The organism is Mesorhizobium sp. M0601 (assembly GCF_040320845.1).
In the GTDB taxonomy this organism is placed as follows: domain Bacteria; phylum Pseudomonadota; class Alphaproteobacteria; order Rhizobiales; family Rhizobiaceae; genus Mesorhizobium.
In genome coordinates this window covers 448,120-505,790 of the sequence record NZ_JAMYQK010000001.1, presented here as the reverse complement: position 1 = coordinate 505,790, position 57,671 = coordinate 448,120, and the positions used below count along the sequence as shown (strand labels likewise).

Annotated in this window: 46 protein-coding genes (1 of these 46 running past the window's edge); 12 read left to right on the top strand and 34 right to left on the bottom strand. The window is 62.4% G+C overall.

Annotated elements, in window-relative coordinates; genetic code table 11:
* Window positions 1–24 precede the first annotated feature (24 nt).
* The gene (locus tag NKI41_RS02485) at window positions 25–783 is read right to left on the bottom strand and encodes an SDR family oxidoreductase (RefSeq protein ID WP_352449837.1); all 759 of its coding nucleotides are present in this window, start codon (window positions 781–783) and stop codon (window positions 25–27) included.
* Between the two features lie 66 nt (window positions 784–849).
* Complete coding sequence (locus NKI41_RS02480) at window positions 850–1,641, bottom strand: alpha/beta fold hydrolase (RefSeq protein ID WP_352592496.1); 792 nt, start codon at window positions 1,639–1,641, stop codon at window positions 850–852.
* Window positions 1,642–2,012: 371 nt separating this feature from the next.
* Between NKI41_RS02480 and NKI41_RS02475 the strand changes: the two genes are divergently transcribed.
* A complete protein-coding gene (locus NKI41_RS02475; protein ID WP_352681192.1) occupies window positions 2,013–2,240 on the top strand; it encodes a DUF680 domain-containing protein in 228 nt (75 codons plus the stop codon).
* Window positions 2,241–2,506: 266 nt separating this feature from the next.
* Here NKI41_RS02475 and NKI41_RS02470 read toward each other — a convergent pair whose 3' ends face one another.
* The 9 genes from NKI41_RS02470 to NKI41_RS02430 form a co-directional block, all read right to left on the bottom strand.
* Window positions 2,507–3,256: a glucose 1-dehydrogenase gene (locus NKI41_RS02470; protein WP_352505173.1), complete on the bottom strand. Its 750-nt coding sequence runs from the start codon at window positions 3,254–3,256 to the stop codon at window positions 2,507–2,509.
* A gap of 528 nt (window positions 3,257–3,784) precedes the next feature.
* The gene (locus NKI41_RS02465; protein ID WP_502901193.1) at window positions 3,785–4,768 is read right to left on the bottom strand and encodes an alpha/beta fold hydrolase; all 984 of its coding nucleotides are present in this window, start codon (window positions 4,766–4,768) and stop codon (window positions 3,785–3,787) included.
* 556 nt (window positions 4,769–5,324) lie between these two features.
* Window positions 5,325–6,008: a response regulator transcription factor gene (locus NKI41_RS02460; RefSeq protein ID WP_031211078.1), complete on the bottom strand. Its 684-nt coding sequence runs from the start codon at window positions 6,006–6,008 to the stop codon at window positions 5,325–5,327.
* Window positions 5,998–6,387, bottom strand: a complete 390-nt coding sequence (locus NKI41_RS02455; protein WP_352470617.1) for a response regulator — start codon at window positions 6,385–6,387, stop codon at window positions 5,998–6,000. Before NKI41_RS02455 ends, NKI41_RS02460 begins: the two co-directional genes overlap by 11 nt.
* A gap of 2 nt (window positions 6,388–6,389) precedes the next feature.
* On the bottom strand, window positions 6,390–7,031 hold the full coding sequence (locus NKI41_RS02450) for a response regulator transcription factor (protein WP_352470618.1): 642 nt from the start codon (window positions 7,029–7,031) through the stop codon (window positions 6,390–6,392).
* Entirely contained in the window at window positions 7,028–9,865 is a 2,838-nt protein-coding gene (locus NKI41_RS02445; protein WP_352681224.1) for a sensor histidine kinase, read from the bottom strand. The genes NKI41_RS02450 and NKI41_RS02445 overlap by 4 nt, the downstream gene beginning before the upstream one ends.
* 372 nt (window positions 9,866–10,237) lie before the next feature.
* The gene (locus NKI41_RS02440; RefSeq protein ID WP_352681188.1) at window positions 10,238–13,366 is read right to left on the bottom strand and encodes a PAS domain-containing protein; all 3,129 of its coding nucleotides are present in this window, start codon (window positions 13,364–13,366) and stop codon (window positions 10,238–10,240) included.
* A 403-nt stretch (window positions 13,367–13,769) separates the two neighbouring features.
* On the bottom strand, window positions 13,770–15,272 hold the full coding sequence (locus NKI41_RS02435; protein ID WP_352681186.1) for an MFS transporter: 1,503 nt from the start codon (window positions 15,270–15,272) through the stop codon (window positions 13,770–13,772).
* Between the two features lie 74 nt (window positions 15,273–15,346).
* Window positions 15,347–16,441, bottom strand: coding sequence for an HlyD family secretion protein (locus NKI41_RS02430; protein ID WP_352681184.1), 1,095 nt, complete (start codon window positions 16,439–16,441; stop codon window positions 15,347–15,349).
* 304 nt (window positions 16,442–16,745) lie between these two features.
* Here NKI41_RS02430 and NKI41_RS02425 point away from each other — a divergent pair, with 304 nt between their 5' ends.
* A complete protein-coding gene (locus NKI41_RS02425; protein ID WP_352681182.1) occupies window positions 16,746–17,141 on the top strand; it encodes a hypothetical protein in 396 nt (131 codons plus the stop codon).
* A gap of 137 nt (window positions 17,142–17,278) precedes the next feature.
* Here NKI41_RS02425 and NKI41_RS02420 read toward each other — a convergent pair whose 3' ends face one another.
* From NKI41_RS02420 to NKI41_RS02360, 13 genes are all read right to left on the bottom strand, one after another.
* On the bottom strand, window positions 17,279–18,337 hold the full coding sequence (locus NKI41_RS02420) for an ABC transporter ATP-binding protein (protein ID WP_352470623.1): 1,059 nt from the start codon (window positions 18,335–18,337) through the stop codon (window positions 17,279–17,281).
* 40 nt (window positions 18,338–18,377) lie between these two features.
* Complete coding sequence (locus tag NKI41_RS02415; protein WP_023674179.1) at window positions 18,378–19,199, bottom strand: carbohydrate ABC transporter permease; 822 nt, start codon at window positions 19,197–19,199, stop codon at window positions 18,378–18,380.
* On the bottom strand, window positions 19,200–20,102 hold the full coding sequence (locus tag NKI41_RS02410; protein ID WP_352681222.1) for a carbohydrate ABC transporter permease: 903 nt from the start codon (window positions 20,100–20,102) through the stop codon (window positions 19,200–19,202).
* Window positions 20,103–20,137: 35 nt separating this feature from the next.
* Window positions 20,138–21,475 carry an extracellular solute-binding protein gene (locus NKI41_RS02405; protein ID WP_352681180.1) on the bottom strand — a complete coding sequence of 446 codons (1,338 nt, stop codon included), beginning with the start codon at window positions 21,473–21,475 and terminating at the stop codon, window positions 20,138–20,140.
* 61 nt (window positions 21,476–21,536) lie between these two features.
* The gene (locus NKI41_RS02400; RefSeq protein WP_023674176.1) at window positions 21,537–22,196 is read right to left on the bottom strand and encodes a GntR family transcriptional regulator; all 660 of its coding nucleotides are present in this window, start codon (window positions 22,194–22,196) and stop codon (window positions 21,537–21,539) included.
* A gap of 39 nt (window positions 22,197–22,235) precedes the next feature.
* Window positions 22,236–23,120 carry a dihydrodipicolinate synthase family protein gene (locus NKI41_RS02395; RefSeq protein ID WP_031211068.1) on the bottom strand — a complete coding sequence of 295 codons (885 nt, stop codon included), beginning with the start codon at window positions 23,118–23,120 and terminating at the stop codon, window positions 22,236–22,238.
* 204 nt (window positions 23,121–23,324) lie between these two features.
* Window positions 23,325–25,121 carry an ABC transporter ATP-binding protein gene (locus NKI41_RS02390; RefSeq protein WP_352681178.1) on the bottom strand — a complete coding sequence of 599 codons (1,797 nt, stop codon included), beginning with the start codon at window positions 25,119–25,121 and terminating at the stop codon, window positions 23,325–23,327.
* Entirely contained in the window at window positions 25,118–26,062 is a 945-nt protein-coding gene (locus NKI41_RS02385) for an acetamidase/formamidase family protein (protein WP_352681176.1), read from the bottom strand. Before NKI41_RS02385 ends, NKI41_RS02390 begins: the two co-directional genes overlap by 4 nt.
* The gene (locus NKI41_RS02380) at window positions 26,052–27,695 is read right to left on the bottom strand and encodes an ABC transporter substrate-binding protein (protein WP_352470629.1); all 1,644 of its coding nucleotides are present in this window, start codon (window positions 27,693–27,695) and stop codon (window positions 26,052–26,054) included. Before NKI41_RS02380 ends, NKI41_RS02385 begins: the two co-directional genes overlap by 11 nt.
* Before the next feature lie 32 nt (window positions 27,696–27,727).
* Window positions 27,728–28,648, bottom strand: a complete 921-nt coding sequence (locus NKI41_RS02375) for an ABC transporter permease (RefSeq protein ID WP_352470630.1) — start codon at window positions 28,646–28,648, stop codon at window positions 27,728–27,730.
* Window positions 28,645–29,511 (bottom strand): ABC transporter permease, encoded by an 867-nt coding sequence (locus tag NKI41_RS02370; protein ID WP_352470704.1) that lies wholly within the window; start codon window positions 29,509–29,511, stop codon window positions 28,645–28,647. Before NKI41_RS02370 ends, NKI41_RS02375 begins: the two co-directional genes overlap by 4 nt.
* A 19-nt stretch (window positions 29,512–29,530) precedes the next feature.
* Window positions 29,531–30,133: an ANTAR domain-containing response regulator gene (locus tag NKI41_RS02365; protein WP_352455770.1), complete on the bottom strand. Its 603-nt coding sequence runs from the start codon at window positions 30,131–30,133 to the stop codon at window positions 29,531–29,533.
* A complete protein-coding gene (locus NKI41_RS02360) occupies window positions 30,130–31,257 on the bottom strand; it encodes a transporter substrate-binding protein (RefSeq protein WP_352470631.1) in 1,128 nt (375 codons plus the stop codon). Before NKI41_RS02360 ends, NKI41_RS02365 begins: the two co-directional genes overlap by 4 nt.
* Before the next feature lie 522 nt (window positions 31,258–31,779).
* Between NKI41_RS02360 and NKI41_RS02355 the strand changes: the two genes are divergently transcribed.
* The 3 genes from NKI41_RS02355 (at window position 31,780) to NKI41_RS02345 (ending at window position 36,918) form a co-directional block, all read left to right on the top strand.
* Window positions 31,780–32,895 carry a hypothetical protein gene (locus NKI41_RS02355; RefSeq protein WP_352470632.1) on the top strand — a complete coding sequence of 372 codons (1,116 nt, stop codon included), beginning with the start codon at window positions 31,780–31,782 and terminating at the stop codon, window positions 32,893–32,895.
* A 378-nt stretch (window positions 32,896–33,273) separates the two neighbouring features.
* On the top strand, window positions 33,274–34,368 hold the full coding sequence (locus tag NKI41_RS02350; RefSeq protein WP_352470633.1) for a branched-chain amino acid ABC transporter substrate-binding protein: 1,095 nt from the start codon (window positions 33,274–33,276) through the stop codon (window positions 34,366–34,368).
* An 81-nt stretch (window positions 34,369–34,449) separates the two neighbouring features.
* Window positions 34,450–36,918: an adenylate/guanylate cyclase domain-containing protein gene (locus tag NKI41_RS02345; protein WP_352470705.1), complete on the top strand. Its 2,469-nt coding sequence runs from the start codon at window positions 34,450–34,452 to the stop codon at window positions 36,916–36,918.
* A 280-nt stretch (window positions 36,919–37,198) separates the two neighbouring features.
* Here the strand turns inward: NKI41_RS02345 and nadE are convergent, their stop codons facing one another.
* The 8 genes from nadE to NKI41_RS02305 form a co-directional block, all read right to left on the bottom strand.
* A complete protein-coding gene (nadE, locus tag NKI41_RS02340; protein ID WP_352681173.1) occupies window positions 37,199–38,206 on the bottom strand; it encodes an NAD(+) synthase in 1,008 nt (335 codons plus the stop codon).
* Window positions 38,203–39,765 carry a class I adenylate-forming enzyme family protein gene (locus tag NKI41_RS02335; RefSeq protein ID WP_352470635.1) on the bottom strand — a complete coding sequence of 521 codons (1,563 nt, stop codon included), beginning with the start codon at window positions 39,763–39,765 and terminating at the stop codon, window positions 38,203–38,205. Before NKI41_RS02335 ends, nadE begins: the two co-directional genes overlap by 4 nt.
* Before the next feature lie 22 nt (window positions 39,766–39,787).
* Window positions 39,788–40,051, bottom strand: a complete 264-nt coding sequence (locus tag NKI41_RS02330) for an acyl carrier protein (protein WP_352470706.1) — start codon at window positions 40,049–40,051, stop codon at window positions 39,788–39,790.
* Window positions 40,052–40,070: 19 nt separating this feature from the next.
* Window positions 40,071–42,008: an asparagine synthase (glutamine-hydrolyzing) gene (gene asnB / locus NKI41_RS02325; RefSeq protein WP_352470636.1), complete on the bottom strand. Its 1,938-nt coding sequence runs from the start codon at window positions 42,006–42,008 to the stop codon at window positions 40,071–40,073.
* 185 nt (window positions 42,009–42,193) lie between these two features.
* Entirely contained in the window at window positions 42,194–43,165 is a 972-nt protein-coding gene (locus NKI41_RS02320; RefSeq protein WP_352681171.1) for an NAD-dependent epimerase/dehydratase family protein, read from the bottom strand.
* A 109-nt stretch (window positions 43,166–43,274) separates the two neighbouring features.
* Window positions 43,275–46,733 carry a chromosome segregation protein SMC gene (smc, locus tag NKI41_RS02315; protein ID WP_352681169.1) on the bottom strand — a complete coding sequence of 1,153 codons (3,459 nt, stop codon included), beginning with the start codon at window positions 46,731–46,733 and terminating at the stop codon, window positions 43,275–43,277.
* Window positions 46,734–46,850: 117 nt separating this feature from the next.
* Window positions 46,851–47,585 carry a DsbA family protein gene (locus NKI41_RS02310; RefSeq protein ID WP_352470639.1) on the bottom strand — a complete coding sequence of 245 codons (735 nt, stop codon included), beginning with the start codon at window positions 47,583–47,585 and terminating at the stop codon, window positions 46,851–46,853.
* A 129-nt stretch (window positions 47,586–47,714) separates the two neighbouring features.
* Window positions 47,715–48,215 carry a DUF721 domain-containing protein gene (locus NKI41_RS02305; RefSeq protein ID WP_352470640.1) on the bottom strand — a complete coding sequence of 167 codons (501 nt, stop codon included), beginning with the start codon at window positions 48,213–48,215 and terminating at the stop codon, window positions 47,715–47,717.
* Window positions 48,216–48,264: 49 nt separating this feature from the next.
* On the opposite strand from NKI41_RS02305, the gene mutY reads away from it, so the two are divergent.
* On the top strand, window positions 48,265–49,377 hold the full coding sequence (mutY, locus tag NKI41_RS02300; RefSeq protein ID WP_352470641.1) for an A/G-specific adenine glycosylase: 1,113 nt from the start codon (window positions 48,265–48,267) through the stop codon (window positions 49,375–49,377).
* A gap of 11 nt (window positions 49,378–49,388) precedes the next feature.
* Window positions 49,389–50,000: an HAD family hydrolase gene (locus tag NKI41_RS02295; RefSeq protein ID WP_352470642.1), complete on the top strand. Its 612-nt coding sequence runs from the start codon at window positions 49,389–49,391 to the stop codon at window positions 49,998–50,000.
* Between the two features lie 65 nt (window positions 50,001–50,065).
* Here the strand turns inward: NKI41_RS02295 and NKI41_RS02290 are convergent, their stop codons facing one another.
* The gene (locus tag NKI41_RS02290) at window positions 50,066–51,199 is read right to left on the bottom strand and encodes a site-specific DNA-methyltransferase (RefSeq protein WP_352470643.1); all 1,134 of its coding nucleotides are present in this window, start codon (window positions 51,197–51,199) and stop codon (window positions 50,066–50,068) included.
* 180 nt (window positions 51,200–51,379) lie between these two features.
* On the opposite strand from NKI41_RS02290, the gene NKI41_RS02285 reads away from it, so the two are divergent.
* Window positions 51,380–52,069 carry an HAD family hydrolase gene (locus NKI41_RS02285; protein ID WP_254818468.1) on the top strand — a complete coding sequence of 230 codons (690 nt, stop codon included), beginning with the start codon at window positions 51,380–51,382 and terminating at the stop codon, window positions 52,067–52,069.
* A 38-nt stretch (window positions 52,070–52,107) separates the two neighbouring features.
* On the opposite strand, the gene NKI41_RS02280 is transcribed toward NKI41_RS02285, so the two are convergent.
* A complete protein-coding gene (locus tag NKI41_RS02280) occupies window positions 52,108–52,806 on the bottom strand; it encodes a hypothetical protein (protein WP_352540096.1) in 699 nt (232 codons plus the stop codon).
* Window positions 52,807–52,934: 128 nt separating this feature from the next.
* Here NKI41_RS02280 and thrC point away from each other — a divergent pair, with 128 nt between their 5' ends.
* The 4 genes in view from thrC to NKI41_RS02260 are tightly spaced (at most 15 nt apart) and all read left to right on the top strand, a layout consistent with a single transcriptional unit that may run on beyond the window.
* Complete coding sequence (thrC, locus tag NKI41_RS02275; RefSeq protein ID WP_352540097.1) at window positions 52,935–54,332, top strand: threonine synthase; 1,398 nt, start codon at window positions 52,935–52,937, stop codon at window positions 54,330–54,332.
* 14 nt (window positions 54,333–54,346) lie between these two features.
* Complete coding sequence (locus tag NKI41_RS02270; RefSeq protein WP_352470646.1) at window positions 54,347–55,639, top strand: M16 family metallopeptidase; 1,293 nt, start codon at window positions 54,347–54,349, stop codon at window positions 55,637–55,639.
* 15 nt (window positions 55,640–55,654) lie between these two features.
* Entirely contained in the window at window positions 55,655–56,251 is a 597-nt protein-coding gene (locus NKI41_RS02265; protein ID WP_352470647.1) for a GNAT family N-acetyltransferase, read from the top strand.
* A gap of 2 nt (window positions 56,252–56,253) precedes the next feature.
* A protein-coding gene (locus NKI41_RS02260) for an EAL domain-containing protein (RefSeq protein WP_352470648.1) crosses the window boundary here: on the top strand, window positions 56,254–57,671 show its 5' portion. The gene runs 1,471 nt beyond the window's last position; the window shows 1,418 of its 2,889 coding nt (coding positions 1–1,418); it begins with the start codon at window positions 56,254–56,256; its stop codon lies beyond the right edge, outside the window.

The window sequence follows — 57,671 nt, the reverse complement described above, 5'->3', positions numbered from 1 at the left end:
ATGGCGGGCCTATCCGATGACTACTTACTTCGGTGGTGTGTATCGGCTGAGCCAATCATCGAAACGCACGGCGCCGATGCGCGCGTTCTCGCCGGGCACCAGCGTTCGATCGTCGATTGCCACTTGGCCGTAGTAGAGCGCGCCAGGATCCGGGACGACTTTACGCGGGTCGTTGGTGGCCTTCAGGAAGCGCTCGACAAGTTCGCTCATGCGAACACGCTCCGGGCCGGCAATTTCGATCATGCCATTCAACGGCGCGGCAAGCGCGACGTCCGCCATCGCATCGGCAACATTATCAGCCGCCATGGGTTGGAAGTAGGCCGGCGACATATGAATGGTATCCCCGACGGCGCCCGTGTTTGCGATGGCGGCGGTGAATTCGAAGAATTGAGTGGCGTGAACGATGGTGTAGGGAATTCCGGACTCCCTGATCAGCTTTTCCTGAAGCAACTTGCCGCGGAAATAGCCCATGCCCTGCAGCCGGTCGGTACCGACGACCGACAGCGCCACGTGATGACGGACGCCGGCGGCCGTTTCGGCGGCAAAAAGATTACGCCCGGATGCCGAGAAGAACTCCAGGGCAGCCTTTTCCTCGAACGACGGCGAGTTCGCGAGGTCGACGACGACCTGCGCACCGGCAAGCGCGGCCGCCAGACCCTCTCCCGTAACGGTGTTGACGCCCGAATTCGGCGACGCCGCAAGTACGTCGTGGCCTTTGTTTCGCAGTCTCTCCACGGTCTTTGAACCGATCAGCCCGGTTCCGCCGATGACGACGATCTTCATGTCTAGTCTCCTGGTGTTGCGTGTCTATTTTCGTTGCTCGATCGGATGCTGGGCGTTTCCGGCCTGCTACTGACTGACCGATGCAGCAGCATCCTCGATGAGTGACGTGACCTCGTCGGGATGCGAAACCATGAGCGCATGGGACGCACCCTCGATGACGACGGTCTTTACCGCGTGCGCACGCTTGGCCATGAAGCTCATGACGGCTGCCGGGATGTTACGGTCATCCGAGCCGTAGATCATGTAGGACGGCAGCGTCTTCCATGAGGCGACGCCCGAGGCTTCAGCCAGAGCCGCCTGCGCAACAGGGCGTTGAGTGGCAGCCATCAGCAAAGTCTGCTCTTGCGGAACGTCGGCGGCGAACTGCGCGCGGAACTTGGCCGGCTCGATGAAGAGGTCTTGTCCGCCGTCCGGCAACGCGACTGGAGCAAGCGCGCTCCCCAAGGTGCTGCCGGGAAACATGCTGGACAACGTAAGGCTCGATTCGCCGGTATCCGGCGCGAAACCCGCCACGTAGACCAACGCCTTCACATTGGGATTGCCATTGGCGGCCTCGGTGATGACGGGCCCGCCATAGGAATGCCCCACCAGCACGACCGGCCCGGAAACCGACCGGACGATGGCTGAGACTGCTTTCGCATCGCTGGCAACGCCGCGGAGCGGATTAGCTGCGGCTATCGCCACATAACCGTCTTTGCTGAGCTTGGTGATGACTGCATCCCAGCTCGACGATTCCGCGAAGGCGCCGTGCACCAGTACGATCGTCGGCTTGGGCTGAGAATTCGCGGCCTGCGCCATCCCGCCGCCCGACGCGGCAAGCGCTGCGGTGAGGGCCAGGACTCGAGTTATGTTTCGCATTTGCTTTCTCCCGTGTCGCCTGTGGTGACCAATGCTCAGGAGAATGCGCCGACGCAGCCCGCCAACCTATTGTGCGGAAGGGTCTGTCATACAATGCCAAGGTGCAGGGTAGGTCACCGGGGAGATCAGGTGCCCTGCAGCATAATTGAGGTATCTATGCCGGGTGTGCATTGTCGGCGGTCGCCGGAACAGACACTGAGGGCGCGCCGCAAAGCCTCCTCTCGTCAACGACATAGTCCCTGGCCTTCGGCCTGAATCGCCCAATGCCTTCGTATGGATCAAACAGCCGGACCGTCTGATCGTGTCGCTGCGTCACGACATTTATATTTGTATGGGTGAATACCATCCAAGCCATCAATGGAGTTACTGAAATGAAAATGACAGTCCTTGCTGTCGCCGTGCTTGTTATTACAGCAGGAAGCGCCACTGCCGGAAGCGACCACTATGGATCAAACGGATCCCAGCAGCCTGCGACTGCGTCTTACAACATGTATACATCCTCGATCAAAAAAATGAACAATGATATCCGGGTGCCGAAAACCGTACGCAAGCCGACTGTTCCCAACGATGAATATGGCCAGGGCATCTGGGGTCACTGATCCCGACCTACAGAAAATTGAAGGACCGGGGCGAGACCTCGGTCCTTCCGCCGTATCGGCGAGCCGACTTCTCTCTTGCGCGTCGATCCCTGCAATGCGACTTGCTGCTTACGTGGCTCAATTTGCGCCACGTCGACAAAACGTCTCGCCTCCGACCTATTTGGCGCGACTCGTGCGGCAGCTTCCCGGAAAATCGTCTTGAGGAAGACCGATTGCTCAGCCATTTATTCGGAAGTGTATTGGCGCGACGACTTCGCAGTCGTGGCTCAGAGCACTGCCATCCCGCCGTCGACCCGCAGATTGATGCCCGTTACGAAACTACTCGCGTCCGAGGCAAGGAACAGGGCGGCTTTTGCCAACTCTTCCGGCTGCCCCATCCGGCCCAGGGGTATTGCCTCTGCCATCGCCTTTTCAAACAGCCCGCGCTGCTCAAACGGTATGCCCAGCTTATCGAGAATAGCCGTATCCACCGGACCTGGGCTGAGCACGTTGACCCGGATGCCGCGAGACTTCAGTTCGATCGCCCAAGCGCGCGCAAAGGCATTTATGGCCGCCTTCGAGCCCGCGTAAACAGCATGACCGTCCAGAACCTTCTCGCTGGCCAGCGAGCCTGTGAGGATGATTGCGCCGCCATTCCGCATGATCGGAATCAGCTTCTGGACGCCGAAGAAGACGCCTCGCGTATTGACGGCAAATTGCGCATCATATTCCGCCTCGGAGACGTCGGCCGAGTGCGTGATGGTGTTTATGCCGGCGTTCGCCATATAGATGTCGAGCGCCCCGAACCTCTGGCGGATCTGTTGCGCTACCTCGTCATGGTGCGACACGTCGGCCACATTTCCCTGAATGCCCAGCGCGCCTGCCCCGATCTGTGCGACCGCTTCCTCGACCGCCTGCCGCCGGCGGCCGGTAATGACGACTTGCGCGCCCTCGGCCGCAAAGATTTTTGCAGCCGATAGTCCGATCCCGCTGTTTCCGCCGGTGACCACCGCGATCTTGCCTGATAGTGCGCCCATTTCGTTCCTGTCTTCGAAAAATAGCGCCGGTGCTGCTGCGATAGTCGCAACTGCTGGCCAAGAAAATTTCACGCCGAATTGAGACCGCCAAAATGAGCGGCAATCGCAAACGGCTACCGATTGATAAACTCCCGGCGCTTAGCCAGTTTGACGTTTTGGAGGAGCGCTTTGGCCTTCAAGGCAGAACAAGCGCGCGGCGGCGACCCCCGACAGCGCGACGTAGTGTCGAACGCCGGCGATCGCCTCCGCGCTGCACAGGCGAAGTTGCCCGAATGGCAGCCGTGGCGCAGCATATGTTTTTCGCGCCTTTGCCAGCGCTCCAGCTCGATGGCGCAGTGGTTCGGTTCCACAATCCGGGACATGAGCCGACAGAACCGGCATTCAGGCCACCGCTCGGCTATGCGAGCGCACAAGGTTTGACCTAGCGCGCCACCCGAAATGCGGTTCAGGGCGCGCGAAATATTGCCAAAGGTGGTCATCGGCGGCTCCAAGGATTGCGGAGAACATGCGGTCGTGACTGAGGGTGTGCTATCCTTTGATGAAGGCGAGCAGGTCAGCATTGACCTGATCTTGGTGCGTGGCCGTGATCCCGTGGGGCGCGCCGGGGTAATAGATATCCTTTGCGCCTTTGATCAATCGGGCCGACTTGACTGCCGAGTCCTTGACGGGGACGATCTGGTCGTCTTCGCCATGCAGGACGAGGGTTGGCACGTCGAACTTCTTGAGGTCCTCGGTAAAATCGGTCTCGGAGAACGCCTTGACGCTTTCGTACGCGTTCACGAGACCCGCCTGCATACTCCAGAGCCAGAACTGATCCAGAGTCCCCTGGGAAACCTTGGCGCCTGGCCTGTTCGCGCCATAAAACAACGGTGCGAGGTCCCGGTAGTACTGCGACCGATCCTTGACGAGGCCAGCCCTTATGCCGTCGAATACCTCGATCGGCAGGCCTTCCGGATTGGCCGGCGTCTTCACCATGATCGGCGGAACAGCGGCGATAAGAACAGCCTTGGCCACCCGCTTCGTCCCGTGCCGTCCGATATAGCGAGCAACCTCGCCTCCTCCGGTCGAATGGCCGACCAGCGTGGCGTTCCGGAGATCCAGCGCCTCAATCACGGCTGCAAGATCATCCGCATAGCCGTTCATGTCGTTGCCGGACGTGGCCTGGCTCGATCGGCCATGGCCGCGCCGGTCATGCGCAACGACGCGAAAGCCGTTATGGGCAAGAAAGAGCATCTGGCCGTCCCAGGCGTCGGAATTCAGCGGCCAGCCGTGCGAAAACGTGACGACAGGACCCTTGCCCCAATCCTTGTAGTAGATTTCGGTGCCATCCTTGGTCGTGATGGTGCTCATCGTCTTGGTTCCTTTGATTGAGGGGGAAGAGGGAAGGTTTTGTTTTCGGCTCGTTGCCGAAGCAGCGCGGGGCAGTCCGGCGGCTGCCGTACAGATCAGGCCTGCCAACATGACATCGCGGCGAGATCCGCCGACGGAGAAAAGTCCGTCTTTGTTCATCATGTCCATCCATGTGCTTTGAACATCCTGCTCACCATCACGACCGTCGAGTCGGCCTGAGCGGTCGCGTTCGGGGAGGAGCGAGCGAGGAGCGGTAGAAACGCGACGGTCGTGATGGCTTGCGAGGAACAGGATGCACCGATCCGGGCCGCGAACCTACTCTACGGAGGCATCTGTCATACGATGCCAAGGTGCAGGGCAGGCACGCCGAAGATAGGGCCGGGCTAAGGCAAGCTCTTATAGACACACGTCAATTAGGCTTGGATAGCGGCGCGGGGACCGACGCGGCATGCCGGCGTCAGTTGCTGTTGCATGAAATGTTGCGAGTTTGTCGGTCAGGCTGGCGCTGCCAAAGAGCGCCGCTCAGTAGTAACCGATGTTTGGCGCGGGCCTTGCCGCGAAACACCAAACAGGACCACCGATGTACATCAGGATCACCCGCAGCAGCACGAGCGTATCAACAGGCAGGAAGGCCTGGGCGCGCTGAGAAAGCACCTGAAATGGCCCGGCGCGCCGGGCGATCCTATTGGATGGGGCATGGATCGGCTTGTGCCAAATTCTAGACCTCGCGCATCGGCGCGGGCAGCGTTTCCCACGCCCGGATCAGCTCACCGATGGAAGCGGCTTCCATCTTGCGCATGACATTGCCGCGGTGAAGCTTGACCGTCACTTCACTGATGCCGAGGTCGAAGGCGATCTGCTTGTTGAGGCGCCCGCGCGCCACTTCACGCAGGACCTCGCGCTCGCGCGGCGTCAGCGTCTCGACGCGCTCGATGTTGCGCTTGACGATCACGGCATCCGCCCGCCGCTTGGCATCCACCGCAATGCCGGCGATCACAGCGTCAAGCAGCGTCTGATCCCGCACCGGTTTGGTGAGAAAGTCCACGGCGCCGGCCTTCATCGCCTGGACAGTCATCGGGATGTCGCCATGCCCGGTCAGGAAGATGATGGGTTTGGGGTTGCCGTTTTTCGCAAGATGGTGCTGCAGATCGAGACCGCTCGTCCCTGGCATGCGCACGTCGAGGATCAAGCAGCCGGGGCTCTCCAACACGTCGGCGTCAAGCAATTCACGGGTTGAGGTAAAGCACACCGGCAGGAAACCCGCCGACAGGATCAATTCAGACAGCGCCTCCCGAACAGAGGCATCATCATCGACAATAATGACCAGCGGCTGCTCGGCTTCAGCCCTTCGCTGCTGTGATGACGGCGTCGATCTCGGTAAGGGCAATTGGTCAACTCTCATGTTTAGCCTCCGTTTCTGGGTTGCGCAAAGCGTCGCCGATCGCCGCAAGCAGTGCCTGGCCATCGAACGGCTTGCGGAAAAGCCTGCCAATGCCCTTGGCGCGGTGCTGATCCACTATCTCGTGGCGGCCGGTGATCAGGAACACAGGCAGATCCGGACGCGCCTTCTTGACCAAGTCGCGAAGTTCAAAGCCGTCCATGCCGGGCATCCCGATGTCGGTGATAAGCATGTCCAATCCAGACAGGCCGCTGACCAGTAACGACCCTGCCGACGAGAAGCTGCGGGCCACATAGCCGGCGGACTCCAGAAGGTCCTCCAGCGACTCGAGCAGCCTTGGGTCATCGTCGACAATCGCCACGACAGGCCTCCGCTTGCTCACCCTCAGTTCCCCCCTGCCCGGCGCGAGTGCGTGATCGGTATTCCCAATCGCTCGGCGATGCGAACGAGGTCGGCGAGCGACGCCGCGACCATCTTCTGCATGACATTCCTTCTATGAATTTCCAGCGTAACTTCGCTGATCCCCAGTTCAGCGGCCGCCTGCTTGTTGAGCAGGCCGCTGACCACCAGCGGCAGCACCTCACGTTCGCGCGGCGTCAGCTCGAGATAACGTTGCTTCAACACGCCCAGCTCGGCGCGCTCCGATCGCTGTACCCGATCCTGGGCAATCGCCGCATGGATTGCGGCCATGAGGTCTGCATCGCTGAAGGGCTTAGTCAGGAAATCCACGGCGCCGTGCTTGATCGCACGCACCGAGGACGGGATATCGCCATGTCCCGTCAGGAAAACGATCGGTGGATGATCGCCCTCGGCAATCTGCCGCTGCAGATCGAGGCCGTTAATATCCGGCAACTCGATATCGAGGATGAGGCAGGCAGGGACGTCCGGCTTGTCAGCGCGGATATAATCGCCCGCCGATCCGAACGCTACGGCACACATGCCGTGTGCAGCCAGCAGCTCACTGAGCGCCTCCCGGATGCGTTCATCGTCATCTACGATGAAGACAATTTGGCCGTCCGTCGTCATGACGCCGCTTTCGCTTCAATCGGCAACGTGAAGATAAACGTCGCTCCACGTGGTTCGTTCTTCTCGACCCATAAACGCCCGCTGTGCGACTCGATGATCGAACGGCAGATCGCCAGTCCCATGCCCATCCCTTGCTCTTTCGTGGTAAAGAACGGTTCGAATATCCGGTCGGGAAACTCGACGCCCCGGCCGCGATCTCTGACTTCGGTCTGGACAACATCCCCGATATGGCGCACGCGGATGCTGATAACTCCGTCATCCGCACCAGAGTCCATCGCCTCCATGCCGTTGCGGATGAGATTGACCAGAACCTGCTGGATTTGGACGCGATCGAACGCGACTAGCGGACTGTCGCTTCCGACATCAACGCTGGTGCGAACGCCCCGCCGCATCGCTTCCTCGGCCACGAGGTCGCGTGCCTCTGCGATGACACTGCTGAGCGTCGCATTGGTCCTCGTCTCGGTGGATTGCTTGAACAGCGCGCGGATGCGGCTGACGACGTCCGCCGCCGAGTTGGCGTCCCGGATTATGCGCTCGGCCGTAATCTTCGCGCGTTCGACGTTCGGAGGGGCGGCGGACAGCCAACGGTGGCATGCATGGGAATTGGCGACGATCGCGGCCAGCGGCTGATTCACCTCGTGCGCGATCGAAGCGGAAAGCTCGGCGAGACTTGCAGCCTGAGTGGCTTGCGCGAGTTTGTCGGAGGCTTGTCGCAGCGCTTCCTGGGCGCGCACCTCTTCGTCGATGTCGAGGGAAACCCCGTACCATTGCACAACCGCCCCGTCTTCATCACGCCGCGGCTCCACCCTGCACTCCGCCCAGCGATAGCCATCTGTTTCACGCCAGCGAAACCGCATCGCGGAACCGCCGCCTGTTTCGAAACAGCTCAGCAACGTGCGCAGCACCTCGGGAGCATCTTCGGGATGAACCAGTTCTTGCAGCAATTCCTCGATGCGCGGCTCTCCGAGTGTTTCGAAATTGGCGATGACGGCGCGGAAATGGTCCTGGTATCGCTTGTTGAAGTAGACCGGCCCGCCGGTCGGCACCGCGCTCCAAATGCGGACCGGCACAGCGTCGATCATCTGCTGAAGCTGCAATTCGCTCCGCCGCAGGGCCTCTTCGGCTTGCATCTGATCATCTATGTCGTGACAGAGGCCGTACCACTGCGCGATCAGGCCAGCGTGATCGCGCATCGGCTCCGCCCGGCTCGACATCCAGTGATAGATGCCATCGGCGCGGCGCAAGCGATACCTCATGGAGAAGCGCTCACCGGTGGCGAGGCAGTGACTGAGCGTATCGCCGAATGCTGCTGCGTCGTCCGGATGGACGATGGCCGCTATCATCGCCGCCAGCCGGCTGATGCCCTGTTTGTCCAAATCCGTTACGTCAAGGCCGAGAAAGTCGACCATTCGCTTGTTGAAAAAGGTCGGCTCGCCGTCCGGCGTCAGGCGCCAAACGTGGCTCGGAACCATGTCGACAAGCTGCGAGAGCTCCCGCTCCCGGTCGCGCAATGCCTCCTGCGCACGCACCTCATCGTCGATGTCGATGCTGGCCGTGTACCATTGCACGATCGCCCCACTCTGGTTCCGCAGCGGCTCGGCGCGGCCCTCCCTCCAGCGGTACACGCCGTCCGCGCGACGCAGGCGATACCTTATGGGATAGGGTTCGCCGGTGGCAAGCGAGCGGCTGAGCCATTCTCTCATCCTGGGTCCATCGTCGGGATGGACGGCTGCCGCGACTACGGTCGCCAGGCGGCTCGTGCCCGGCTTGTCCCAGTCCGCGATGTCGTTGAGGCCGATATAGTCTGTCGTGCGCTTGCTGAAGAAGGTTGGTTCGCCGTTGGGCGCCATACGGGCGATGTGAGCGGGGATCATTTCGACCAGCAACGAGAGTTCTCGCTCCCGCTCCCGCAAGGTCTCCACACTTTGGCGCAAAGTGAGCACCGCCGCCTGATGCTGCCTGGAAATGGCGGCCACGACGAGCGCCGAAAATGCAGAGATGGCCAGAAAAAGCTGCAGCATGATCTGGTTGTGCTTCTGGGACTCGGGATCGCCGGCAAATTGGCTGGCGCCGGATATCGTGAATACCGCCGTGATCAGAGCGAGGACGGTCAATGCTACGGCGGCGCCTCTGAACTCAAAACGCACCGCGGCCCAAAGAAGAGGCGGCATGATGATGTAGGCGAAGGGCAGATAGCCGCTCAAGGAAAGGGCGGCGATACCAAGAAAGATCAGCCCCAGGACGCAAGCTTCCATCCATCGCGCCGCCGAGAGCTGCGCTTTTCCGCGCCAGTTCTGGAACACGACCAGCGCCAGTGGCGCTACGATCAGGACTCCCGTCGCGTCTCCGATCCACCACAGCGGCCAAGCCGTCACAAAGGTTTGCGATTGTATGCCAAACCAAGCAAGCGCCGCACTTCCCACCGTTGCGCTTGCAACTGGCGCAATTCCAGCGGCCAGTACGACGAATGCGAGAACGTCCCGCAACGTTTCCAGCCGAACTGGGCGCTGGCAGGTCTGGTTCACAAGCCATGCGCCGGCCACCGCTTCAAGAGCGTTGCCGGCAAAGATCAGGAAGGCCGCGGGCAGCGGAGTGTGGAACCACAAGAAGTTGCTGAACAGTTCTGCCACACAGGCCCCCAGCACCCACCACGGCCAGCTATACCTGGAGGCGAAGACAAGCGTAGCGATGAAAAGCCCGCTCGGAGGCCAAATGGAAATCCCTGTTCCAGGTATGATTGCGAGCGACTGGGCGAAGCCGCAGCCCAGGACATAGGCCGTAATAAAAAGCCCCAGATGCAGGAATTGGGGACGGTGCGACCAGACGCGCGACAACCTGCCTCTTCCAAGATCGCTGATCATGTTGCCGCGAATCAGGCCCGGTTCATTCGTCGCGAAAGGTCGGCCACTTCCCGGTCCGGATCGGGTCAAGTCATGCGCTAACGCGAGCGTTGCGCTGGAATCGGTCTCGCCAAGTGAGTTGGGCGCTATCGTCATCGGGTGCCCCTAACGGACAAACAAACTCTGGAGATTGTCGGCGCTTCGTGTAGCACTTGCTCTTGATAGCTGGACTGGGCTGACGGACTCACGTCGCCACCCTAATCCCGCCACGTCCCAACCGCACCTCATGGAAATCCATGCATTGCACGGGGCGGCGGCGCCCTTCACCGAGTGCCGAAAAACCAAGCGCTTACTGAGCGCCGCCAGTTATTGCGCAGCTTTCGCTTCAACCGGGAGGGTGAAGATGAATGTCGCCCCACGCGGCATGCTATTCTCCGCCCAAAGGCGTCCGCCGTGAGACTCGATGATCGAACGGGAGATCGCGAGCCCCATGCCCATTCCGTTCCCTTTCGTTGTAAAGAACGGCTCGAATATCTTGTTGGGACGTTCGATACCCGGGCCTCGGTCGCGGACCTCGGTCTGGATCGTGTCCTCTATCCGGCGCACGCGCATTGCAAGAACCTTGTCGCCCGCCGTGGCGTCCATCGCCTCCATGCCGTTGCGAATGAGGTTGACCAGGACCTGCTGGATCTGGACGCGATCGAACGCAACCAGCGGAAGGTTGCTTTCGACGTCGATGTCCATGCGAACGCGACGCCGCATGGCTTCCTCGGCCATAAGGTCACGTGCTTCGGCAACGACGCTGGGGATCGGCGTGCTGGTTCTCATTTCAAGCGAAGGTCTGAACAAGGCACGGATGCGGCTGACGACATCCGCCGCCGAGTTGGCATCGCGGATGATACGCTCGGCCGTGATCTTCGCGCGCTCGACGTTCGGGGGCTCGGCGGACAGCCAACGGTGGCATGCGTTGGAGTTGGCGACGATGGCGGCCAGCGGCTGGTTCACCTCATGAGCGATGGATGCGGAGAGTTCGGCAAGGCTCGCCGCCTGGCTCGCACGCGCAAGTCTCTCTTGTGCCAGCCGAAGCTCCTCTTGTGTCCGCACCTCATTTTCGATGTCGAGGCAGATAACGTTCCACTGCACTATGGCGCCTTCAGCGTTGCGCATCGGCGCGGCGCGCGTCTCGACCCAGCGATATTCACCATCGAAGCGCCGCAGACGGTGCCGTCGCGCATACGGCTCGCCTGTGGACAGACAATCGGCATATCTCTCTTTGACACCTGTCAGGTCGTCGGGATGAACACCGGCGTCGAGTGTGCCAGCCAGCCGGGACTTTCCCGCTTCGTCCAATTCCTCAAGATTGTATCCGAGGAATTCGCGGAGCTGCTGGCTGCGATATATCGGTTCGCCATCCGGCGCGGCGCAATCGATCATTGCCGGCAGCGTTTCAACGAGCTGCCAGAGAGCCCGTTCTCTCTCGCGCAGCGCCTCTTCGACGCGCAGCTGATCGTCGATGTCGTGCGTAAGGCCGTACCATTGGACGATGCGTCCACCCTGGTCCCGCAGCGGCTCCGCTCGGCCCTCCATCCAACGATAAACGCCATCGGCACGGCGCAGGCGATACTTCATGAAGAAGCGCTCGCCGGTGGCAAAGCAGCTGTCGAGTGCTTCCTTCAGGCTGGCTGCATCGTCGGGATGGACGACGGTGGCAATGAAGGCCGTCAGCAGGCTCGTGTCCGGCTTTTCCGCGTCCGCTATGTCCAGGCCGAGAAAATCTATCAGGCGCTTGTTGAAAAAGGTCGGCTCACCGTTGGGAGATAGCCGCCAGAGGTAGCTCGGAACCATGTTGACGAGTTGCGAGAGCTCTCGTTCCCGGTCGTGCAACGCGGCTTGCGTGGTCACCAGGTCATGGATGTCGACGCTCACGCCGTACCATTGGAGAATGCTGCCATCTTCGTCGCGCAGCGGCTCGGCGCGAGTCTCGGTCCAGCGATAGCCGCCGTCGGCCCGCCTCTGGCGATATCTCTGAACGTAAGGCACGCCGGTTGCGAATGAATGGCGGATCGCCTGCCGTGCGGTGTCGATATCGTCTGGATGGATCACGCTCAGCGACGGCGAGCCGTCCGGGGCGGTGATGTCGTGGAGCGTGGCCCCGGTTACATCGGTGAACCGTTTGTTGACGTAGGAAGGCATCCCTTCCCGTGTCGTACTCCAGATCAAAGCGGGCACGGTGTCGATCAGCTGCTGAAGGCGCCGCTCACTTTTGCGCAACGCCGCCTGCGCGCGCACCTCATCGTCGATGTCGAGAGAAACCCCGTACCACTGCACGACCGTTCCGTCGTCATCGCGTCGCGGCTCGACCCTGCACTCAGCCCAGCGATAGGTGCCGTCTTTTTCGCGCCAGCGAAACCGCATCGCGGAGCCGCCGCCAGTTTCGAAACACCTCAGCAACGTGCGCTGCACCTCGGGCGCATCTTCGGGATGAATCACCTCGTGCAGCAACGTTTCGATTCCCGGCTCGCCGAGCGCGTCAAAGTTCGCGATAACGGAGCGGAAATGGTCCTGGTATCGCTTGTTGAAGTAGACCGGCCCGCCGGTCGGCATCACACTCCAGATGCGGACCGGCACGGCGTCGATCATGTGCTGAAGTTGCTGCTCGCTCTGCCGCAACGCCGCTTCGGCGTGCATCTGATCGTCTATGTCGTGACAGAGGCCGTACCACTGGACGATGCGGCCAGCGCCATCGCGCATCGGCTCCGCCCGGCTCGACATCCAGCGATAGACGCCATCGGCACGGCGCAGGCGATAGCGCATGGCGAAGCTCGCACCGGTAGCGAAGCAACCACGAAGTGCATCGCCGAATGCTGCCGCGTCGTCCGGATGAACGGCGGCCTGTATCATCACCGCCAGCCGGCTCATGCCCGGTCGGTCCAGATCCGCTACATCGAGGCCGAGAAAGTCGACCATGCGCCCATTGAAGAAGATCGGCTCGCCGTCTGGATCGAGCCGCCAGATGTGACTCGGGACCATGTCCACGAGCTGCGAAAGTTCCCGCTCCCGGTCACGCAATGCTGACTCGGCCCGTTTCTGGTCCTCAATGTCTATTGTCGTGCCGTACCATTGAACGATGCGCCCCTGACTATCGCGAAATGGTCGTCCTGAGCTTCGAAACCAGCGATAGACGCCATCGGCGCGCCGCAGGCGATGCTCGGTATCATAGGGATCGCCGGTTTCGAGGCAATGCCGCCATCTGGCGGCTACGGGATCATAATCGTCGGGATGGACGGCTCGACGCCAGCCGAAATCATCGTCGTCTTCGGAAGTGTTGAGATCCTCATGCATGTTGCCGAAGAACGCCAGCGTGTTTGGGCTGACATAGGTGAATCTTCCGGCGGCATCGGCTGCCCACGCGTGGCCGGGCATGCTCTCGATGATTTGCAGCGCTAGCGTTGCTTCGGGCTCGATTTCGTCAAGTGAGTTGGACGCTGCTGTCATTGGCTTCTCCTGTCGGACAAAAAAGCCTGGGGACGGTCAGCGCTTGATATAGCACTTGTTTTCAATATCTGGACAGGCGAACTCACCGCCTAAATCTAGTTCCGCCATGCCTCGGCTGCATCTCATGGAAATCCATGCATTGCGCGGAGTTATCGCGCTGCGGGGGCCCCAACGATGGCCTCGCGCGAGGAGCGACGCGGATCGATGCATCAACACCTACCACTGGGAATACGAGCCGGACAGGTAAGACGCTCGGCTGCCTCTTCGTCGGCTGCAGAGTGAAACCGGAAAAACCTCTGCATTCGTCATCCCTGTCTCGTCCGGTTAACACGGCTCATGAGATAATCTGGACGCCTCTCCCGACCAATACATCTGTTCCAAAGTACAGGGCGTGGACGCGGTTTTAGTTCTGCGGAGCGGCTTGGCGGCCGAGCAATTGTTTGGCGACAGTGAGACAGGGCGCAGCGACCGCGAACAGCAGGACGAGCGCGAAGAAAGCTTCGTCGAACGAGATCGTGGCGACCTGCTTCTCAAGCGCGCGCTGCAGCAGCGGCAGGGCGGCTTTTGTCGCCGCAGTGCTGTCGACACTGTTCGCCAGAGCGTTCGCAGTTGCTTTCAAGCGCTGGTCTACGGCTGGATCGCCATTGACGAGGTGGGACGCCAGTATCGTCCGGTTGTGGACATTCTGGTGATCAATATACGTTTGCAAGAGGGCTGTGCCGGTCAGACCGCCCACCTGCTTGCCGAAGTTGAACAGCCCGATGCCAAACGGCAACGCATTGGCGGCAAGGCCCTGCAGCGTAACCAGCGTCAGTGCCACGAACAGAAGGCCGAGGCCGAATCCTCGCAGCAGCAGAGCAAGGGTCAGGTCCGGTGATCCGCTACCGCTCGTCGAAGCGGACAGCAGCCACATGGCACCTGCGAAGAGCAGAATGCCAAATGGCGCAAGCGTGATCGGGCGCATCCCGGTCCTTTGGATGACGAAGCCGGACAACAGAAGTCCAAGCGCGAGCATGGCTCCGCTGGGCAGCAGAAGCACTCCTGCGCCCGTCGCGGTAAAATCGAGCACGTTGAGGGCAAAAGCCGGAATAAGATAGGCGCTGCCTGAAAGGGCAGAGCCGGCGACGAAGCTGACGAGAAGGCCAAAGCGAAAGTCCGGATTGCCAAGGGGCGAGATGGCCAGCAGTGAGCCTTCTGAACGAAAGCGGGTCTCCCAGACGGCCAGGAGGCCGGCAGCCGTCATACCGGTTGCGGCAAGGAAGGTGATGTCGGTGTCGTCGAACCAGTTGAACCTGCTGCCTTGCAGCAGGACGTAGGTCAAAAGCGCGGCGCTGATGCCGAGCAACAATATCCTGACGGCAGGAAACCTGGTTTTCCGCCAAAAGGTCCGATCGCCGTCCGCCGCCAACAGGACAAGGGAGACGATGCCGAGCGGAATGATGCTCAGGAATATCCACTCCCAGGTCAGATGGTCGACAAGCCAGCCCTGCAGGGCTGGCGTGACGGTCGTCGGAGCCATGACGGCGCCTACGGCAAAAACCGCCTGAACGACCGGCTGATGCCGGTGCGGGAACCGAAAGAACAGCAGTGTCTGGCCGGCGACGAGAACTGTGCCGCCAGCCAGCCCTTGGACAATGCGGCAGATGCAAATCCAGGTGAGGTCCACTGACAACGTCAAGGCCGCGGATGCCAGCAGAAGGGCGACAACCGCCGCGCGCAGGCAGGCGGTCGGCCTGGCTGCCGTCACAAGTAGCGGAGCGACAAGGAACGCCGTCAGCTTGGCCGCGATGAAAACAACGTCGATCATCGCCAGTTCGTCCAACGTTGCGTAGGTGTCGCCGAGCATGTCGATCCGGCCGATGGACAGTGCAGTGGATGCGACCGCGTCCATGAAGGCGGCCAGCACGACGCCGGTTGCTATCAAGCAAGCGCGCAATGTACCGGGATGGCGCTGCACAGCCGCCGTTTCGGCGAGGTGCATCATTGTGCTGAGCGCCCGTCCGCAATCCCGCCTGTCTGCATTTCCTGCGCTACAGCCGGAGCATCCCTGGGGCCGACGGTGATGGCAACACGAGCCGAGAGTCCCGGAACCAGGCGGCCGGGCAACGGATTGCGCGTCATCCTGATCTTGACCGGCACGCGTTGGACGACGCGGATGAAGTTTCCGGTGGCGTTGTCCGGCGGCAGCAGGCTGAATGCCGCGCCGCTACCGGGAGCGAAGCTGTCGACAAGGCCGTCGATTTGCAGATCTGGATATTCATCAACCATGACGCGGACCCGTTGGCCGATCTCAACCTCCTTCAGCTGTGTTTCCTTGAAGTTGGCGACGATCCAGACATCGTTAACCGGAACGATGTCCAAGGCTGCTGTCCCTGGGGTGACATAACGGCCGACACGGATCTGGCGATTACCGACGATGCCGCCGACCGGGGCCCTCACGACGGTGTTGGCCAGGTCGAGCATTGCCAGGTCGAGCGCTGCCTGTGCCTGGGACAGGGCTGCCTGCCCACCGGACAACTGTGCATCCAGGACACCGAGCTTCAATTTTTGAGCCAGCAGATTGGCCTCTGCACCGTCCAGCGATGCCTTTGCCTTGTCATGGCCGGCCTGCGCATCCTGCAGCTTCTGATCGCTTGCGGTCCCGTTCTTCTGCAGCGTGACGTAGCGGTTCAGGTTGGCGCGGGCGAATTGCAGGTCGGCTGCGACAGATTGCTTCTGCGCCTCAGCCTGCGCGATCAATGCGTCCTGCAGTTCACGGGTCGCCTTGATGTTGGCGATTTCCGCCTGCCGGGCGGCGACGTTGGCTTTCGCCTGCTCGGCCCTGGCCTTGTAGTCGCTGTCGTCGATGCGAAACAGGACAGCACCCTTTGACACACTGGCATTGTCGTCTATGTCGACTTCGACGACGTAACCGGCGAGCTTCGGCGCGATGCTGGTAATGTCTCCGCGGAGATAGGCGTTATCGGTCGTTTCCTCGAACCGGCCTCGCGTGAACCATTGCCAGCTCCAAATAGCTGCCATTGGAATCACCATAAGGGCGACGATGGCGATTGCGATCTTGCGGGCTCGGCTCATGATTGCCTCGACACCCGGTCGATGCGCTCGCTATCGAAGGAGGTATCCGCCTCCCGAAGAGCGAGATGTTCGGCAAGGCTGCAAACGCACGGTGCGCAGTACAGGTTCACGAGAACGTCTCCGTCGAGCTGCGGCTCTGCAGCAAAGCAGAACTGCAGAACGATCGCGGATTTCACGCCTCGCCGCTATCACGCGGACGAACATCCCATCTGCCCTGATCGGCAGTTCGTACTGAACCTCAGCACAGGTCGTATTGTCGGTCAGCCGGATTCAGGCGCGCGAACATCCGGCGCGGATCTCCGTAGTGCCGAAGACCGCCCACGAGAAAATTCACTTTGAAGCGTTTCCGGATCATCCTGTGGCAGCAATGATCGCAGAGAGCGCCCTCGCGGCGCGCGCGCCATGCTGGAAACTCTGCATGTTTGCCGAGGGCAGCCGCTACCAGGAGCAACTCTGCGCTGTCGGCGGCGACGGAAAGATCGAATGTCTGGTTCCCGGACCAGGCCGTTTCTTGCCGACCCAGCTTGGCCCTGCGCCAGTGCCCCAGTTGATCGTCAGTCCGCGCAATCCGCCTGGACCACGCCTGCTGGAGATTCCCGTCGACCCCCGGCTGCTCGAGGCAGGCGACCCTAGCGGTTCGACTATTTCGAGCACGCCCGCTTCACCGCTGCGGTGCGCGAACAGGGCAAAGTGGAAGTGACCTTGCAAGACGGCTGGTGGGCCGTCGTCATGGGTCTCGGCGCCCAGAGATCGGCCAGCGAAGGCCGCGCCATCGAACTCGCCGGTGAATTCGCGTTGCCGACCTAAGGCCGACCACGCATTCACCAGACCATTGGGTCAGATGCGCCGACCGGTTGCTGCGTCGAACAGATGCGCACAGGCGCGGTCGATCTCGATCCCCACCCCTTCGCCCTGCCTGAGCGCAAGCCTTTCTCGGAAAAGGCAGGAAATTTCTTCACCGGAGCAGTCGACCCTGGCGAAGATTTCCGAGCCTGTCGCCTCGAGAAGCGTGATCGTACCCGGCACGCCTTGCCCCGTCGCCCTGATATGTTCCGGTCGAATGCCGTAGACGAGTTCGCGTCCTGCGGCATCCGCGGGCTGGGCGCCTTCCGGCAACGGCAGGACCAACCCGCCGGCGCTGCGGAACACGCCCTCCTCGATGCGGCCGGCAATGAAGTTCATGGCGGGCGAGCCGATGAAACCGGCAACGAAGAGGTTGGCCGGATGGTCGTAGAGGTCCAGCGGCGCGCCGATCTGCTCGACCAGGCCGTCATGCAGCACGACGATCTTGTCGGCCATCGTCATGGCCTCGATCTGGTCGTGCGTGACATAGATCGTCGTGGTACCCAGCCGCTGGTGCAGGGCCTTGATCTCGCCGCGCATCTGGACGCGCAACTTGGCATCGAGGTTGGAGAGCGGCTCGTCAAACAGAAAGACCTGCGGGTCACGTACGATCGCGCGGCCCATGGCGACGCGCTGGCGCTGGCCGCCCGAAAGCTGGCGCGGATAGCGGTCAAGCAGCTTTTCCAGGCCGAGGATGCCGGCTGCCTTCCGGACCCGGCCAGCGGTGTCGGCCGGGTCGGCTTTCTTGATCTTGAGGGCAAAGCCCATGTTGTCGGCAACGGTCATATGCGGATAGAGCGCATAATTCTGGAACACCATGGCGATGTTCCGGTCCCGCGCGCGCAGATTGTTGACCATGCGTTCGCCGATGGCGATCTTCCCGCCGGAGATCGTCTCAAGGCCTGCGATCATGCGCAGCAGCGTCGATTTTCCGCATCCCGACGGGCCGACCAGGATGACGAATTCACCGTCGGCGATGTCGACGCTGACGTCGTGAATGATCTTGGTGGCCCCGAAGGCCTTCTGCACGTTGTTGATTGTTACCGATGCCATTGGATCTTTCCTGGAAAAAGAGTGATGTCAGGACGCGCCCTCAGCCGCCCTTGACGGCGCCGGCGGTCAGCCCCGCCACGATCTGCCTTTGCGCGAACATGGTCAGGATCAGCACCGGCAACGTCACCACCAGCGCCGCCGCGGCGAGCGGCCCCCAGCTCACCTGCTCGTAGGACAGCATGTTGTAGACGGCGACCGGCAGTGTGCGCGTCTCACGGCTGGCGAGCACCACGCCGAAGACGAAATTGTTCCACGAGAAGATCACGGACAGGATGAAGGCGACGACGATGCCCGGCTTGGCGATGGGCAGGGCAACCAGCCGGAAAACCTGCCAGGAGCTGGCGCCGTCGATGTTGGCCGCCTCCTCCAGTTCCATCGGCGTGGTCTCGAAATAGCCGATCATCACCCACACCACGATCGGCACCGTCACCACCAGGTGGATGATGATCTGCGGCCACAGCGTGCCGAGAATCCCGATCCATTGGAACAGCAGAAACAGCGGGATGAGATAGGATAGCCCAGGCGTCATGCGGGCGATCATGATGACGACGGCGGATCTCTCGGCCTTGAGCCGCGCGATGCCGTAACCGGCCGGTACGCCGATCAACAGTGCCAGCAAGGTCGCCGTACCGGTCACCAGAACCGAATTCCAGAGATAGAGCAGGAAATTGTTCTCCTCGAACACCTTTACATAGTTCGACCAGGCGAAACGTTCGGGGATCAGGATCGGCGGATAGGCACCGTTGTCGATTTCGAACTTCAGCGACAGAGAGATCATCCAGAGGAAGAACAGGATCGCCGGCGAGACGAAAACCAAGGCAGCGAAAAACAGACCGATCTGGTTGAGCAGCCGTGAACTCATCTATTTGCCCTCCGTGTCAATCCACTGCGAGCGTTGGCGCAGCACTAGGAGGACAAAAGACAGGGCCACGATGACAATGAAGAACACCACGGCCATGGCCGAGCCGTAGCCGATATCGTAGTAGGAGAAGGCGGTGTTGTAGAGATAGATGTTGATGGTTTCCGACGCCGTTCCCGGCCCGCCCTGGGTCATCGCGTAGATAATGTCGAAGCTCTTCAAAGCATCGATGGTGCGGATGATGACCGCGATCATCAGGAACGGCGCGATCATCGGCAGAGTGAGATAGCGGAATTGCTGCCAGGCATTGGCGCCGTCGATCTCGGCGCTTTCGAAGGGCTCGCGCGGCACCGAGGCCAGCCCGCCAAGCACGATCAGCATGACCAGCGGCGTCCACTGCCAGGTCTCGACCGCAACCAGCGACGGGATGACCGTGTTGGCGTTGAATATCCATTCCTGAGCCGGGATGCCGACCAGCGACAGCAGGTAGTTGAGCACGCCAAGCTGAGGATGGAACATCATTGTCCAAACCAGTGCGACGGCAACGGGTGTCGCCATCATCGGCATGACGAAGACGCCGCGCAGCAAGCCGCGCAGCGGAAACCTGGCATCGAAGATCAGGGCGGCCAGAGTGCCCAGCAGCATCGGCGCTGCAACCGAGAGAAAGGTGTAGGTCAACGTATGAACAAGGGATTCCCAGAAACGTGGGTCGCTGGCCAGGCGGAGATAGTTTTCCATCCCGGCAAAGCTCCGCGACTGGCCGAGCGTCCAGCGATTGACGCTCATCCACAGCGTGAAAGCCCAGGGGAAAACGATGACGGCGCCGACGACGACAAGTGCGGGGACAACGAAAGGCCAGTAGTTGGGAGCCAGCCGGATCGTCTGGCTCCCATCGATAACCGGCATCGTCACCCCGGTCTGTTCTGGGGTGGTGGCCGACATCAGCCCTGCTCGCTCCTGTCGAGAACCGGCTGGAACTGTTCGGTGGCCTTCTTCAGCTCCGCGGCGGGATCGGCGCCGGCAATCATGTTGGTCAGCGCCACGCCATAGATGTCGCGGAATTCCGTGACCGGGATGATGACCGGCAGTGCCAGCCGACTGATATTGCCCGAGCCGACCACGGCATCAAGCCAGCTTGCCGGCATGGTAACGCCTTCGCGCACCTTGGGATCCTCCAGCACGGATTTGCGGAACGGAACGCCGGCGCCGGCCTGCAACAGCCGTGCACCCATGGTTGACGATACCGCCCACTGGCAGAACAGATAGGCAGCCTCCTTCTTCTCGCTGGCGGCGGTAACGCCAATCCCGTCGCCGAAGGTGCCCGAGGCATGCGCCTTGGGACCCTTGGGCATCACGCCGTAACCGACCTTGCCGACCACCCTCGATTTTTCCGGATTTTCCATCGGCGGGGCAAAACCCACGCCGTCGAGCCACATGCCGATCTTGCCCTGCAGGAAGGCCGACTGTGCTTCGGCCCAGTTGAACCCGGTAACGCCCGGAGGGGCGGACTTGGTCATCAATCTTTGATAGAGCGCGGCCGCCTCGATCGCCTCGGGAGCCTCGGTGCGCAGCTTGCCCTTGTCATCTAGCGGCGTCATGTCGTAGCCGAGCATCAGCGACGTCCACACCGGCGTGTTTGCGTTCTTGAGCCCGCGGGCGACGAAGCCGTATGTATTGGTCGAGGGGTCGGTCAGCGCTTCGGCGGCTGCCACCAGTTGCTCGAAGGTCTCTGGGTATTTGAGGCCCTTGGCCTCGAACAGCTCCTTGTTCCAATACAGGATCCAGTAGTCCACCGAGAACGGTAGCGAGCGCAGCACGCCCTGGCCGTCCTTGGCAAACAGCATGCCGGCTTCGGCGAAGTCGCTTTCGACCAGCGCCGGGTCGGTGAGCGACGGATCGGCGAGATAGCCGGCGATGTCGGCCAGCCAGCCACCCTTCTCGAACTGGCGCTTCTGCACGTGGTAGCTCAGATGCACGACGTCGAAGCTCGGCTTGCCCGAGCTCAACTCGATCACCGTCTTCTGGCGCTGCTGCTGCTCGGGCGTTGCCTCGGCATTGACCTTGATGCCGGTCAGTTCCTCGAACTCGGCGAGATATTTCAGGATGGTGTCGCTGCGTGGGCTTTTCACCAGATTGACGTCAAGCGTCGTCCCGGCAAAGCGTTTCCAGTCAACGCCTGCGGCAAAGCCGGGGCGAAGCCCCACAAGGCCGGCAGCGGTTAGCGCCGCGGTTCCGGCAAGGAGTTGCCTCCTGGTTGGGTTGAACAGATTGGACGACATTTCTTCCTCCCGGTTGCTGTCGTTGTGGATGCGCCGCGAACCGCGGCGCGGCTATATTTCCTCAGATCTGGAGCGCCAGCCGGCGCGCATTGTCGATATGCAGACTGATCGCTTCAACCGCTTTTTGCGGATTGCGGCTCTCCATGGCTTCGATGACCGCCAAATGTTCGCGCATCACCGGCACCACACGACCGTCGATGCGGAAACGCTCCTGGTGGATCAGCCGGATTTTCACGGAGTTGACCAGATAGGCCTTGGCGATAATCTCGTTGCCGAGCGCATTGATGAAGGTGTCGTGCATCGCCCAGTCGATGTTCTGGGCCTTGGCTTCCATTTCCGGCGTCGGCGCCTGCCCGAGAGCTTGAGCCAGCATCTCTTCATGTTCGCGCCGCATGCGGGCAAGTTCGGCATCAGAAGCGCTGGTCGTGAATAGCGCCACTGCCTCGCGTTCCATGAACAACCGAAACTGGAACGCCTCGCGGATCAGATTGATATCGATATGCGCGATCTGCATGCCGCGCTGCGGGATGGTGGTCAGCAGTCCCTCGGCCTCGAGACGCGGGACGATCTCGCGAATGGCACCCAGCGGCAGCCCGGTGAAAGCGACCAGTTCGCGCTGTGACACGAACTGCCCCGGCCGCAGATCGCGGGCCAGCAAATGCCGCGTGAAGCTGGCATAGGCCTTCTCCCGGAGAGTGATCGGTTCGCTGCCGTCTTCCACTTAAGCTCGCTTCCTTGTCGGTCAGCCTGGCCTTGTCGGTCAGGCCGCCTCTGTCGCAAACAGCCTGTCGTAGGCAGCGGCAAGCTGCCGCTGTCCCTGCGGATCGATCGCCTCCAGGGGCGGACGGACCGCCAGCCAGCGCTCGTCGCCGGTCTTGCGCGCGACCATGACCTTCACCGCCGGCGTGACCGGGTATTTGAGCAATTCGAGCACGAAGTCTTCGACGCGTGGGTCGTCGCCCCCGTTTTCGACCATTGCCCGGATTTCGCCGGTAACAAAATTGGCCATGCCGGAAATCGCGCCCTGTCCGCCGCGGCGCACGCTTCTCGCCAGATGCCGTTCGTCGCCGATGAGGATCACCAGATCGCCGTGCGCCTCAAGCAGCGCCTCACTGTAGCTCCAGTCCCCGCCGGAATCCTTCACCCCGGCCACCACAGCGGGAAAGGCGGCGCGCAGCCGGCCGATCAGCCCAAGCGGGAGCGGCACCATGGTGACTGAGGGGATGTTATAGAGCAGCACGTCGCGCGCCAGCGGACCGAGTGCGGCGAAGACGGCGGAAAACCATCCGAACAGCCCGTCCTCGCCGACATTCTTGAAGTAGCTCGGCGGAGCGAGCAGAATGTTGCGAACGCCGCGCTGCAAAGCGTGCCGGGCCTGATCGGCGGCATCTTCGGCTGCATCGACCAGCACTCCGGCGACGAGCTGATGTGGCGGAATACCGGCCGCCAGCATGGCCTCGGTGACGATCCGTCGCTCGTCGGTGCCGACCGAGGCTCCTTCGCCGGTGGTGCCGAACAGCGTCGCGCTGCTGCAGCCGGCACCAAGGCAGGCTCGGGCATGCGCGATCATCGGCGCGAGCGCTATCTGCCCCGACGGGTCGAAGGGTGTGGTCAGGGCAACCGAAAGACCAAAGCGGGAAGCCAATACGATCTCCGTTGAAATCAATGTGGATGTAGCGTTAGCACGCTAACATGTCAGGTGTAAACGGGTGATGTTGCCAACTCGGCATCGCCGAACGGCGCTGCCGCGGCAGCGCCATCGCCGATCATTTTCCTCCGCTCGAACATCACATATGCAGCTTTCCCCGAGCCTCTGCGGGATTGGCTGCACGAGGCAGCCTAAGCTCGATCAAGTGGCGACGAGGTGGCCGTCGCCAACATCTTCGAGCTTGAGTTTCCGGGGCTCGTCACCGATGCGCCGCACAGCGCTTGGAATTTCGCTGTCCAAACGGGCGAACCGGGCGCGGCGCCGGCCTGGATCGGGAACCGGAACGGCTTCGATCAGCCGCTTTGTGTAAGGATGGCGCGGGTTGGAGAAGATCTGGTCGCGGGTGCCCATCTCGACGATCTGCCCCAGATACATTACCGCCACGCGATCGGAGATGTTCTCGACCACCGCCATGTCGTGCGAGATGAAGAGATATGCGACGCCGAATTCGCGCTGCAGCTCCTTCAGCAATCTTAACACGCGCGCCTGCACCGACACGTCGAGAGCAGAGACGCTCTCGTCGGCAATGATCAGCTTTGGTCGCAGCGCCAGCGCCCGCGCAATGCAGATTCGCTGGCGCTGCCCGCCGGAGAATTCGTGGGGATAGCGCTCCATCTGGTCAGCCGAGAGGCCGACGCGTTCGAACAGGGCGGCGATCTGGGCATGCCGTTGCTCTCTGTCGCCGAGGCCGTGGATCAGCAGAGGCTCGGCGACGAGATCGCCGACCCGCATGCGCGGATCGAGGGACGCGAAGGGATCCTGAAAGATCATCTGCACATTGCGGCGGACAGCCTTGCGCTCCTTGCGGCTGAGCGCCGACAAGTCCTGGCCGCCGATTGAAATGCTGCCGGTGTAGGGCACCAGCCCGGCGATCGCCTTGGCCGTCGTCGACTTGCCGCAGCCCGATTCGCCGACCAGCGACAGGGTTTCGTGCGGCGCGATCGAGAAACTGACGCCTTCGACCGCGTGCACCCTGCGGTCAACGCGGCCGAAGAAGCCGCCGTGCAGGTCGAAGCGGACGTGAAGATCGCTGACAGATACAAGCTCGGCCGGCATGTTGGCGGCGTCTTGTCGTTCTTCGACGGTCCGTCCGCCGCCAATGCGCGGCACGGCGGCCAGAAGCTCGCGTGTATAGTCGGCCTGCGGGCGATTGAAGATGTCAGCCGCCCTGCCCTGCTCGACCATCCGGCCGTCGCGCATGACGATGACGCGGTCCGCCATCTCGGCGACGACGCCCATGTCGTGCGTGATCAGGATAACACTGGTGCCGTGCTCGCGCTGCAGGTCGCGCAGCAGCTCCAGCACCTCGCCCTGAACCGTAACATCGAGGGCGGTCGTCGGCTCATCGGCGATCAGCACGTCCGGGTTCAGGGCCAGAGCCATGGCAATCATCACGCGCTGGCGCATGCCGCCTGAGAGTTCGTGCGGATAGTGCTCGAGCCGCCGTTCGGCATCCGGAATTCGGACTGCCTTCAGCGCCTCGAGCGCCCTCAGCCGCGAGTTGGAGCGCGACATCGAGGTGTGTGCCTCGATCGCCTCCGTGAGCTGACGGCCGACGGACAGAACCGGATTGAGCGATGTCATCGGTTCCTGAAAGATCATGGCAATACGGTTGCCGCGGATGCGGCGCATGCCGCTCTCGCTGAGAGCGGCGAGATCCTGATCGCCGAGCCGGATGGAGCCTGATCCGATGCGTGCCGCCGGCTGCGGCAGCAAGCCCATGATGGCCAGCGCCGTCATCGACTTGCCGGAACCGGACTCGCCGGCGATGCAAAGCGTTTCGCCGCGCATCAGGCCGAATGTCAGGTCGGAAACGACGTCGCGCTCGCCCTCCTCGCCGCGCACGGCGACGCTCAGACCTGAGACGCTGAGTACCGGCCTGACAGAGCCACTCTCCGCGGCGGCCTGCCCGGATCGTTTGATGTCCTCCACCTTCATTCAAAGACGCAGCGGGGGAAGTAGAACGAAACCACCCAGTTGGGCATGTCGACGATCTCGCTGATGCGCAGGTCACCGCAAACCGAGACGAGCATATAGGCATCTACCGGATCCATGCGGTAGCGGCCGGAGAGCAGGTCGATCATCTGGGAAACGGCGCTCCTGGCGCCGTCCATCAGATCCGGCCCGATACCGGTTGTCACCTCGTAGCCCTTGGCGTCGAGATGCCGCGACACCGGACCGGGCGTTGTGAAACGCGGCGTCCGCAGCCGGGCATCCTTGACCAGATCGAGCGTCAGCACGGCGTTCATGGGGCTCTCGATCGCCGTGCCGCAGACCTCGCCATCGCCTTGCGCGGCGTGCGTGTCGCCGACCGAGAACAACGCGCCCGCGACCTCTACGGGCAGGTAGAGCACCGTGCCGGCGGCGAGATCGCGGATATCCAGGTTGCCGCCCACGCGCCGCGGCGGAACCACCGAATGCAGACCCGGCTCAGCCGGGGCATTGCCGATGGTGCCGGCGAAGGGCTTGAGCGGCACCCGGCCGCTCTTGCCGAACAGCGCCGGTTCGAGCGAGGCGGCGTCGTACTTCCAGATATTCAGTGCCGGTTGGGAGAAGTCATTCGCCAGCAGACCGAATCCCGGGATGTTCGCCGTCCAACCGAAGCCTGATGGCTTGAACGCCTCGATGGTGATTTTCAGGGCATCGCCCGGTTCTGCCCCGTCGACATAGATTGGCCCAGTGACCGGGTTCACCTTGGCAAAGTCGAGCAAAGCAACGTCGTCGATGGTGCTCTCCATCGTCAGCTGCCCGCCGGACGACTCCAAGCACTGGAACTCGATCGTCGCCCCTGGCGCCACCCGTTCGGCCGGGACAAAGGAATTGTCCCAGCCGAAATGATGGTGGCGCCCGTGGATGGTGTAGTCGCAGTTATTGCACATCGGTCACATACACATTGTCGTAGTTGATCGGGATGTGGACCGGGTCGACATAGAGGTTGTCGGCGCCACCCATGCGGGTTGATTTCATGGTGAAACGCTGCTCGTTGAAGACCGGTGCCCAGGGCGCGTCTTCCATGATCTTGCCGTAGATCTCGCTCCACATCTTGGCGCGTTCGCCAGCCCTGGCCGGGTCGACGATGGAGTCGGCTTCGGCCGCCTTGGCGTCGAGCGCCTTGTTGCAATACCACGACCAGTTCCAGCCGCCCGGGACGGCACCAGCACAGCCGAGGATCGGGCCGTAGAAGTTCGACGGATCGGGGAAGTCGGCGATCCAGGCCATGCCGCCGGACCAGATCATCGGCGCACCCGCCTTGTCGCCGCCGGCGGCGATGACGTTGGCCTGCGCGAGCGACTGGATGCTGGCCTTGATGCCGACCGCCGCCAGATCCTGCTGAATGGCCTGCGCGATGCGCGGGTTGGGATCGGTGTTCATGGCAAACAGCTGCGTGTCAAATCCGTCGGGATGCCCGGCCTCGGCAAGCAAGGCCTTGGCCTTGGCCACGTCATAGGGATAGCCCTTGAATTCCTTGTCATAGCCAGGCATCGACGGCGGCAACGGCTGATTGGCCGGCACCGCACGGTTGTTGATCAGCTGGACGATGCGGTCCTTGTTGATCGCCATGTTGACCGCCTGCCGCACCTTCACGTTGTCGAAGGGCGCCATGGTGGTATTCATGGTGATATAGCCGGTGTGCAACTGGCCGCCCTCGACGACACGGGCCTTCTGCTCGGGATCGGCCATCACCTCCTGGAATTTCGCCGGCGGAATGCCGTCGCCGGGAACGTCGATCTCGCCTTTCTGGAGCCGCAGCAGCGCCACGATCGGCTCCTGGCCGATCTCAAAGGTGATCTTGTCGAGATGCGGCAGACCCTCGTGCCAGTAATCCGGGTTGCGCTCGAATACGACGCGCTGGCCGAGCGTCCATTCGGCGAGCTTGAAGGCGCCGGTTCCGACCGGATGTTTGCCGAAGTCTGCGCCGTATTTTTCGACTTCTTCCTTCGGCACCACATGCGAGAAGTTGATCGCCATGACATGCAGGAAGGTGGCGTCGGGCCGGGTCAGCTCGAACTTGATCGTGTAGGGATCGACGACGGTTATGCCCGCCAGGCTCTCCGCCTTGCCGGCAGCGACGTTGTCATAGCCTTTGATCGAGCCGAAGAAACCGGCACCCGGGCTCTGTGTCTTTGGATTGGTGACCCGGTCGAGCGAATATTTCACGTCGTCGGCGGTCATCTCGCGGCCATTGTGGAACTTCACTCCGTGGCGCAGCTTGAAGGTGAAGGTCTTGCCGTCGGGCGCAATCTCGTAGCTCTCGGCAAGGTCGGGCCGCAGGTTGGTGGTGCCCGGCTCGTAGTCCATCAGCCCGTCGAACAGGCTCTTGATCATCGACCAGTTCTGCCAGTCATAGCCGATGGCCGGATCGAGCGTGGCGACGTCGTCCTTGTAGGTGATGGTGATCGCGCCGCCCTGCTTGGCATTCGGATCGACGGCGTCTTCGGCACGTACGCTTGTCATGCCAAGCACCAGCGCAAGCGCCGATGCCGCCACGGTCGATATTAGATATTTTCTCATGTCATGTTCCCTTTCTCTGGTTTTCTTGGTTTTCATCTGAGCTTGATGCGTGGATCGATGAACGGTGCGACAGTGTCGGCCAGGAGATTGCCGAGCACGATGGCAAAGGCCGAAACCAGGGTGACCCCCATGATGATCGGAATGTCGATGCGCTGAATGGCCTGCCAGGCTAGCTGGCCGATGCCTGGCCAGCCGAACACGCTTTCGACAACCACGATGCCGCCCATGAAGATGCCGATATCGATGCCGATCATGGCGATGACCGGCAGGATGGCGTTGGGCAGCGCGTGCCGGAGGATAATGGCGCTGCGTGCAAGACCCTTGGCACGCGCGGTACGCACGTAGTCCTGGCGCAGCACGTCGATCATCGACGAGCGCATCATGCGGGCGTACCAGCCGGCGCCGAGAATTCCCATGGTCAGCGACGGCAGCACCAGATGACGCCAGGTGCCGTAACCGCCGATCGGGAACCAGCCGAGCCGCACCGCGAACACATAAAGCAGCATCAGGCCGACGACGAATTGCGGCGCCGAGACGCCAACGAAGGAGGCGACCATCAGCGACTGGTCGGTGGCGGTGCCACGCTTGACGGCGGCGATGAGGCCCATCGTCAGCCCGATCACGACTTCGCAGGCAATGGCGCCGACCATCAGCAGCAGGCTTGCCGGCAGCCGCGAGACGATAAGCTCCGTGACCTCCGAGCGCTGAATGTAGGAGCGCCCCAGATCGCCGCTGAGAAGGCTGGTCAGATAGTGCCAATACTGGACGACGAAGGGCTGGTCGAGGCCGAGCTGCCGGCGGATGTTTTCGACCGTCTCGGGTGTGGCGCTGCGGCCGGCGATCTGGCGGACGGGATCGGCGGGCAGCAGGTAGAGCAGCGCAAAGGTGATCAGAGAGACGCCGAGCAAGATGAGCACCGACTGGACAACGCGGCGGCCGAGATAGGCGATCATGCCCGCCCCCTTTGCGTCGGATCGAGGATGTCGCGCAGTGCGTCACCGATCAGGTTGAAGGCCAGCGCCAGTGCCAGGATCGCCGCACCGGGAAAGAAGACCAGCCAGGGCGCGGCCTGGAAATAGGTCTGGTTCTCGAAGATGATGTTGCCCCATGACGCGGTCGGCGGTTGCACGCCGATGCCGAGATAGCTGAGCGTCGCTTCGAGCAGCACCGTGGTCGAAATACCGAGCGTGCCCCAGACGATGATCGTCGGCAAAAGATGTGGCAGGATATGGCGGAACAGGATGCGTGGAGCGCTAGCGCCGATGGTGCGCTCGGCATCGATGAACTCGCGTTCGGAGAGCGAACTTGTCTCGGTGTAGATGACGCGGGCGGTCTGCACCCAGTTCACCAATGCGATCACCATGGCGACGATCCACAGGCTCGGCTGGAGCACCGCCGCCAGGCAGATGGCGAGCAGCAGCGCCGGGAAAGCCATCATCAAATCGGTGAAGCGCATAAGCGCGCTGCCGATCCAGCCGCGGAAATAGCCGGCGGTGATGCCGACCAGCGTGCCGATCAGAAGCGCCACGCCATTGGCGACGATGCCGATGATCAGCGACGTGCGCGCGCCGAATAGGAGACGGGTCAGCAGGTCGCGGCCAAGCAGGTCGGTGCCCAGCCAGAACTGGGCTCCCGGCGGCAGTGGCGCGCCTTCAAGCGTGAGCCCGTCGAACATCTGCTCGTTTGGATCGTAGCCTGTCAGCCACGGTGCAAGAATGGCGCCGGCCAAGACAACGGCAATAATCCCGAGGCCGAGCAAAGCGAGAGGCCGTTTTAGCAGACGTCGCCAGACGCCGGCGCGAGGCTTGGCTGGCATACGCCCGGCGGCCGAAAGCTCAGGCGCGATCGGATTGGTCATCGTCGCCTTCTTCTTGTGTCATCGCCACGATCCTGCGCGCGGCTTCCTCGACACTGATTTGCCAGCTCATCGCCAGCGAGCGGAGCTGCGCATAGGCACGGCCGTCCTCGGCGCCCTTCGACAAGACCTCTACCGCGCGTACGATGGTCTGGCGCTCCGCGACCCGCTGACGAAGCGAGGCAATCTCGCTGGCCAGAAGCTTGCGCGCCTCGAAACTCTGCCTTGCGATTAAAAGTGCGCTATAGACGCCGGCATTGCCGACCGGTTTCAGCAACTGCGCATCGGCCTTGTGCGACAATGCCCATTCGACGCGCCCCGGCGCCTCGGAGCCGATCAGTGCTATCAGCGGCATCGGCGCCTCGCCCGGCTTCCACGGAAATTGCTCGTCAAAGCCGAGATCGACGTCGAAGAAGACGAAGTCCGCCGCCAAGGCTTCGGCCGGCAGTTCCGGCCAGAAGCCAATCGCCTCAAGGCCGATGGCCGACAATTGCCTTGTGATCGCCTGCACGGTCGGATGTGGACGATGCAGGACAAAAGCCCTGGCGCCTCCAAGGTTCGGGATACGCGCCATCTTGCTCACGACACCACCCGCAGGCGTGGCCGCCCGAACGTCTCCGTCCGGTCATAGCGGGAAAGGTAGGGATCGGGTGCCACGCCCTTCGTCAGTGTGACCGTTTTGAACGATGTTCCATCGATACGTCCGATTAGCACCGGCAAGGTAGCATGCTGGGTTTGCTGGTCGATGGCGATGTCGCCCAGCGGCGTTCGAAATGATGTTTCGGAAAAGACCTTGGGAAGGTCCGTCCATTGTGCACCGGGGTTAAGGGTGAGGATCTCGGCGAGCATGCGCACCGAGGCATAAGCCGCCGCCTCGAAGGATGAGGCCGGCATGACGGAAGGCACTGGAACCGCACCGCGATCCGCCCCCGAGATGTCGTGAAAATAGGGCCCAACGGAAAGGTGGCCATCGCCTGCCCCGTTGAGCGCCGGCAATTCGCATTCCGTGAGATTGCAGGACAGGATCGGGCAACGCTCCGGCCTGAAATGCGGGTCGCGCCGGCCAAGCTCCGCATAGGCAGCGATGAAGGCATAAGAAGAAGGGCCGATGAGATTGTTCAGAATGAAATCAGGTCTCGTCGCCTGTATCTCCGCGATCAGCCGCGCAACATCGACCTCGCCGAGCGGCAGATAGCGTTCGCCCAGCACCTTGCCGCCAGCGTCCGCAATCAGGTCGCGCGCCACGCGGTTGGTCTCCCAGCCCCAGATGTAGTTGGAACCGAGCAGGAAGCCATCGGCGCCGAAACGAGGCACGACATAGGCGAGCAGCGGTACGAGATGCTGATTGGGGCAGGCGTGTGTGTAGACGACATGCTCGTTGGCTTCGAAGCCCTCGTACGGGCAGGCGTACCACAGCGTGCCGCCTGCCCTTTCCAGGATTGGAATGACCTCCTTGCGGCTCCACGAGGTGACGCAGCCAATGATGTGACGCGCGCCGCTGTTGGCGAGAATGTCCGCGCAGCCGCTTGCATAGCGATCGATGTTGCCCTGCGGGTCGCGCTCGATCGGGATGAATTCGAATGGGATAGCGAGATCGCCGTTGACGTCGGCGATGGCGTTCATCGCACCCGCACGGCAGGATTCGGACACCAGCCGGTAGTTGCCGGACCGCGAATAGAGAATGCCGATGTCGATATGCCGTTTCAAGCAATGCCTCAAAAATGACAATGCCCCGCAGCCACCGCCGCAGGGCGAGGCATACGAGGCATTCTTGCCGCCCGGCGGTCGGAGCCGGTATTTGTCCTCACCGTATTACGCCCGCGCTCCCAGTCAAGAGCCGCCACGCGAAACTTTGGCCAGCCGAAACGGTTCGGCGCGCAGCACGCAACTCATGCCGCTGGTCGTTTAGAGTCCGCCAGGAACCAAAATTGCTGATGTCCAGCTATGGGGCCCGGACAAACCCGGTTCGCTACCATTCAAAGCAACGACTTTAATATCGGTTTACCTGAATCTGCTAGCAGCAATGACGCCGGTTTTCGTCGGTCAAGCAAAGGGTTCCACCTTGCCGCAGCAATTCAGCACTCCGTTCGGTCACCGGGGCGATGCCAACTGGCCGAGGTTGCACGGCTTCATGGGCGTCGAGTTGGAACGCGCGCCCGATGTTCTCGTGCCTCGCGTCGCCTTGGCCCGGAAGCTCGGTGGATGGGACTTTGGTGGCGGGAGCCGGGCTTGAGCGTCATTCGCGCCTTGCAAGGCGCCGACCTCCCGGCAGTTGCGAACATGTTTCAGCGCGTGCTGTTGAAGGAGAGGACCGAAGCGCCGGCCTCTCTCGTGGAATACATGCAACGGTTTTATCTGGATGCGCCCGGTTGCGCAGACAACCTCCGGTCGCTTGTCCATGTCAACGACGCCGGTCGCGTCTCCGGATTTGTCGGCGTCCACGTCCTGCCGATGACGTTCAACGGCCGACAACTACGCGCGGCCATCTGTAGCTCGCTCATGGTCGAGGACCATGAGCACGACCCGCTGGCCGGCGCCCGCTTGCTGAAAGCTTACCTGGATGGTCCGCAGGACATCTCCTTCAGCGAGACGGCCAACGATATTTCCGTGAAATTGTGGACCCGGCTGCGCGGCGTGGTCCTGCCGCAATACAGCCTTGACTGGGTCCGTGTGATGCGCCCCGCGGCCTTCATGCTCAGCCTTTCCGCCAATCGCATGGCGCTTGCGCGAATGCTCAATCCGCTGGCGCGTGCAGTCGACCGATTTTACTGCAGAAGGATGACGTCCAGCGAACGACGTTGGTCGGGTGTGGCGGTGGACGGGGCAGGCCACGGAGCATTTCGTACATCCGAAATCGACAGCCATGCATTTGCCAGGCTCATCGAACCGTTTACCGCTCAATTCGCCCTGCGGCCTGACTGGACGGAAGATCAACTCGACCACATCCTGACAGATGCGGCACAAAAGCCGGATCTGGGGGAGCTTGTCTACGTTTGTGTGACGTCGCCAGTCGGCACCAATGTCGGCGCTTTCGCCTACTACGCACGGAAGTATGAAATTGGTCGCGTGCTGCAGATCTTCGCCCTTCCCGGCCAGGCGGGCCCGGTGATTGACTGCCTGATCGATCACGCCGCCGCGCGCGGCGTCAGCGGCCTGCGCGGACGTATTCAACCTGCACTTCTGGAGGCGATGCTTGGACGACGCATTGCTTTCCTGACCGTTGCCTCAACGGTGGTACATTCACGCGATCCAGAGCTTTTGGACGCGATGAAGAACTCGCAAGTCTTCCTGAACGGCCTTGCGGGCGAGCAGTGGAGCCGGCTTATCGGGAGCCGCTTCAGCTAGAGCGGGATGCGTTCAAGTTGAAGCGGGCATCCCGCTCTAACTATTTATTTTAGGCGCGTTTCCACTTGGCTGCAGAATGCTTGGGTCAAAACCCAATCACTCTGAACGACCGAGTTCGACCCTTTGCCGTCATCCAGTTGGGAGCGTCGCATGACGCTCCGTGACCCAATCACGACGCTCACTCCGGTCAGTGGTAACGTCCGGATTTGGCGCGCGATTCCGACCTCAGCGAACGAAGTTATGACACGCCATTCCAGTGTATGCTTGCTTCGCCAAATTGGGTGTGCGCTGCAATAGCAGCCCGAGACAGTCGCGCTTGCCGAAGGGGCTGTCGGCTTTGACGGGATTGGCGTAAGCTACAGTTAAGGGGGTGCACACATGCACCGCATCATCGCCATACTGATCTTGGTTCTCGCGGCCGTGTTCAGCTCCGCACGGGCGGAGGTGCTGATCGGCGTCTCGGCTGCGATGACGGGACGGCTCGCCTGGATCGGCGAGCAGGGACAGCGCGGCGCGGAGATGGCAGTGGCCGACGTCAACACGGCGGGCGGCGTGCTCGGCCAGAAGGTGAGGCTCATCTCGGTCGACGACTTCTGCGATCCCGAGCAAGCTGTGGCGGCCGCCAAGAAGCTGGTGGCTGACGGGGTCGTGCTCGTCGTCGGGCATTATTGCTCCGGGGCCTCGATCCCCGCATCAAAAGTGTACGAGGAGGCGGGCGTCGTTGAGATATCCCCAGGCTCGACCAATCCGCAGCTGACCGAACAGGGCCGTGCCAATGTCTTTCGCACCATTGGCCGCGACGACGCGCAAGGTTTCATCGCTGGCAACTACCTTGCCGATCGCTGGGGCAACAAGAAGATTGCGATCCTCCACGACAACTCGACCTATGGGAAGGGTCTCGCCGACGAGACCAGGAAGCAGCTGCACAAGCGGGGCGTGACTGAGGCCGTTTACGACGCATACATTCCCGGGAAGGACGACTATTCGGCCGAGGTCGCTACGTTGCGGACCGCCGGCGTCTCCGCCTTATATGTGGGTGGGTATCATGCCGAGGTTGCGCTGATTGCTCGCGCTGCACACGACAGTGGCTACACGGTTCAGCTCATATCCGGAGATGCTTTGGCGACCGAGGAATTTGCCCTGATCGCCGGCCCCGCGGCGGAGGGGACCCTCTTCACGTTCCCGGCGGACGCGAGGCGAAGCCCCGAAGCGGCCGCGGTCGTTGAGCAGTTCCGTGCGGAGAATTTCGAACCCGCGGGCTACACGCTGTTGAGCTACTGCGCGGTCCAGGTTTGGGCCCAGGCGGTCTCGAAGGCAGGTTCGCTGGAGCCGAAGGCCGTCATTGCGGCACTGCACGAACAGGAATTCGACACGGTGATCGGCCGGGTCGATTTCGACGACAAGGGCGACCTCACGAAGCAGAGCTGGGTTTGGTACGTCTGGCGCGGCGGAGAGTACGTGCCGGTTGAATAGGGTTCGCTGATCGCCGGCGTGCCGGCTGAGATGTCTAGTCTGATGCAGACCAGTGTGGCCGGACTGTTCCGACTCGCCGAGATGCTTGAACGCCTCGGCATACGTGGCCGGCTGTTGCTCGCCTTTTTCGGGATCAGCGCCCTTGCGGTGCTGGCAACGGCTGCGGCGCTTTATGCCTTCCTCCAGGTTGGCGACGTCGTGGACCGAATTACCACGGATCGAGTGCCGTCGGCGCTCGCCTCCCTCCAGCTGTCGCGCCAGGCCGAACGGGTCGCTGCTGCCGCGCCATCGGTGCTGGCAGCGACAAGCAGGGCTCAGCACAGCGAGGTCTCGGCTGCCGTCGCGCTCGAGATGTCCCGCCTCGAGGCCCTGCGCACGGACCTCCGGGATGCCACGTTGGGCACAGTGCCTTTGGCCGAGATTGAGGAAGCCGCGATTGTTCTGAGGCGCAACCTGAAGGAGCTCGACTCTCTTGTTGTCGCCCGGCTCGACGTGGTCGCCCGCAAGGAGGAGCTCCTGAACCGCCTCGCCGCGACGACAACCGGAAGCCAGCGCCTTGTCGCCACCGGCATCCTAGTGATGGATTCCAGGCTGCCGCAATGGCGGGCGGTCGCGGCCGACACGTCGCTATCGCCCGATCGACGCGCAGCGGCGATGGCCGACCTGGTCCAGGCGATTGCGGCCTACATCCCCCAGCAGAAGGCGCAGCTGGAGATCTCGGCAGTCAACGACGCGCTGGTGAAGGTCGCGAACGCGCCGACGCCGGGCGACCTGGCGTTGATCCTTTTTCCGCTACGCCGTTCGCTCACTGCTCTTGAAAAGGTTTCCACGGAGATCGACGAAAAGCTGCGGACCCGCTTTCGGCAGCGTGTCGATGAGTTCAAGGGCTTGACCGACGGCGAGGACAGCATCCCCAAGGCGCGGGAGGACGAGTTTGCTGTCCTGGCACAGGGCGAAAGGCTTCTGGCCGAGAACAATCGACTGTCGCGCAATCTCACCGCTGGCGTCGATCGCCTGGTCGCCACGGCAGACCAGGAGATCGCTGCGTCCGGTCGCGAAGCCGCGCTCGTCCAGCGCTACGGCACCGCGGTTGTGCTCGGCTCCGCCTTCCTCAGCCTCCTGAGTTCGGTTCTGGTTGTCTGGCTCTATGTCGACCGCAGCCTCCTCGCCCGACTGGGGGCCGTGAGCCAGGGCATGCTCGCGATTGCGGGGGGCAACCTTCGTGCGCCGCTGCCAGCCGCGGGCAGCGACGAAATCGGGCGCATGGCCGAAGCGCTGAGACTTTTCCGGGATACTGCCGTCGAGGTCGAGGAAAAGAACCTGCGCGACGTTGCGGAAGCTCGTCAGCGGCTCATCGATGCCATCGAAAGCATCTCCGAAGGATTCGCTCTGTACGACGGGGAGGACCGGCTCGTCCTCAGCAACAGCCGCTACCGCGAATTGCTCTACGCCGGTCTGGAGACCGAACTGACGCCCGGCACGATATTCGAGCAAATCATTCGCCGATCCGCTGAGCGCGGCTACATCAGGGACGCCGAGGGGCGGGTCGAGGAGTGGGTCGCCGAGCGCCTCTCGCGGCACCGCAACCCTGGCGAACCTTGGGTGCAGCGGCGAGGCGACGGGCGATGGGTCATGATCAGCGAGCGGCGGATCAGCGCCGGCGGCACGGTCGCCGTCTATTCGGACATCACTGAGCTGAAGCAAAGGGAGGAGAACCTCGCCGAGAAATCCGTGGTTCTGGAGGCGCTTTCCAGCAAGCTGGCGAAGTATCTGGCGCCCCAAGTGTATCGCTCGATATTCACCGGCCGCCAGGAGGTCAGGATCGCCAGCCAGCGGAAGAAACTGACAATATGCTTCTCCGATATCGCGGGCTTTACCGAGACCACTGACAAAATGGAATCCGAGGATCTCACCCAACTCCTCAATCACTATTTGACGGAAATGTCGAAAATTGCTTCGGATCACGGCGCGACGATCGACAAATATGTCGGCGACGCGATCCTGATGTTTTTCGGCGATCCCGAGACTCGCGGCGTCAAGGAGGACGCGCTGGCTTGCGCGCAGATGGCACTTGCAATGCAAAAGCGGATTAGCGAGCTTGCCGAAGTCTGGCGGGACATGGGGATCGAAACACCGCTGCGCTGTCGCATCGGCATCCATACCGACTACTGCACCGTCGGTAACTTCGGCAGCGAGGACCGGATGGACTACACGATAATCGGCGGCGCCGTGAATCTCGCCTCGCGCCTGGAGCAGGAGGCGCCGCCGGGGACAATCCTCATTTCCTACGAGACGTTTGCGCAAGTGAAGGACGCAATCGACTGTGAAGAACTGGGGCAAGTCCAGGTCAAGGGGATCGCTTATCCCGTCGCCACCTACCGCGTCATCGATCTGAAGGCCAATTTGGCGGCCGCTCGTCGTGCTGTTCGGACCGAGCTGCCGCACTTCAGGTTGGAACTTGAACCGGAGCTGATGTCCCCTGACGAGCGTGGCGATGCCGCCAATGCACTTCGAGACGCGCTGGATCGGCTTCGTCACAAGCCTGGGTAGTAGGGCTTGGTCCACAACGACCCCTCCCAATGGACACAAGGAGTGGGATGTGGGACGCCGCTCATTGGCGCTGTCGATGCGAAGGCCGCAGAACGGTCGCGGTCAGTCTTCGAACTCGGGCGGAACGTCGGCATCGGAGCCGAGACTTAACATTCACGGCATCACTGGCATGGGTCCGGATATGGCGCAACGTGCTCGTTCTCGCAGATGAGACGAACGGCAACTTCCCGCCCATCTCGGCCATGACGGCGGCCTGGGACGTGGCCGGTCTCGAAGCAGGTCAGGTACCGAGTTCTTCGACTTCCTCGACGAGTTGCGGACGCATGTGCAGATAACGCGTCGCCTTGCGTTTGGCGATGATATCGGCCCAGACGTGTTCCACTTGTGAGGCGGCCAACCCCGCCGCCTGCCCCACCACCTCAGCCGCCACGCCGTTGTTGAGACCGTAAAGGCAAAGATCCATACGGTCATAGGGAAGCGAGAAGTAGAACTCCTCCTGGGTCTGCGCCAGCGAGTAGGTATCGGTGGTCGGAGGCCGGTTGCGGATTTCTTCCGGAATACCGAGATGGGCCGCAAGCGCATAGACCTGTGTTTTATAGAGGTGGGCAATCGGCTTGACGTCCGCGGCGCCGTCACCGTTCTTCACGAAGAAACCCTGATCGTATTCCAGCCGGTTCGGGGTTCCAAGAACGGCGAAGTTCAGGCGATCCGCATGATAGTATTCAATCTGCTTGCGGGTGCGCTGCTTCATATTGGTAGCGGCGACGACGCCGAGATAGACAGGCAGCGGCATTCTCCGTTTCGTCTGCTTGCCCTCCGGGTCTTGCACCACCAGGGACGAGATATTGTAGCCCCCGCCCTCAAGGGCGTTCGCGATCACGATCTTCGAAGCCCAGCCTTCGCCGTATTCCGGGACCAATTCGCGGATGAAGGCGTCGCGACGCCTGTAGCAGCCCATTGCGCGCAGGATCGGCCCGATATCCTCCGTCACAGCCTCGACACCGAAAGTTTCGGCGACGAGGCGGCCGAGCCGCAGACTTTCAGGATCGGAATCGCTTTCCGGCATGAACAGGCAAAGCACATTCTTGGGGCCAACGGCTCGTACCGCCAACGCGACCGACACGCTCGAATCGATCCCGCCCGAAAGACCGAGCACAAGGCCCCGCTTGCGAATCCCGCGCAACTGCTGGCGCAAGGCCGTTACGATACGGTCCGTTTCGGTGATCAGGTCGATTGCCAGAGCCTGCGCCAGAAAGGTCCGCGCATCCTCGGTCGGGCGAACATTCATTGCGCGGCCTCCATGGTTTCTGCCGCAAGCCGACGGCTGACCTTGCCGGTATCGGTCTTCGGCAGCTCGCGGCGGAACTCGACGACCTTGGGGACCATGAAGTCCTCAAGGTGGCGTGCACAGTGACGTATGATATCCTTTTCGGTAAGCGCCGGGTCGGACCGTACTATAACTGCGCCGATCGCATGCCCGAGCACGGGATCCGGCACACCGACAACCACCGCTTCCGCGATGCCCGGATGAGCGTGAAGCACGGCTTCCACTTCCTTGGGCGCCACCTTCTCTCCCCGCGACTTTATGATGTCGTCCTTGCGGCCGACGAAATAAAGAAAGCCTTCCTCATCGGCCCTGAAAAGATCGCCGGTGTAGAGAACCTTCTCCCAAGGGTTCGGACCCCGGCGCAGGGCTCGTGCCGTCGCAGCTTCGTTTCGCCAATAACCCTGCATGACGTGCGGCCCGCGAATGACCAGCTCACCCGCTACGCCCGGCGGCACCCGTTGCCCCTCGTCGTCGACGACAAAGGCTTCGGTGTTCGGAATGGCTATTCCGACCGAGCCCGGCCGGCGGTCGAGCTCCTCGGGCGGCAGATAGGTGCAGCGCTTGCATTCCGTCAGGCCATACATCGAATAGAGCCTGACACCGGGGAAAAGGAACCGAAGGCGTTCTATGTGAGGCGGCGGCAAGGCAGCCGCCGTGTTGGAAATATAGCGAAGGCTGGGCAGGAAGCCCGGCGCCAGGTCCCTCAACTGCAGGATCATCGCTGCCATCGTGGGCACGAGCGGAAGCCCGGTGACGCCTTCCTGGCGGATGCGTTCAAAGACCGCCTGGGGAAAAGCGAAGGACTTCTCGAGCACGAGCGTGGCGCCGAGCCTGACGGCCATCAGCAATTGATAGAGGCCGTAGTCGAAAGCGAGGGGCAGAACATTCAAGATGATGTCGTCGGGCGAGTTGCGCAGGTAGTTGGTGATGGAGTCGGCCGCCGCGTCGCAATTGCGGTGCGTCATCATCACACCCTTGGGCCGGCCGGTCGAGCCCGAGGTGTAGATCAACATCGCAAGATCGACGTCAACGCCGCGATGGTCAATCTCCCTGACTTGGACCGTCAAGCACTCCGCCAGGGATGTGGCCCCTGCCGGGCATTGGCTATCGGCAGCAACGGTGGAAGCCACGAAGATGCCGGTCTTGCCGGAGGACGTCTCGCCGGAGGATCCGGACGCCTCGGCGACCACGGGCATCAGTCTTGCTTGCGTGAGGATCGCGGCGGCATCGCAATCGGCGATGATGTAGGCTAGCTTTTCGGCCTTGGTGGATGCGTTGATCGGACTGAAAGTCGCGCCTGCTTTAAGAACTGCGAAAATCGAAACCGCAGCCTCCCAGCAATTGTCCATGAAGATCAGCACCCGGTCGTCGCGCCTGACGCCATTCAAAAAAAGGGCGGCGGCCAAGCGGCTCGAGAGATCGTCCAGCTCTTTGTAGCACAGCCTTTTGTGCTCGGTGATCAATGCCGTTTTGGCTGGATGGGCAGCGGCCTTCGCCGTCAGAAAATGTTCGATCCGCACGGACGCTCCTCACCGATGGCGCCTATGCTGCCAGCGCTTCTGCTTTTGCCTTGACGAAGGCTGAGATACGGTCAATCGAATCCAGATTGGCCGGTACGATGTCGGCATCGACCATCGCTATGCCAAAATCATCCTCTATGAATGCCACTAGCTCCAACACGGCCGTCGAGTCGATGATGCCGTTCTCGATCAGTGATGCGGTGTCTGCAAGCTCGTAGGACGTGTCGCCGAACAGGAAGTTGTCGACGATAAAGGTTTTGACCTTGTCCTTGATTGCTACCATGATTTTTCATTCCCTCGATTTCTCAGGCCGCTCGTGCTTCACCGACCTTTTCGCCGGTGAAAATCTTCTGCCACAGTTGCGCCGACAAAATGCCGACGAAAGCCGCATTGTCGCGGAATCCGGACGCTGGCTGCAAGCGGCATTTCTCGTGCAGGTTCGCCACCGCCTTGGCGTTGAATAGTCCTCCGGAGGCGATACTCGCCTCGCTCAGCGAGTCGCGTACGTAGTCCAATTCTCCGGCTCCCACGAAGGAGCGGGCTTCCGGCGCCCGGTAAGGCTGTTTGGTGCGCTCGCGGATGGCCGTCGGAAGCAGGTGCTTGGCAGCTTTGCGCAATATGTGTTTTTCCACCAGTCCCTTCAGCTTCATCTCCGGCGGAAGTCTTGCCGCAAACTCCACCAAGCGATGGTCAAGGAAGGGGAACCGCCCTTCGATACCGTGCGCCATGGCCATGCGATCGCCCTGGCTGGAGAGGATGTAGCCCGGCAGGAGGAAGCGGGTTTCTAGATATTGCGCCTGATGCAGCGGATGCCACCGGGAAAACGCCTCAGGCAACCGGCTGGCCAGGTCCTCGGCTGCGTCATACCCCTTCAATGTCGCGCGCAGGTCACCGGAAAAGAACATCTTCGCCGCTGATGTGGTCTTGAAACGCGGCCGATGCGAGAACAGCGGATCGTCCAGGGCAGCGCTGCCGGTTCCGAAGAACGCAGCCAGGTACTCCACGGACTGCTGTTGCAGGCCCGGCAGATAGGGATAAAGCTTGCGGAACAGTTGTGGCCTTATGCGCGATGCCGGCTGTCGCGCGCAGAAACGGCGAACCCGCGCTTCCTTGAAGACATCATAGCCGGCAAAGACCTCGTCGGCGCCTTCGCCTGTCAGCACTACTTTCAAACCGGCCTGGCGAACGAGGCCGGACAGTTGATAGAGGGGGGCTGGGGCCGTGCGGATGATCGGCCGCTCGGTAAAGCGGATGACTTCGGGAAACGCACCGGCGATATCGCCGGCACGACACGCAATGGTTCGATGGCGTGTGCCAAGTGCTGACGCCATTTCGGTCTGGAAGGCGCTTTCGTCATGCTCGCCGCTGTCGAACGTCACGGAAAATGTCTGCAGCTTAAGAGGAGTCATGCCGGCCGCGAGTGCCGAAACGAGGGATGAATCGAGCCCGCCCGAAAGGTAAGAACCGACCGGCACGTCGGCGCGCATGCGAAGCCTCACCGCGTCGGTCAACAGGGCCTGCAGTTCCTCGGCCGCGTCGTCCTCATTGGTGATCTTCGATGGCCTATCCGGATACGGGTAGTCTAGGTGCCAATATGGTTTGACCGTGACTTGCCCCTGTGTCGCGATCATCACGCTTGCCGGCTCCAGCTCGTGGATGTTGCGGAAAGCCGTGCGTGGAGCGATCGGCGCCCACAGCGTAAAGATCTGGTCGAGTGCAATTGGATCGATTTCGGCCGAGACGCCGGGTACCGTCAGCAGGGCCTTTATCTCCGACGCAAAGTAGAGCACCCCGTCCTTGCTGGTGTAGAACAGCGGCCGAACACCCATGCGGTCTCTTGCAAGCACCATCCGCCGCCGCCGGTTATCCCAAATCGCGAAGGCGAAATCACCGTTCAGGAGCGACAGACAGTCTTCGCCCATCTCGTCATACAGCTGCAGGAGAACCTCTGTGTCGCTCGACGTGCGGAAGCGTCGGCCCTTGGCCAGCAGCCCTTCGCGCAATTCCACGTAGTTGAAGATCTCGCCGTTGAACGCAACCGTCAAATCGCCGGTTTCGTCGGACATCGGCTGCTGGCCATCACCAATCCCAATCACCGACAGCCGCGCATGCCCAAGTCCAGCCTCGGGCGCTACGAATTTCCCTTGTTCATCCGGCCCGCGATGGGCGATCGCAGACGTCATGCGCGCAAGCAAAGCTTCCGCATCCCGGACTGAACCGAAATAGCCCCCGAATCCGCACATCCACCCAGCTCATACTGAACAGCAAGCCACGAAACATAGCGGTCATAAGCGCCTCAAAGGTTAATCGGATACGTTTCAGCGAGCATGTGGTTAACAGGATGTTAGGACAAAATGATGCTTTTTGCGGACCGACTTGCGCCCCACTTCAGATGTCAGCTTGAAGGCATCACGGCGAGCGGTGCAAATCACTGCTTCGAGTACGGCCGGTACCAGTCGACAAACCTCTTCAGCCCGTCCTCTATCGAAACGCTAGGCCTGAAGCCGAAATCCCGCTCCAGCGCGGTCATGTCGGCGTAGGTCTTCTCGACGTCGCTCGCCTGCATCGGCTCGTTGTGGCGGATTGCCTTGACCTTGAGCAGCCTTTCCAGAATGTCGATGAAGTCGCCCAGACGCACCGGCCGGTTGTTGCCGACATTGTAGAGCCTGTTCGGCGGAACGTCAGCCGCCGGCGGCTTGTCGAGCACGGCGACAACCGCCTTCACAACATCGTCTATGTAGGTGAAATCGCGCCACATTTCGCCATTGTTGAAGACCCGGATCGGCTTGCCCTTGAGCATCGCCTGGGTGAACATCCAATAGGCCATGTCGGGACGGCCCCAGGGACCGTAGACCGTGAAAAACCGCAGGCCGGTCTGCGGTATGCCGAACAGATGGGCGTAGGTGTGGCTCATCAACTCATCGGTTTTCTTGGTGGCGGCGTAAAGCGAAACGGGCTTGTCGACCTGATCGGCTTCGCTGAACGGCACGCTGCGGTTGCCGCCATACACCGAGCTCGACGAGGCATAGACCAGATGCTCGAATGCCGGTTCGGCGCGACAGAATTCGAGCACTTCGAGGTGGCCCATGACATTGGAGCGGATATAGAGCCGCGGATTGTCGAGTGAGTGGCGCACGCCCGCCTGCGCGGCAAGGTGCACGATCCTAACGATGCCTTGCCCGGCCAAAGCGGCTGCAAGCGCGCCCTGTTCGGCAATATCGATCTGGTGGAACGAAAAATCCTTATGGGGCAGAAGGCCGGCAAGCCGCCCCTTTTTGAGCGCCAGGTCGTAATAGTCGTTCATGTTGTCGACGCCGACGACCGCTTCTCCCCGGTCGAGCAGATGGTGGCAAACGTGGCTGCCAATGAACCCCGCGGCTCCGGTGACAAGTATAGGCAACAAGCTTCTCCACGCGCATAGCCGGGCCGGTATCTGGAGCGGCAGATCCGGCCCATTTTGTCGTGCTATAGTCGAAAGCCGAGGTGGAGACCACCATTAAGCTGATGCGTCAGCTTGCCTCGCGCATGGCTTCGGCCGCCTGCAGGTCAACCGACACCAGTTGGCTGACGCCTTGCTCGGCCATGGTCACCCCAAACAGCCGGTCCATGCGCGCCATGGTGATCGGGTTGTGTGTGATGATGACGAAGCGCGTTTCGGTGGTTGCGGCCATTTCGTCCATCAGATTGCAGAAACGCTCGACATTGTGGTCATCGAGCGGCGCGTCGACTTCGTCGAGCACGCAGATCGGCGCCGGGTTGGTCAGGAACACGGCGAAGATCAGCGACATCGCCGTCAACGCCTGCTCGCCGCCGGACAGCAGCGTCATCGTCTGCGGCTTCTTGCCGGGCGGACGCGCCAGGATCTCGAGCCCCGCTTCGAGCGGATCGTCGGACTCGATCAGTTGCAGCTCGGCGGTGCCGCCGCCGAACAGATGCGAAAACAGCCGTTGAAAATGGCCGTTGACCACCTCGAAGGCGGCGAGCAGCCGCTCGCGGCCTTCGCGGTTCAGGCTATGGATCGCCTGTCGCAGCTTCCGGATCGCCTCGATGATGTCGTCGCGCTCGGAGACGATGGTCTCCAGCCGGTCCGACAGTTCCTTCTGCTCCTCCTCGGCGCGCAGATTGACGGCACCGAGCCGTTCGCGTTCGACCTTCAGCCGGTCGAGCTGACGCTCGATCTCGGCCATTTCGGGCATCGGGCTGTCGGGTTCGAGGCCGGTGTGGCGGATAACCAGATGCGGCGGCGTGTTCAGCGTTTCCTGGATGCGCGCCTCGACTTCCAGCCGACGCTCGTCGGCGGCGGTCAGCCGCTCTTCGGCGCGAACGCGGGATTCGCGCGCCTCGGCCAGCGACTGGATGGCAGCAGTCGCAGCCTTGTCCAGCTCGGACTGGCGGTTCTCCGCTTCCTGCAAGCGGTCGCCCGCCGCCTTGCGCAGGCTTTCGGCCTCGGCGAGTTGCGACAGCAGGGCGCGCCGCTTGGCGTCGATCTCGTCGGGGGCGTCGGCCAGTTGCTCGCGCTCGGCCTCGGCCTCCGCCTTGCGTTCGCCGAGCGCCGCGATCTGTGTCGAGGCGTTTTCGGCTCGCTCCACCCAGTTGCACCGTTCCGCGCCGATGGCATCGAGCCGACGCGCACGTGCCTCGGCTTCCCGCCTCAGGCCCTCGTGAACGGCACGCGCATCGGCAAGGGCGGCGCGGTCGCGGGCGACGTTGGCCGCCGACTGCTCGAGCTGCAATTGCAGATCGCCGAGATCGGGCGCGTCCTGCAGCAGCATTTCCGCCTCGACGAATGCCGCCGCCGTTTCCTCATGGCTGTCGACAATGCGTGCGCGCGCCTCGTCAAGTGCTGCACGCCGGCTCGACAGCTCGCCGCCGGCTCTTTCGGCCTCGGCCAGCGTATTGCGGGCAGCATCGAGCCCGTGCTGGGCATCGCGTCCGGCCTGTCGGGCGTTGCGTTCGGCCTCGCTCGCCTGGGCACGCGCCTGTTCGGCCCGGGCAAGGGCTTGTTCAGCTTCGCGCAGGGCGCGCGTGGCATGGACTACTTCGGCATCGAGCTCGGCCAGCCGGTTTTTCTGCGCCAGCCGCTGCGCGGCGGCGGTCGGGGCATCGGCGCTGGCGGTGAAGCCGTCCCAACGCCAGAGCGCGCCTTCGCGGCTGACCAGCCGTTGACCGGGAGCAAGCAGCGTCTGCAGCCGTCTTCCGTCGGCGGCTTCGACAATGCCGATCTGGGCCAGCCTGCGGGCCAGCTGTGCCGGCGCACGCACAACGCTGGCGAGGCTCCTTATGCCTTCGGGCAATGCGGCGTCGGCAGGCTGGATTTCGCTCTGGCCCCAATGCACCGGCGCACTGCGGTCGAGCGGCACGTCGAGATCTTCGCCAAGCGCGGCACCCAGCGCCGTCTCGTAGCCACGCTCGACGCTGATCTGCTCCAGCACCGAGGGAAATAGATCGCCGCTGGCGGCGTTGAGGATCTTGGCCAGCGTGCGGGCCTCGGTTTCGATCCGCGCCAGCTCGGCCTTTGTGTCCTGAACCGGTGGGCGGGCAGCACTTTCGTCTGCACGCGCCTCGGCGACCGCCTGTTCGGCGGCAATGGCGGCTGCCTCGGCCTTTTCGAGCAGCGCCAGCGCCTGATCGACCAGTAGCCGCTTCTCGGCGGGATCGGGCAGGCCGGCGACCCTGGAGACGATCTCCGACAGTTCGCGGTCGACATCGGCAAGCTGGCGGGCAAAGCGGTCGCGGCGCTCAGCGGTGTCGCGCAGCGTCCGTTCGATCTGGTTGCGCGAGGCGGCAGCCTCCGCCCGTTCGGCGGTCAGCGCGGCGAGCCTGACCTCGCTCGAGGCAAGCGTCGATGCCGCCTGCTCGAAAGCCGCGCGGGTGCTGGCCTCGCGCTCGGCGGCGCCGGCGTTTTCGGCATTGAGCGCGGCTTCTTCGGCGGCGAGGCGTTCGAGGATATCCGCATTATCGCGGACCATGCGCTCCTCACGGGCAAGGTCGCCATCGAGCTGTTGCAGTCGGCGGTCGAGCTCTGCCTGGCGGGCGCGGATGCGGCCCGCCTCTTCCTCGATCTGCGCCTTGGCGATCGACAGACGCTGGAAGGCGGCGGCGGCAGCGGCTTCCGCATCGCGCAAGTCCGGCAGCCGGTGGGCGTTGATACCTTGTTCCCTGACGGCAGCCATCTGGGCGGCGGCACGGTCGCCGACCAGCGCGGTGGCAATCGCCAGCGCCGAACGCGCTTCCCCTTCCTGCGTCTTGGCCAGCGTCCAGCGCAGATGCAGCAGCGTCGCTTCGGCCTTGCGGATGTCGGCCGACAGGTTCTTGAAGCGCGAGGCCTGGCGAGCCTGGCGTTTCAGGCTTTCAATCTGGCTTTCCAGCTCGCCGACGACGTCGTCCAGCCTTTCGAGGTTCTGTTCCGCCGCCTTCAGCCGCAGCTCGGCTTCGTGGCGGCGCGTATGCAGGCCGGAAATTCCGGCCGCCTCTTCCAGCAGCGCGCGGCGCGCTTGCGGCTTTGCCTGGATCAGCTCGCCGATGCGGCCCTGGCCGACCATCGAGGGCGAGCGGGCGCCGGTCGACTGGTCGGCGAACAGCAGCTGCACGTCCTTGGCGCGAGCCTCCTTGCCGTTGATGCGGTAGAGCGAGCCGGCCTCGCGCTCGATGCGGCGCGAGACCTGCAACTCATCGGCGTCGTTGAAGGCGGACGGCGCGGTGCGGTCGCTATTGTCGAGGAACAGCGTGACTTCGGCGGTGTTGCGGGCCGGACGCGTTCCCGAGCCGGAAAAGATGACGTCGTCCATGCCGGACGCACGCATGTTCTTGTAGGAGCTTTCGCCCATAACCCAGCGCAGCGCCTCGACCAGGTTCGACTTGCCGCAGCCGTTCGGCCCGACTATGCCGGTCAGGCCGCGTTCGATGACGAACTCGCCGGGTTCGACGAAGGATTTGAAGCCGAGCAGGCGAAGGCGCGAGAACTTCATTCGCGCCGGCCCATAGCCAAGTTTCGCAACGCTGTTCCGCGGTTTTGCAAGGAGACCCCGCGGCAAGACAAAGAAGTGCGTACGCCGAAGCGACGCCGCTTCGGCGCTGCCGAAACGTCAGAGCAGAGGGTCGATGATGGCCGACATTTCCGCAATCGACATCGCCCCTTTGTAGGTCTTTCCGTTGATGAAAAAGGTCGGTGTGGAATCGACCTTGAATTCGTCGGCGCCGCGCTTCTGGACGGATCTCACATCGTCCAGAAGTTTCTGGTCCGTCAAGCAGGCCTCGAAGGACTCCTGTGTAAAACCGGCAAGCTTGGCGATTTGCAGCAGCGCGTCCTTGGTATTGTTCACACCAACCCAGTTCGCCTGCTGCCTGAACAGCACATCGACCATCGGGAAATAGTTGTCCTTGGAGCATCGCGCCAGCATGAAACCGGCCTCCGCGCTGGGATCGAACGGAAACTCGCGCAGTATGTAACGGGCCTTGCCGGTGTCGATATATTTCGTCTTCAGCTCCGGAAAAGTGGTCTCGGCGAAATGCGCGCAATGCGGGCAGGTCATCGATGCATATTCGACTATGGTGACCTTTGCATCGTCCTTGCCGAGTTGCATGTCGGGCAATGCGCCGGGCTTCAGCAGTGCTGCCATATCGACCGTGCCCTGAGCCTCCGGCGCCGCCGCGGCGGCCGGAGCGGCCGGAGCGGCCGGCTTCGCAGGTTCCGGAGCCGCAGGCTTCACATCCTGCGCCTCGGCTTTCTCGCCCGAGTCGCTGCAGGCGGCAAGCAGCGCCACCGCTGGTATTGCGACCAGCGAAGTCAAAAGGTTTCTGCGGGACAAGGAACGGATCATACGAATCACCTGGCAATAGTTGGATTTTGCAATGCAAAGTCTACAAAAAGCGAGAGTTGGCGCGAATTAAGGCATTACCGCCCCTATTCCAATCGCCAAATCCGGGCATACCATCACGATAGCGCGAGATCACGGTTTCTTTTGACCGAGAATGGTGGCGCCAAGCCGCTCTAGCGAGGCGCGCAGCCCGCCGTCCTCGATCAAACCAACGGTGCCCGACAGCTTCGCTTTCTCGGCCGCAGTCAATGGCCGCAAACTGGGTTTCGGCTTGTCCTTGCCCGCCATTACCGGCTTCTGCACGATCCTGATCCGGCCGATCGCATTGAAACCGAGGAAGGCATTGACCCGGTTGATGATCTCGCCGGTCTCGTGCTGCAGATGCAGCGCCGCCACGCCCTCGCAGGCAACCACCAGCACCGCCGGTTCGAAAGGATCGTCCTCGTGCATGCGGCGCGGCCACTGGATCTTTTCCGGGCGCGAGCGGCCGGCAAGCCGCGGCCCAGCAATTTCTTCCCATGACTGGACCAGTCCGATCGACATACCGGCCCGTTTGCGCAGCACTGGGTCGAGGATCTCGGTTGCGAGATCGCTCACCGGAACGGGATTGCCGAAGGGCCTTTTCCCTGCCATTTGCGTTCTCCAGCTTCAGCACTAATGGATTAGGGCCGACCCTCGATCAATGGCACTGCACGACCAGACCCGCAAGGCCGTATCCGGAGACAATGTCGAGATCGCCTCCCGGCTGCTTGCCTGGTACGACGCGCATCACCGCGACTTGCCCTGGCGCGTTTCACCGCGCGCGCTGGCGGGCGGGGCGCGGCCCGATCCCTATCTGGTCTGGCTTTCCGAGGTGATGCTGCAGCAAACCACGGTCGAGGCGGTAAAATCCTATTTTCGGGCGTTCGTGCAGAAATGGCCAACGGTCCAGGCGCTGGCGGCGGCACCGACCGAAGACGTCATGAAGGCCTGGGCCGGGCTCGGCTATTATTCCCGCGCCCGTAACCTCAAAGCCTGTGCCGATCTCGTCGCGCGGCAAGGCGGCCGCTTTCCGGACAGCGAGTCCGCCTTGAAGGAACTGCCCGGCATCGGCGCCTATACGGCGGCGGCGATCGCAGCGATCGCCTTCGACCGACCAGCCGCGGTCGTCGACGGCAATGTCGAACGGGTCGTCTCACGGCTGTTTTCGATCGCCACGCCGCTGGGCGAGGCCAAGGGCGAGATACGCGGCCAGGTCGAACGCATGGTTCCCCCGACAAGGCCCGGCGACTTCGCGCAGGCGATGATGGACCTGGGCGCGACGATCTGCACGCCGCGACGGCCCCGCTGCATGCTCTGCCCCGTTCGCGAGAATTGCAGCGCCACGATCTCGGGCGACCCCGAACGCTTTCCGGTCCGCCTGCCCAAGGCCGAAAGACCCTTACGCCGCGGTGCCGCCTTCGTTGCCGTCAGGTGCGACGGCGCCATCCTTCTGCGCAAGCGCGCGGACAAAGGCCTGCTCGGCGGCATGACTGAGGTGCCGACGACCGGCTGGACGGCGCGCATAGACGGCGCTACCACGGAAGCGGCGGCCCCGCTCCCCGGCAACTGGCAGCAGGCCGGACGCATCGGCCATATCTTTACCCATTTTGCGCTTGAACTCGACGTGTTCAAGGCGGAGACCGACGTTGCCGCCCCGGTCGGGCATTTCTGGTCGCTGGCCCATGAAATTTCCGGGGAAGCGCTGCCGAGCGTCATGAAAAAGGTAATCGAAGCGGCGATACCGGGCGCGACGAAAAAGCAGCGGCCGCGTTGAAAGAGAGAAGAATGACTGAAATCCGCCACATCGTTTTCGACATCGGCAAAGTGCTGATCCACTATGATCCGGACCTGCCCTTCAGTCGCTTGATCCCCGATCCCGACGAACGGAAATGGTTCTTCGACAATGTCTGCACGCATGATTGGAACATCGAGCAGGATCGCGGCCGCAGTTGGGAAGAGGCCGAAGCGCTGGCGATCGCGCAATATCCCGAGCACGCCGAAAATATCCGCAATTTCCGCCGGCACTGGCACGAGATGGTGCCTCACGCCTATGAGGACAGCGTCGCCATCATGATCGGCCTGATCGACAGCGGCCATGACGTGACGATGCTCACCAATTTCGCTGCAGATACGCTCGCCGAGGCCCGCGAGCGCTTCGATTTCCTCAATCGGCCGCGCGGCGTCACCGTTTCCGGCGACATCCGCCAGATCAAGCCGGATCGCGCCATCTATGACCACCACGTCGCCGCGTTCAGCCTCGAGCCGTCAGCGACGCTGTTCATCGACGACAGCCAGAAGAACGTCGACGGCGCCAAGGCGGCGGGCTGGCAGTCGGTGCTGTTCACCGATGCAAAGACGCTCAGGGCGGACCTTGAGAGTCTTGGGATCAAAGTGTGATTTGAATCGGTTCCAGGAGTTGGTTGAGCCTTCGCATTAACCGATCTGCCGCAACTCGGAAGCCGTCAGGCGCCCGCCCGCTCCATGCCTAGCCGAGCAATGCGGCGAAGCTCGTCGATCGGGGTCAGGCCGCCGCTGCGCTCATAATGCCAGAAGGTCCATCCGTTGCAGGCGTCCAGCCCCTGCACCTCGGCGCCGATCTTGTGGATCGACCCGGCACTGTCGCCGATGGCCAGCGTGCCGTCGGCGCGCACTTTTGCCGCCCAGCGCTTCTTGGCGTCGTAGAGCGTGGCGCCTGGCGCCACCAGGCCATTGTCGAGAAGGGTGACGAAGGCGACGCGCGGCTCGGCGCGCTTGCCGGTCAGTACCGTCAAATTGGCGCCTTCCAGCGGCCGGACCGCATCGATACGTTCCATGGCGGCATCGATATAGGTTTGTTCGCGCTCGATGCCGACGAAGTGGCGGCCAAGCCGCTTGGCCACAGCCCCGGTGGTGCCTGAACCGAAGAACGGGTCGAGCACGATGTCGCCCGGCCTGGTCGATGCCGTCATGACGCGGGCAAGCAACGCTTCCGGCTTCTGCGTCGGATGCAATTTGTCACCATTGTCGTTCTTCAGGCGCTCGCCGCCGGTGCAGATCGGAAACAGCCAGTCCGAGCGCATCTGGACGTCGTCGTTCGACGCCTTCAGCGCCTCGTAGTTGAATGTGTAACCCTTGCCCTTCTGGTCGCGCGATGCCCAGATCATCGTCTCATGCGCGTTCTGGAAACGGCGGCCACGGAAATTCGGCATTGGATTGGTCTTGCGCCAGACGACGTCGTTGAGGATCCAGAAGCCCAGGTCCTGCATCTTGGCGCCGACCCTGAAAATATTGTGGTAGGAGCCGATAACCCAGATCGTGCCGTTGGGCTTCAACACACGGCGCGCCGCCAGCAGCCAGGCGCGGGTGAAGGCGTCGTAGGCCTCAAAACTGTCGAACTGGTCCCAATGGTCGTCGACGGCATCGACCTTGGATTGATCGGGCCGGTGCAGATCGCCATCGAGCTGCAAATTATAGGGCGGATCGGCGAAGATCACGTCGATCGACTTTTCCGGCAGCCGTTCGAGCGCGGCGACGCAGTCGCCCTTCAGGATCGTATCCAGCCACTCGGATTGCTGGGGAACATCGGAAAGCTCGTCGAGAAGACGCACGGCAGACATTGTGACACCCAAGGCACGCGTTACTGTTTACTGTCCGTTATGGTTACCGATCAGCGTAAATATTCAGTGAAGCAGCCCGCCGAATTTGCGAAGCCCGGCCTGTTGGTGTATGCCGCGCCGCCTGAGCCGTTTGGACCAAAAAGCCCTCGGCATTCCCTTCATCCCGCTTTCCGGATCACCATGCCCCAGCCAGACCTTGTCATCTTCGATTGCGACGGCGTGCTCGTCGATTCCGAAATCATCGCCGCGCGGATCGATGCCGAGCTGTTGACCTCGGCCGGCTACGAGATATCGGCCGAGGAGATTTCCGAGGTCTATGCCGGGTTGACTTTCAAGGACATCATGATGCGGGTCGAGGAAAAGTCCCGGATCCCGTTCCAGGCCTCGCTGATCGACAAGGAGGAACAGCTGGTCGATCGTAGGCTGCGCAGCGACGTGCGTGCCATCGACGGGGCGCACGAGGCTGTCGCCGCGGTAGCAGTGCCGCGCTGCGTCTGTTCGAATTCGCGCTCGGAGCGGATCGAATTCATGCTGGAGAAGGTGCAGCTTTTGCCGTTCTTTGCCGGCCGTATCTTTTCCTCGCTGGAAACTCCGACCGGGAAAACCAAGCCGGCGCCGGACGTGTTTCGGTTCGCCGCGGAAAAGCTCAAGGCCGATCCTGCGAACACCTTTGTCATCGAGGATTCGGTGCATGGCGTCACCGGCGCCAAGACGGCGGGAATGCGCGTCATCGGCTTCACCGGCGCGGCGCACAGCTATCCCGGCCACGCCGATGCGCTGACCGAGGCCGGCGCGGAAACGGTCATCCGCCGCTGGGCGGAGCTGAAAAGCGTGATCGCCGCGCTGTCGGAATGGTCGGCGGACGCCTGAGAGGCCGCCTCCAACCGCCGTGGCACGAATGCAGCGGCTTAGTTGGTCGCGGCGGCTTTCTTCTTCCTCGGCTTGTCTGTCGCTACTTTCGGAGCGCCCTCGTCATACCCGGCATATGCCTGGTAGTCCTTCGCCGTCGGCTCCGGAACGACGACGTTGGAATCGGTGAAGACGAACTGCGTGGCACTCGAAGGATCGGTAACCTGGACCTGATAGGAGTGAAGCTGCGAATAGAGAACTTCGGTGCCGTGCATCACCGCGATGCGGATCGGCATGGTGATGGTCCCGGGGGTGAACATCGGGCCAGGCACGACCTTGCCGGCGACGGCTATCTTCATCGACAAGGAGCCGTTGGCGCGGCTGCAGTCGCGGGTCACATCGGTGATCGAAGCCTGATAGATGATCTTGGCGGAATCGTCCGGCTGATCGACGCCTGCCGCGTCCGCTGCCGGCTGGGCGGCTTCCTCGGCGGCAACATCGGTTTTTTTCTTCGGCTTCGGACCGCTCTTGGCGTAGGTATTGAAGAAGGCGGTGCCGTCACGCAACGTCACTTTCGGGCAATAGGCCTGCAGCTGGCTGGAAAGCACCTTGGGATCGGGTGGCGGTGGCGGTGTCGCATCCTTTTTGCCGAAGCCGAGAATTCCATTGTCGCTCGATTGGCAACCTGCGGCGGCAAGCATAAAGCCGGTGAGCGCCACACCCGCGACAAAACGACCGTTGAATGAATGAAACGCCATGGACTGCACTTCCCTCTCGCAAAGCCGGTGACGTATATCAACCGCGCGGCAAAAATGCGACTGATCCAGCGCAGAAATCCACCACCTCGCGGCGGGCGAAAATTCCCGGCAGCAATGGAAACTTGACGATGCAATATGTGAGTACCCGCGGGGAAGCGCCCGCGCTTGGATTTTCCGACGCGGTGCTGGCCGGACTGGCGCGCGACGGCGGGCTCTACCTGCCGAGCGCCTGGCCGCATTTTTCCGCAGCCGAGATCCGCGCCATGCGCGGCCTTGCCTATCCCGATCTTGCCATCCGCGTGCTGTCGCCGTTCCTGGGCGGCGAGATCGCGGCGCCGGTGTTCGAACGGCTGGTGCGCGAAGCCTATGCAACCTTCCGCCATGAGGCCGTCTGCCCGCTGGTGCAGACCGGGCCGAACAGCTTCGTGCTCGAGCTCTTCCACGGCCCGACGCTCGCTTTCAAGGACGTGGCGATGCAGCTTCTTGCACGGCTGATGGACCATGTGCTGGCCGAGCGTGACCAGCGCGCCACCATTGTCGGCGCCACCTCCGGCGACACCGGAGGGGCCGCCATCGATGCCTTTGCCGGGCGCAACCGCACCGACATCTTCGTGCTTTTCCCGCACGGCCGCGTCTCGCCGGTACAGCAGCGGCAGATGACGACCTCGACCGCCGCAAACGTCCATGCGTTGGCGATCGAAGGCAATTTCGACGACTGCCAGAGCCTGGTAAAGGACATGTTCAACGACCACGGTTTTCGTGACCGGGTATCGCTGTCCGGCGTCAACTCGATCAACTGGGCCCGCATCATGGCCCAGATCGTCTATTATTTCTCCTCCGCGCTGTCGCTCGGCGCGCCCGACAGGCCGGTTTCCTTCACCGTGCCGACCGGCAATTTCGGCGACATCTTCGCCGGCTATGCCGCCAAGAAGATGGGGCTGCCGATCGAACGGCTGATCATCGCCACCAACGACAACGATATTCTGGCGCGCACGCTGGCAACCGGCGAATACCGCATGAAGGGGGTCTTTTCGACCACGTCCCCCTCGATGGACATCCAGGTGTCTTCGAACTTCGAACGCTTGCTGTTCGAAGCGTCCGGCCGCGATGCCTCGGCCGTGCGGCGCTACATGAACGGACTCAAGCAGTCCGGCGCCTTCACCATCGAGGCCGGCGAAATCGCCAAGATCCGCTCCGAATTCGACGCCGGCCGCGCCACCATGGACGAGGTCGCCGCCACCATCCGCACCACACTTGCGGCGAGCGGCTATCTGCTCGACCCGCATACCGCCGCGGCCGTGCATGTGGCCGCCGGCAAGGCTGCGGGTGAGGTGCCGATGGTGGTGCTGGGCACTGCGCACCCGGCAAAGTTTCCCGCCGCCGTCGAAGCCGCCAGCGGCGTGTCGCCTGCCCTGCCTGCATGGCTAGGCGGGTTGATGAGTGCCGAGGAAAAATACACGGTACTTCCATCCGACCTGAAAATGGTGGAAGATTATCTCGGCCGCCACACGCGGGCGGCGCGTTAGGGAGTAATTGCCATATGGGTGTTGAGGTAAGCCGTCTGTCGAACGGCCTGACAGTCGCCACCGAAACCCTTCCAAGCCTCGAATCTGTTGCCCTTGGCGCCTGGGTCAAGTCGGGCGCACGCAACGAGCGTGACGAAGAGCACGGAATGGCGCACTTGCTCGAGCACATGGCTTTCAAGGGCACCAGTCGGCGAAGCGCCTTCGAGATTGCCTCGGAGATCGAGGACGTCGGCGGCGAGATCAATGCCGCCACCAGCGTCGAGACGACCTCCTATTATGCAAGGGTTCTGAGCGACGACGTGCCGCTGGCCGTCGATATCCTTTCCGACATCCTGCAGGAATCCGAATTCGATCCGCAGGAGTTGGAACGAGAGCAGCATGTGATTCTGCAGGAGATCGGCGCCGCGCACGATACGCCCGACGACGTCGTTTTCGATCACTTTACCGAGACCGCCTTCCGCCACCAGACTATCGGCCGCTCGATTCTTGGCACGCCGGAAACCGTCAAATCCTTCACTTCGAAGCAGCTGCACGACTTCATCGAACGACAGTACGGCGCCGAGAACATGGTGATGGTGGCGGCCGGCGATATCAAGCACGACGATTTCGTGCGCGAGGTCGAAAAGCGTCTCGGCAGCTTCCGCGGCAAGGCCGACGGCACCATCCCGCAATATGCGCAGTATGTCGGCGGCGATTTTCGCGAGGACCGCGACCTGATGGACGCGCAGATCGTGCTGGGTTTCGAGGGCCGCGCCTATCACGTCCGCGATTTCTACGCCTCCCAGGTCCTGTCGATGATCCTGGGCGGCGGCATGTCGTCGCGGCTTTTCCAGGAAGTCCGCGAGAAACGCGGCCTGTGCTATTCGGTCTACGCCTTCCATTGGGGTTTTTCCGACACCGGCGTCTTCGGGGTCCATGCGGCGACCGGACAAAGCGATATTGCCGAGCTGGTGCCTGTGATCATCGACGAGCTGCAAAAGGCCGGTGAAAACATCCTGCAGGAGGAGCTCGACCGGGCGCGTGCGCAGTACCGCGCCGGGCTGATCATGTCGGCCGAGAGCCCGGCCAGCCGCGCCTCGCAGATCGCCAGGCAGTTGCTTCTGTTCGGCAGGCCGATAGCCAAGGAAGAGTTGATGGAGCGGCTGTCGGCGCTGACGGTCGAGCGGCTGACGGACCTGTCGTCGCGGCTTTTTTCGACCAAGCCGACGCTTACAGCCGTCGGGCCGGTGGGTACGCTCGCGCCCTATGAGGCGATCCTCGATTCGCTTTCGGGCACGCAGACCACTGCCCGCAAGCTCGCCGTCTAAGCCTACTCGAGCGTCGTGTTCGCGCTCCCTTTCTTTCGCCGCGACCTGCCGGCACTGAAGGGCGAGCTTGTCACGCTGCGCGTACCGCTGACCAACGACTATCGCGAGTGGTCGGTGCTGCGCAGTGAAAGCCGCGCCTTCCTTGAGCCGTGGGAGCCGCGATGGACCCCTGACGAACTCGACCGCACGGCGTGGCGGCATCGTATCGGGCGCTACCGCGAGGACTACGCGCAGGGGACGGCGATCGCCTTCTTCATCTTCGAGAAAAGCAGCGGCAAGCTGGCCGGCGGTATCACCCTCGGCAATATCCGCCACGGGGTCGCCCAAAGCGGCCATATCGGCTACTGGATCGGCGAGCGCTTCAGCGGACGCGGCCTGATGACCGATGCCGTAAGAGTGGTGACGCGTTTCGCCTTCGAAACGCTGCGATTGCACCGGATCGAAGCTGCCTGTATTCCCGACAACGCCCGGTCGATCCGCGTGCTTGAAAAAGCCGGATTCCGGCGCGAAGGACTGCTACGATCCTATCTCAGGATCAACGGCATCTGGCAGGACCATTACCTATACGCCCGAATCGCGGACGATCCGCCGGGCGTTGGAACAAAGGGCTGATTTTGACGAATTTTCTGCGCAAGGGGTCGCTGCTTGCCTTTATGCTGGCGGCAATCGTCACGCTCTGCGCGGCGTCCTCGGCCTTTGCCGTAGAACCGATCAAGATCGCCCGCGACGACGTTGCGCTCGATCTTTCGGGGGCCGTCTTGATCTACCGGAACCAGGGCGAGAATTTTCAGGTGTCGACCGCGCCAGGCCCGGACGGCATCGTGCGGCGCATCGAGGTCGAGGCAAATGATGCGCGCTCGAGCGGTGATTGGGCGGTGTTCGCGCTGGCCAATACCACCGACCAGCAGCTCGACAGGCTGATTGTCGCACCGCATTTCCGGCTGGTAAATTCCGGCCTGTTCTGGCCGGATCTCGGCTCGACCCGTATCGCCGCGATCACGCCCAGCGAAGGCTTTGCGCTCGACCGCCAGACCAGCCCCGACGCCGACGTCTTCCGGGTCACGCTGAACCCGGGAACGGTGATTACCTTCATCGCCGAGCTTGCCTCGCCCAAGCTGCCGCAGGTCTATCTGTGGGACCCTGAATCCTATAAGGATTCGGTCAATTCCTACACGCTGTTTCGTGGCATCGTCATCGGCATTGCCGGCCTGCTGGCGCTGTTCCTGACCATCCTTTTCGTCGTCAAGGGGACCTCGATGTTCCCGGCAACGGCGGCCCTAGCCTGGGCGGTGCTTGCCTATATCTGCGTCGATTTCGGCTTTCTCAACAAGATCATAGAGATCTCACCGGGCAATGAGCAGATGTGGCGCGCCGGAACGGAGGTGGCGCTCGCGGCGACCTTCGTGGTGTTCCTGTTTGCCTATCTCAATCTCAACCGGTGGCACGGCCATTTCAGCTACGGCGCGCTGGTCTGGATTCTCGGGCTGGTGCTGATCGCCGGTGTCGCCATCATCGATCCGGCGGTTGCCGCTGGCATTGCCAGGCTGTCCTTCGCCGCCACCGCGCTGACCGGGCTCGGCCTGATCATCTTCCTCGGTATCCGCGGTTACGACCGCGCCATCATGCTGGTGCCCAGTTGGGTGATGGTTCTGCTGTGGCTATGCGGATCGTGGATGGCGATCACCGGCATGCTGGACAACGATATCGCCCAGCCGGCGCTGGGCGGCGGGCTGATCCTCATCATCCTGCTGATCGGCTTCACGGTGATGCAGCACGCTTTTGCCGGCGGCGCCCTGCATCAGGGCCTGTTCTCCGATCTCGAGCGCCAGGCGCTGGCGGTTGCCGGATCGGGCGATACCGTGTGGGACTGGGACGTGCTGCGCGACCGCGTCGTCACTCGTCCCGACGTCAGCATTCAGCTCGGCCTTGCCCCCAACAGTCTCGGCGGGCCCGCCCGCAACTGGCTGCCGGTGCTGCATGCCGACGACCGCGACACGTTTCGCACGACGCTCGACGTGGTGCTCGAGCACCG

Coding starts and splice junctions, on each gene's coding strand:
- NKI41_RS02485 (WP_352449837.1), bottom strand. CDS start 783: ATGAAGATCGTCGTCATCGGCGGAACCGGGCTGATCGGTTCAAAGACC.
- NKI41_RS02480 (WP_352592496.1), bottom strand. CDS start 1,641: ATGCGAAACATAACTCGAGTCCTGGCCCTCACCGCAGCGCTTGCCGCG.
- NKI41_RS02475 (WP_352681192.1), top strand. CDS start 2,013: ATGAAAATGACAGTCCTTGCTGTCGCCGTGCTTGTTATTACAGCAGGA.
- NKI41_RS02470 (WP_352505173.1), bottom strand. CDS start 3,256: ATGGGCGCACTATCAGGCAAGATCGCGGTGGTCACCGGCGGAAACAGC.
- NKI41_RS02465 (WP_502901193.1), bottom strand. CDS start 4,768: ATGATGAACAAAGACGGACTTTTCTCCGTCGGCGGATCTCGCCGCGAT.
- NKI41_RS02460 (WP_031211078.1), bottom strand. CDS start 6,008: ATGAGAGTTGACCAATTGCCCTTACCGAGATCGACGCCGTCATCACAG.
- NKI41_RS02450 (WP_352470618.1), bottom strand. CDS start 7,031: ATGACGACGGACGGCCAAATTGTCTTCATCGTAGATGACGATGAACGC.
- NKI41_RS02440 (WP_352681188.1), bottom strand. CDS start 13,366: ATGACAGCAGCGTCCAACTCACTTGACGAAATCGAGCCCGAAGCAACG.
- NKI41_RS02430 (WP_352681184.1), bottom strand. CDS start 16,441: ATGAGCCGAGCCCGCAAGATCGCAATCGCCATCGTCGCCCTTATGGTG.
- NKI41_RS02420 (WP_352470623.1), bottom strand. CDS start 18,337: ATGGCATCGGTAACAATCAACAACGTGCAGAAGGCCTTCGGGGCCACC.
- NKI41_RS02415 (WP_023674179.1), bottom strand. CDS start 19,199: ATGAGTTCACGGCTGCTCAACCAGATCGGTCTGTTTTTCGCTGCCTTG.
- NKI41_RS02410 (WP_352681222.1), bottom strand. CDS start 20,102: ATGCCGGTTATCGATGGGAGCCAGACGATCCGGCTGGCTCCCAACTAC.
- NKI41_RS02405 (WP_352681180.1), bottom strand. CDS start 21,475: ATGTCGTCCAATCTGTTCAACCCAACCAGGAGGCAACTCCTTGCCGGA.
- NKI41_RS02390 (WP_352681178.1), bottom strand. CDS start 25,121: ATGAAGGTGGAGGACATCAAACGATCCGGGCAGGCCGCCGCGGAGAGT.
- NKI41_RS02385 (WP_352681176.1), bottom strand. CDS start 26,062: ATGTGCAATAACTGCGACTACACCATCCACGGGCGCCACCATCATTTC.
- NKI41_RS02380 (WP_352470629.1), bottom strand. CDS start 27,695: ATGAGAAAATATCTAATATCGACCGTGGCGGCATCGGCGCTTGCGCTG.
- NKI41_RS02375 (WP_352470630.1), bottom strand. CDS start 28,648: ATGATCGCCTATCTCGGCCGCCGCGTTGTCCAGTCGGTGCTCATCTTG.
- NKI41_RS02370 (WP_352470704.1), bottom strand. CDS start 29,511: ATGCCAGCCAAGCCTCGCGCCGGCGTCTGGCGACGTCTGCTAAAACGG.
- NKI41_RS02350 (WP_352470633.1), top strand. CDS start 33,274: ATGCACCGCATCATCGCCATACTGATCTTGGTTCTCGCGGCCGTGTTC.
- NKI41_RS02345 (WP_352470705.1), top strand. CDS start 34,450: ATGCTTGAACGCCTCGGCATACGTGGCCGGCTGTTGCTCGCCTTTTTC.
- nadE (WP_352681173.1), bottom strand. CDS start 38,206: ATGAATGTTCGCCCGACCGAGGATGCGCGGACCTTTCTGGCGCAGGCT.
- asnB (WP_352470636.1), bottom strand. CDS start 42,008: ATGTGCGGATTCGGGGGCTATTTCGGTTCAGTCCGGGATGCGGAAGCT.
- smc (WP_352681169.1), bottom strand. CDS start 46,733: ATGAAGTTCTCGCGCCTTCGCCTGCTCGGCTTCAAATCCTTCGTCGAA.
- NKI41_RS02310 (WP_352470639.1), bottom strand. CDS start 47,585: ATGATCCGTTCCTTGTCCCGCAGAAACCTTTTGACTTCGCTGGTCGCA.
- NKI41_RS02305 (WP_352470640.1), bottom strand. CDS start 48,215: ATGGCAGGGAAAAGGCCCTTCGGCAATCCCGTTCCGGTGAGCGATCTC.
- mutY (WP_352470641.1), top strand. CDS start 48,265: ATGGCACTGCACGACCAGACCCGCAAGGCCGTATCCGGAGACAATGTC.
- NKI41_RS02295 (WP_352470642.1), top strand. CDS start 49,389: ATGACTGAAATCCGCCACATCGTTTTCGACATCGGCAAAGTGCTGATC.
- NKI41_RS02290 (WP_352470643.1), bottom strand. CDS start 51,199: ATGTCTGCCGTGCGTCTTCTCGACGAGCTTTCCGATGTTCCCCAGCAA.
- NKI41_RS02285 (WP_254818468.1), top strand. CDS start 51,380: ATGCCCCAGCCAGACCTTGTCATCTTCGATTGCGACGGCGTGCTCGTC.
- NKI41_RS02280 (WP_352540096.1), bottom strand. CDS start 52,806: ATGGCGTTTCATTCATTCAACGGTCGTTTTGTCGCGGGTGTGGCGCTC.
- thrC (WP_352540097.1), top strand. CDS start 52,935: ATGCAATATGTGAGTACCCGCGGGGAAGCGCCCGCGCTTGGATTTTCC.
- NKI41_RS02270 (WP_352470646.1), top strand. CDS start 54,347: ATGGGTGTTGAGGTAAGCCGTCTGTCGAACGGCCTGACAGTCGCCACC.